Below are 57,671 nucleotides of genomic sequence, written 5' to 3' on the forward strand. Positions count from 1 at the left end.
CGTACCTGTATCCGTCTTGGGGATTGGGACGAGGAGAAGGTGAACATTAACGGTGGGGCCGTGGCTATCGGGCATCCTATCGGTGCCAGCGGAACACGTATTTTGATGACATTGCTGGCTTCGTTGCGGCGTCGGGGAGGGGGATATGGCCTGGCCACCATCTGCAGCGGTGCGGCACAGGGGGAAGCCACGATAGTGAGGGTGCCGGGATAGAGGAGTAGAAGCAAAGGAGAGGTACGGCAGTGGATTTCAGTTTTACCGGAGCGGAAGCCGGAAGGCGTGCGGAGTTCAAGAAGTTTGCCCGGGAAAAGATTGCACCCCTGTCAAAGAGGACCGACAGCGAATGTCGATTTCCCCGGGAAAACATAGAGCACATGGCGAAAAGGGGATATATGGGTCTGCCCATACCCAGGGAATGGGGCGGGGAAGGGGCCGATTTTTTGAGCTATATATTTCTGATCGAAGAGATTTCAGCGACCTGTGCTTCAACCGGTGTTATCCTGGCGGTTCACACCTCCGTGGGCACCTTTCCCATCTTGATGTTCGGCACACCCGGGCAGAAGGAACGTTACCTCCCTCTTCTGGCTCGGGGCAAATGGTTGGCTGCTTTCGCCCTGACGGAGGCGGGGGCGGGATCGGATCCCTCCGCTATTGCCACCACGGCGGAACGCCGGGGCGGGTATTATTATCTCAACGGCAGCAAGTTGTTCATAACCAGCGGGGGTGAGGCGGATGTTTACACCGTGTTTGCCACCGTCGACAGGGAACAGGGGCGCAAGGGCATAACCGCTTTCCTGGTGGAGAAGGATACCCCTGGCATGATCATCGGCAAGAAGGAAAAAAAGATGGGCATGAATGGGTCGGTGACCGTCGAGTTGCTCATGGAGGATGCGAAGGTACCGCTCGAAAGCCGGCTGGGGGACGAGGGCGAGGGTTTCAAGATAGCGCTTTCGTTGCTTGACGGGGGGCGTATCGGAATAGCGGCGCAGGGGCTGGGAATCGCTTCAGCTGCCATCGATTGTGCCCTGGAATACACGCGGGAGCGAAGACAGTTTGGCAGGGCCCTGACTGATTTTCAGGGGGTGGCTTTTGTACTGGCGGACCTTCATACCCGCCTGGAAGCGGCGAGGCTTCTGGTTTACAGGGCGGCATGGTTGAAGGGGCAAGGTTATCCATGTACCAAGGAAGCTTCGATGGCCAAGGTATATGCAACCGACCTGGCCATGGATGCCTCCTCCAGGGCCATATCCCTCATGGGAGCACGGGGGGCAACTACAGAATATCCGGTGGAACGGTATTTCCGTGATGCCAAGGTCACCCAGATATATGAAGGGACAAACCAGATACAGAGGATGGTGATTGCGCGGGAATTGAATAAACAGACATAGCCAATTGGTTTGATCCGGCGAGATGCGGCGGGGTGCACCTTCGTGCAACCTGTGCCTGCGGTTGAAAAAGATAAGATCAATGTAAAAGCAAGGAGGAAAAAGCAATGGATTTCAAACTATCCGAAGAACACGAAATGATGAGGAAGATGATCAGGGAATTTGCCGAAAATGAAGTGGAACCGGGTGCTGCGGAACGGGATGAAAAGGAGGAGTTTTCCCGCGAATTGTTTGACAAGATGGGGGAGATAGGGATCACCGGAATACCCTGGCCTGAAGAATATGGCGGAGAGGGTGCCGATTACCTCAGCTATGTGATTGCCGTGGAGGAGCTTTCCCGGGTGGAGGCTGCGGCAGGAACGACCCTGTCTGCCCATGTTTCCCTCTGCAGCTGGCCGATCTTCAAGTTTGGCAATGAGGAACAGAAACAGAAATATCTGAAGCCGCTGGCCCTGGGTGAGAAGCTGGGGGCCTTTGCTTTGACCGAACAACTGGCCGGTACGGATGCGGGCGCTCAGAAGACCACGGCGGTTCTGGACGGCGATGAATATGTTTTGAACGGTACCAAGATTTTCATCAGCAATGCCGGGAGTGCAGAAATATACGTGGTCTTTGCCATGACCTCGCCGGAAAAGAAATCGAGAGGAATAAGCGCTTTCATCGTGGAGAAGGATACCCCGGGCTTCACTTTTGGCAAGAAGGAAAACAAAATGGGCTTGCGCGCCTCACCGACTCTTGAAACAATCTTCGATAATTGCCGCATTCCCAGGGAGAATCTACTCGGGCAGGAAGGTGAAGGTTTCAAAATTGCCATGGCTGTTCTCGATGGTGGGCGAAACGGTATTGCCGCGCAGGCGGTGGGAATTGCCCAGGGGGCGCTGGATGCAGCTCTTGATTATGCCCGGCAAAGAGAACAGTTCGGGCAACCCATCGCAAACTTTCAAGGCATAGGGTTCATGCTTGCCGACTGCGCCACCAAGATCGAGGCTTCCCGCTTGCTGACCTACAAGGCCGCTTTTCTGGAAAGCGCCGGTATGCCTTATGGAAAAGCTTCCTCCATGGCCAAGCTCTTTGCTTCCGAAACGGCGATGGAGGTTACCACCAAGGCGGTTCAGATCTTTGGCGGTTATGGTTATACGCGTGATTACCCGGTGGAACGTTTCATGCGCGATGCCAAGATCACGGAAATATATGAAGGCACTTCCGAGGTACAGAGGATGGTCATATCCAGGTATCTCATCAAAGGTTGATGGCAGGCAAACCGGGTTGAAATCTGGTAAAATGGGAGGGGGATGCTGATGGGTGGCGACAAAAACAGCCCGGCGGGGTTGATCATGGTCAACACCGGTGACGGCAAGGGGAAAACTACTGCGGCAATCGGACAGGCCATGAGAGCACTTGGCCACGGTTACCGTGTTTTCATGATACACTTCATGAAGGGACGCGAGTATGGAGAATTCAATGCCCTGCAAAAAATGGCCGGATTGAAAATAGTCAAAGCAGGTCGCGATAACTTTGTGGACAGTAACAATCCCGACACTGTTGATGTAAAGATGGCCCGGGAAGGGTTGGCCATGGCCCGTGAAGCATTGCTTGGCCATGAATACGACCTGGTTGTTCTGGATGAGATAAATGTTGCTATGGATTACAACCTCATCTCCACGGGCGAGGTGCTGGAGATGCTGAAACAAAAAACGGCGAATGTGGATGTGATATTGACAGGAAGGAATGCACCACCGGAAATCATTGCCATCGCTGATATTGTCAGTGAAATCAAGGAAGTCAAGCACCCTTACGCCGATGGAACAAGGATGAGGAAAGGAATAGAATTCTGATCATGCTCTGCCGTCTGGATAGTAAAATTTTTACCCGGTTGATAACTCGGGTAAGGACGGCGGGCGAGGTTGCGCGGGGAATTACTCCGCGGCTTGAAAGATTCTGGGATGGGTTCCGTGGAAGGGTATCGGGGAATATTATCATTCAAAGCGGGCAGAGTATTTTCAACCAAGGGGGTAATCAGTGTTGTCAAAAGACGAAGAAATCAGCAGTCGTATGCAAAAACTTGTGTCCCGGATAGAAGAGCATGCTCATCGTTATTATGTTCTTGACAATCCAGTGATTACCGATGGGGAATATGATCTTCTGATGCGCGAACTCGGCGATCTTGAGAAAAATTATCCGCATCTAAAAACGCCGGATTCACCCACCGAGCGTATCGGTGGCCAGCCGCTGCCCTATTTTTCCACGGTAGAACATACCGTTCCCATGCTAAGCCTTGACAATGCTTTCGGGTTTTCCGAATTGTATGATTTCAACCGGCGGGCCATGCAGGGGGAGGACTCTTCCGGCATCGGCTATGCAACGGAACTCAAGATCGATGGGTTGGCGGTATCTCTGCGCTATGAAGAAGGTCGGCTGGTTCGTGGTGCCACGCGCGGCAACGGTTTCCAGGGAGAAGACATTACCGCCAATATCAAGACCGTGCGGCAAGTTCCGCTCCGTCTTCCGCAACCGGTAAGCATTGAGGTGAGGGGGGAGGTATTCATCGATCGGAATGATTTTAATCGTTTGAATCATGAACGATCGGAACAGGATCTGCCCCTTTTTGCCAACCCGCGCAACGCGGCTGCCGGTTCGCTGCGGCAGCTGGATCCGCGTATTGCGGCTCGGAGGCCCCTGAAGATATTCGTTTACGGGGCTGTCGGGTATGACATTGCATTGCCCACACATCTGGAATTGCTGCAATTCCTGGAAGACCTAAGATTTCCGGTCAATCCATACCGATTATACTGCGAGGAGATAGAAGAGGTGATTGCCTACTGCAGTCGCTGGCAGGAGCTGAAAAACATCCTGCCCTATGATATCGATGGGATCGTGGTCAAAGTTAATTCCATCGCATCCCAGGACATACTTGGTAACACCTCAAGAAGCCCGCGCTGGGCTATTGCCTACAAGTTCCCGGCAGAGGAGATATCCACCCGAATCATCGATATCGTGGTCAACGTCGGCCGAACCGGGGCCATCACTCCCGTGGCCATTCTTGAGCCAGTTTTGCTTGCCGGTTCAACGGTACAGAGAGCCAGCCTTCACAATGAAGATTATCTGCGCAGCAAGGAAATACTGATCGGGGACACGGTTATTGTGCGCAAGGCCGGGGACATCATTCCCGAGGTGGTGAGGGTTTTGAAAGAAAAACGTTCCGGGGATGAAGTCAAATTCGATATGCCATCAAGATGCCCCTCCTGCGGAACACCCTTGAAAAGATTGCCGGAGGAGGCGGCCTGGCGCTGCCTGAACCCATCCTGTCCGGCCCAGGTTCTGGAGCGTATCGTCCATTTTGCTTCAAGATCGGCAATGGACATCGAGGGACTGGGCCCCGCCGTGGCTTACAATCTTCTGCAGTCCAAATTGGTCAAGGATGTCGGTGATCTTTATTATTTGAAGGAGAAGAAATCGGAACTTCTGGATCTGGAACGTATGGCGGAGAAGTCGAGCATGAACCTGCTGGAAGCGATCGAGAAGAGCAAGGGGAACCCCATGCATCGCCTCCTCCATGGTCTTGGAATCCGTTTTGTCGGTGAGAGGGTGGCCCGGATCCTCTCCGAGAATTTTCGGGATATGGATCTCCTGGCGGCTGCATCCATTGACAGGGTGGCTTCGATTGATGAAGTTGGCCCCAAGATAGCGATGGCGGTGAATGCATATTTTGCCCAGGAAGAAACCCGTGACCTCCTGGAGAGGATGAAAACGGCAGGTGTCAATTTCAAGGAACCCTCGCTCCCATTGGCGGCATCAGAGCTTGAGGGAAAGATCTTTGTGTTTACCGGAACCTTGCCCTCCCTTTCCCGGGAAGAAGCAAAGCGCCTGGTTGAAGAAAAGGGAGGGCGGGTGACCAATACCCTGAGTAAAAAAACCAACTTTCTGGTAGCGGGTGATAAACCGGGATCCAAACTGGAGCGGGCGGGAAGTTATGGCATCAGAATTATCGGTGAGGAAGAATTATTGGAAATGTTAAATTGAAGTGAAAGGAAAGATGGTATGAAAACTGCTTCCGGGAAACGTCATTATTTTTCTGAAAAGTGGGAGATGGAGCGCATCTGCAGATGGGGTTGCCTGGCCCTGGTAGTTGCTCTGGGCATCATCCTTTATCTTTACTGGGATCCGTTGCGATCCAATGATCTTGTAAAAGCTTTTCATGTTAGAACTGCTGTTCCGGCAGTGGAATATTTCTTCCGCTTCATCACTTTCTGGGGCGACGAGCAAGGGCTCGTCATCGCCATCGCTCTGTTTTTCTGGTGTATCGACAAGGCATTGGGATTCGGAACGATGGTGGCATTGTTGGTTTCCGGGATCTATTCTTTTCTGCTCAAAGGATATTTCATGGAACCGAGGCCGATGATCGAAGGGGTGACCCCTCCGGCCAATTCTTCCTACCCCAGCGGGCACACGCTTTCCATAACCGTTGTCTGGGCTTATCTGGCCGCCAACATCAGGAACAAAAAGTTCTGGTTTTTGTCGGTTATCATGATCGTTATGGTGGGCCTGTCACGGATATTTCTCGGCGTACATTTTCCCGGCGATATAGTCGGTGGGCTTATCTTCGGAATCATCTTTGTTGCGGTTTTTCTATGGGGGGGCCGTCTTCTGGCAGAACGGCAATTCAAGATATCTCCCGGAGTGAATTTTCTTGTTCAACTCGTCATATTCATCATTATATTTTTTGTATCAACCATGCTGATACCCGGGACCGATCCTCCCAAGGTGATGGGCTTTTTTGCCGGAATTTGCCTCGGGCATCTTCTGGAAAGGGAATCGATAAAATTTGATGTCAGGGGCAAGTTTTATCAGCACCTGCTGAAGATGATTGTCGGCCTTGTTGTGCTGCTCTCCATACAGGCGGGCCTGAAAGTATTGATACCGACTACCGGAACCGTTCCCTCCCTCTGTTTTGCCCGTTATTTTCTGGCTGGTTTCTGGGTAACATTTTTGGCGCCCCTGGTGTTCGTGGTCACCGGATTGGCCGCGGGGGCAAAGGATCAGGTGTAGGAATGTGGCCTGTTTCGCATTTATGTTGATATCGATCAATATAATATATTGTTTCTCCGGATGCACTACGTAAATTCTGCAATGTTTGCACACACGAACAATACATTTTCCCTGCAATGATTCCGGCAACCCTGTAATTACAAGTTTATTGCCGTTCCGGGAGTTTTGTATCGCTGGAAGCTACCCCGGGGCAAGTATTACCGGGTTTTTTTCAACAAAAAATCACCTGAGCGGTGAAAATATTGAAATGGAGGATAATTGTATGGGTATTATTTCGGCGGAGGAGTATATCGAAAGGATAAAGAAGTTGAAACCCAATATCTATATGGGAGGGGAGGTGGTTGGCCGTGACCATCCGGCACTGAAACCGGGTCTTGATCTTATCGTCGACACCTATGAACGGGTTGGCGATAAAGATTTGCAGGGCTTGATAACGGCAACTTCCCATCTTACCGGCGAGGAAATTCACCGGTTGAACCATATCCACCAGAGTTCCGATGACCTGCTCAAGAAACAGGAATGTACGCGTTTGCTCTGTCAGAAAGCAGGGGGATGTGTACAACGTTGCATGGGCATCGATGCATTGAATGCTCTCACGGTGGTATCCAAGGATGCCGATGATAATTACGGAACTGAATATTATCCGCGCTTGCTGGAATTCATCAAATATTTTCAGAAAAACGATCTGGTCGGCTGCTGTGCACAATCCGATGTCAAGGGGGATCGTTCCAGGCGGCCGTTCGAGCAGAGTGATCCAGACCTTTACCTGCGGGTAATAGAGAGAAACAATAAAGGAATCATCGTCAGAGGTTGCAAGGCACACAATTCCAACGCCCCTTACAGTGACGAGATCATCGTGGTGCCGACCCGGTTGATGACCGAGGAAGATGTTGACTGGTCGGTGGCTTTTTCCATTCCTGCTGACACCAAGGGGATAAAACAGGTCGTCCGCGTGGCTGCACCTCGCGAGAGAAAATATCTCAAGACACCCCATCGTTTCGGGCTGGCCGATTCATACACCATATTTGACGATGTCCTGGTGCCCTGGGAGAGGGTATTCCTTTGCGGGGAAACTTTCTTTGCCAGTTTTGCAGCAATGCTTTTCGCCACTTTCCACCGACACAGCTATACCGGCTGCAAACCGGCAATAACGGACATCATCCTGGGGGCAACAGCTCTGGTAGCCGAGTACAATGGCGTTGCCGAAGCTTCCCATGTAAAAGATAAACTTTCCGAGCTGATCGCCACGGGTGAACTGGTTTACAGCGCGGGTATCGCTGCTTCCGTTAAATCCACGGTGGCTGCTTCCGGCACACATATACCCAATATCATCTATACGAATGTGGGACGTTATCATGCCGGGGTCAGCCTCTATCATGAAATAGAGACGCTGGCGGACGTGGCTGGCGGTCTGCCGGCAACCTTGCCCATGGAGGACGAATTTTTTGTACCGGAGTTGAAAGAGTTGATGGACAAATACATCATGCGCAAAGACGGCGTCCCGGCCGAGGACCAGCATCGGCTCTTCCGGGGCATCTCGGACATGATCTGCTCGTCGTACGGCGGGGTGGCGCTGGTAGGGGGGTTGCATGGTGGCGGTTCCCCGATCATGGAAAAAATAGCCATCCGCAACCAGTATGATATCGATTATCGTAAAAACCTGGTGAAGTACCTCTGCGGTATCAAGAAATAAGATCTGCATGCAGGCTGTGGAACAGGGTAAATCAACGGCGGGAGCTGAATGTTCCCGCCGTTGAAATAATTTCTTTCAATATTTTTCCGGTGGAAAGGAGAGGCCGTTGGAAGCATTTTACTACAGGGTCGAGGGTAGAGCGAGACCATGAATGGGGGTTTGCGCCGGCAGCATTTGTTTGCAAACTAATCGGGCAGATGGTTTACAGATGCGTGGCCGGCGTTATCCCCGTTTATTTCTGTCTATCAAGTTTTGAATTTTTCTTTTTATTTTCTCCTGCTGATTCACTTTTTCCGTTTCAAGCATGGTGACGGAGACGACATTGCCCTCTTCAATGCAGGCCAACAGTATGTCCCCCTCGGTTATCCCCGGGGGGAGTTGTTCAAGCGGGATATCATACCTGACAGTCTCATCCCGGCGCAGGAGCAAGACGGCCAAATCTTCTTCGATCCGATCTACCGTGTATTCATGACAGGACATTTTTACAAAACCACTCCCATATATATTTCAATATTTCTATTATTGCCGGGAATGCATGCGGAGTACCCGTTTCAACGGTGTAGGTTTGACCATCCGATCTGATAACGATATCACCGTGGAGATCGGTACGGAAAATATCCATGTTTCTTTTCTGTAAAGTATCCAGTGTTTCCTGGTGCGGGTGGCCGTAGGGATTTCCCGCGCCGCACATGATAACAGCCACCGAAGGGTTGGCTACTTGCAAGAACTGATCGGAAGAAGAGGATCTGCTTCCATGGTGGCCCACTTTCAATATCTGTATTCCGGAAAAATCGCTGCATTCAAGAATTTCCGATTCCGCTTCTTTCTCGGCATCACCGGTAAATAAAAAACCAACCTGGCCGTGAACCATTTCTATTACGATGGAGGCGTTGTTCGCTTTTGCGTAACTTTCTATTTTTTTGCCTTTCCCGGGGTGGAGTATCCTTATCGAAACTGATGGGTCGAGGTCAATCACATCTCCTGACCGGGCGAGAGTGAAGGGTATATCCTTTTGCTCTATTCTGGTCAGGTAGTCTTCATATGTCTTTGATGTATGTGGATAACCCGAATCGATTACCAGGCCTACGGTAATTTTATCAAGAATGCCTATCAAGCCCCCGATATGGTCAGCATGGGGGTGGGTTGATATAACGATGTCGATTTTGTCAATCAATTGTTTGCCCAGATAGGAAAGCACTGTTTGGCTTTCCTTTCTGTCTCCGGCATCAATCAATATGGTCTTCCTGTTAGGTGCAATTACCAGGATGCTGTCTCCCTGTCCCACATCAATAAAATGGGCTTCAAGAAGGGCGTTGTCTGTATCGGTTTTGTTATCCCCGTTCAGATTGCCATATACAGGGTTGGCAACTGCCACGGTGCAATGCAGTAACATGCACAGGCAGATAAGTGCTGCCAGCAGAAATCTTTTCTGGCCCAATTTTGACATTGCCGGGGCCTCCTGTTCGGGGTTTCTCGTTGGCGGAAACTCGATCATTCCTTTTCTTCGTCCGGGGGATGATTGATGAAATACTCGCGTTCAAGAAGTTCATGATAGTCTTCCGGTACTGGCACAGCATGTTTGTGTGCGGGATTGTCACCCGCCGACAGAATAAAAACCAGCTCATAATTGCCTTCCGGGCTCTTGCGCGGCCACCATCGTTCAAGCATGCCCCCCTCGCGGTCAATGTAGACTTGCACGGCATCATCGCACCAGGTAAAAAAACGCTTCTGAATATCATCGATATATTCGTACATTTACATGCCCTCCAGATCCAAAATCAAATCTTCGGATGGTATGCCTGATGCAGAATGGGTTACCGGGGATTGCATGGCGGGTTTACTGGAAACGCATGACCGGATCATCTGTTATTGCAGGCTGGATAATGCTGCTCTATACATCGTGAGCAGTCGCCTGGCAGCTCCATGAAAAAATGGTGGGGACGAGAGGATTTGAACCTCCGACCTCCTGAATGTGAGTCAGGCGCTCTCCCCCTGAGCCACGTCCCCACGTATATCTATATTTGATTATAGCATCCATGGGAAAAAGGTCAACGAAAAATCCCGCCCTTCTGTTTCCCCGGGTATGTTGATATACACAGATAGGAAGTTCTGTTATAGTAAAAGTGACAGGATCATCACTTGCTCCGGTTTGAATCATCAAGGAGGTACGTACCCTTGAAAAAACAACACCTTTTTGGCCCTGTTCCTTCGCGGCGACTGGGCCTGTCGCTGGGTATCGACCTGGTCCCGTTCAAAACCTGTTCTCTGAATTGTGTTTACTGTGAATGTGGCCGCACCACGGATCTGACCATGACCCGGAAGGAATATGTTCCCGTGGCAGCGGTTCTTGCCGAGCTGGATCATTACCTGAAGAGTGATCCCGAACTTGACTACATCACTTTCGCCGGTTCCGGGGAACCCATGCTGCACGAGCATATCGACCGGGTGGTCGATCACATCAAGGAACGCTATCCGCAATATCCCCTCTGCCTTCTCACCAACGGTACGCTTTTTTCTTCCGCCCGGGCACGCGACCAGATCAATCAGATTGACCTGATCGTTCCTTCCCTTGATGCCGCATCGGAAGAGGTATTCCGGAAACTGAACCGGCCCCATCCCGATCTTGACTGCAAGGATGTTATTTCCGGACTGGTTTCCCTGCGGCACGAATACAGGGGAGAAATATGCATGGAGGTATTCATCGTTCCCGGACTGAATGACACTGACGAGGAACTGGCGGCGATCAAAAAAGCCCTGGAAAAAATCAACCCGGACCGGATTCAGCTGGGAACGCTGGATCGACCGGGAACGGAGGCATGGGTGAAGGAGGCCGCGCCGAACAGGATGTTGGAAATTGCCGAGCAACTGGGCTGTGAAGCTGAGTTGATCGAAGAGGAACCATCTCTAGCGAAAACCCCTGCCTTTGATACCGGTTATGCTGATACGATCCTGCAAACTTTACAGCGCAGGCCCTGTACCGTCGAGGATCTTTCCCGCATCATCGGTGCCCGACCCGCGGAGGTGCAGAAATATCTGCGCCAACTTTTATCTGCAGGATTGGTCGAGATGGAACGACAGAAAAGGGGCGTATTCATCAGAATCAAAGGTCATTGACACGCTTGCCGGAACGTGACCAGGGCATGTTTGGGAGTGGTGGACAAATCATTCCTTGACACCCGGACAGGCCTGTGATATATTTATTTTCGGATTGTTTGGCATATTGCCAGAAAATTGAATAGTCTTATTTCCGAGCATTGGAACCTAAGGGAACATGGGTCCTATGGATTCAATGCCGTCAGCTCGGGGAGCTGGCCGGGGTATAATTTGGAAACGAATATGCCTTACCCTATGTACAAGGAAATTCAATCATGCACAAGTCGGTTTTCTTGTATATAAAGAAAATCGGCTTTTTGTTTATATTCTTTTTTTTTATCTCCATTCTGTAGCCGGCGACAAACAGGGATAAAAAAACGGGACGTTGCAATGATGCTTGAAAAATCCAAAGAAGCTTAAATGGGAGGATGATCATGAAAAACAATTGCCATGGAAGAAACTTTCTGTATCTGTTGTTGCTGATCCTCATGTTGATGCCGTTTGCAGCTGTCGGTTGCGGGGATCAAGATCTGCAGGGGGACGATGAAGGCCAGGATGTTGCCGGCACTGTAGAACTGACCGATATGCTTGGACGAAAGGTGGTGGTTCCTGAAAACGTGGAAAGGATTGCTGCCCTGAGGCATCTGGGGACAATGGTATTTGCTTTGGGCGAGCAGGATAAATTGGTACATCAAGGGTTGTTTGATGCTGCCGGCCGTGCCATGGCTGATCTTGATCCGGAATTTGCCGCTCTGCCCTTTTTCAAAAATGCATCCGTGGAAGAACTGATGAAATTGAAAGTGGATTTGTTCTTCAATTATGTCGATACCGATCCCAGGGAAATAGAACAGCTGGCCGAGGTTGGCATCCCTTTCATTGCTTTGAAAAGTGAAACCATGGAAGAGAGCTACGAGGCAGTCCGTATCATGGGAAAAGCTTTGAAAGTTGAAGACAGAGCGGAAGAGTACATAGCGGCCTGCCAGGAAATTGTCAACCTGGTGGAAACCAGAACGGACAAAATACCCCGCGGGGAGAGGCCCAGGGTATTCTTTGCGGGTCCCAAAAGTATATATACCGCTGCCACCGGTGAGATGCTGCAGGATACGATGATCAAAATGGCCGGGGGAATCAATGTGGCGGAAGACGTTGTGGGCCGATGGGCGCAGATTTCTCCGGAACAGCTGGTCGAATGGAATCCCGATATCATTTTTCTGGGATCGAGCCTCGATCAGTATGCGGCCGAAGATGTTTTCGGAAATACGGCAATTCAATCAGTGAATGCCATCAAGAACAACAGGGTATATCCTTTCCCATCCAATATCGGATGGTGGGATTTCCCCGCACCCCACTGTGTTCTGGGAATTGAATGGATGGCTACCAAATTGCACCCGGAACTCTACCGGGACATAGACATGACCGAAGTTGCTGATGAGTTTTACCTTAATTACATGGGCCGGACCTTTACCGAACTTGGAGGCAAGCTTTGATCATTTCTTTGGAGGAATAAGATGAAGAGGTCCGTTCCTTTGATAATTATCATTGTATTTGTTGTTTCCATCATCGTCGCTTTGAATTCCGGGCGCTATCCTGTTTCCATTGTAGATGCCGCCAGGCATTTTCTCTCCGGGGCCGGGTTGACGGGCAACCGGGAACCTCTGGCCCCGGAAATGTGGGATGTGTTATACAGTATACGCCTGCCCCGCATAGTGCTTGCCCTGGCCGTGGGGGCGGCACTTTCCGTATCCGGAGCAGTATTTCAAGCTCTTTTTCGCAATCCCCTGGCCTCTCCCGATCTGCTGGGGGCCACTGCGGGTGCAAGTTTCGGTGCGGTTCTGGCTCTGCTCATTTTTCCTCCATTGAGCGTCTGGATACGTTTTTCGTCTTTTATATTTGGTATCGTGGCTGTTGCAGGTACCTATATACTGGCCTCGAGGAGCAGGGACAGGTCTGCTGCAGTTCTTATACTGGCCGGAATTGTAATCTCGGCCATATTTCAAGCGGGGGTCTCCATCATAAAGTATCTTGCTGAACCCTACAATGAATTGCAGAAGATCGTTTTCTGGCTCATGGGCAGCCTTCAGGCCACCACATGGTCTTCTATCAGGGGGGTTCTGGGGATTACCGTTATCTGTACAGCCCTGGTGACCATTTTCAGCTGGCAATTGAATCTGATGTCCCAGGAAGATGAACAAGCTTTGTCGCTGGGGGTGGACATTTTCAAATGGCGTATTTTCTATATCGTTATCACGGCGTTGATGATTTCTGTCAGCGTTTCCACCTGCGGTACCATCGGCTGGATTGGCCTTATCGTTCCTCATATAGCTCGCTACATCGTGGGTGCCGAGCACAAAAAATTGATCGTCACCGCGGCTTTTCTGGGAGCAGCGTTGATGCTCCTCATGGACACTGCTGCACGTTCCTTGCTGAGTTCCGAGATTCCAATTTCCATTGTTACATCCTTGATTGGAGCACCATTTCTGGGTTATCTGATTTTAAGTCAAAGAAAGGGGATGGCGTGAAAAATTGAGCATTCTTGTTAACAAACTTGTAGCCGGTTATGATAGCAAAACTGTATTGAAGGGTATCGATCTGGAAATACAAAAAGGCCGCATCTATGCCCTTCTGGGCAGAAACGGTTGTGGTAAAACCACCCTTTTAAGATGTATCAATGCCATTATAAGGCCAATCGAAGGAAACATCCAGATCGATGGTAAAGACCTGGCGAAGCTCTCCAGGCGCCATATTGCCCGCCTGGTCAGCGTGGTACCCCAGAGTACCGTCATAACTTTTGACTATTCTTCACAGGAAATCGTTCTGATGGGGGAGGCGGCCCGGATCCCCTTATGGGGCGCACCGGGTGCTGCTGAAAGAAGGCGGGCGGAAAAAGTTTTCGATCAGATAGGAATCAAGTACCTGATGAAAAGGCCGTTCAACATGCTTTCCAGCGGGGAAAGACAGATGGTCCTTCTGGCCAGGGCATTGTTTCAAAACAGCCCTTACATGCTACTGGATGAACCCAACTCCCATCTGGATTTTTCCAATCAACACAGGATCATGGATCTGGTTCGTCAGCTGTCCAGAGAATTGAACATTACGGTTCTGGTTACTTTGCATGATCCCAATCTGGCCCTCTATTACTGTGACGAGGTTTTCCTTTTACATGGGGGGAAAATACTGGCCGAGGGTTGTACCGATCATGTATTGCAGGATAGTTTCCTTTCTCATGTTTACGGTGAAAATATCCGCACCGATTATACATGCAATCATGGTTTGCCGATCGTGGTACCCAAAAACGTTGCCCAACCGATGGCTATATAATGTAACTTTGTGGTCGTGGCTTGTGAGCCTGTCACGGCTCTGTTCGGGGAACAGGGGGGAGATACCATCAGCAATATTTTTCTTACCGGGGATATCCGGATAGGCAAGAGTGCTCTCATCGACCGGGCGGTAGATGGTCTGCGTCTCAAAGCGGGGGGATTCAAAACTCTCCGTCATTACAGTGGTGGCGAACACGATGGCTTCGTCATGGAGGATCTGAATGAAGAAAAAGTTTCTCCCGTAAATCGGCTTTTTGTGGCCAAAAAAGGTGAAAAGGGCCGCTGGAAAGACATTCCGGAAACCTTTGAGGGCTTCGGGGTTGATATTTTAAGAAAGAGTCTGTCATCGAACATCGATCTGATCATTATGGACGAGCTGGGTTATTTCGAATCGAATGCTTTGAACTTTCAAAAGCAGGTTTTCAAATGTTTGTCCGCTTCACTCCCGGTTTTGGGGGTGGTCAAAAAGCGTTCCACCGCTTTTCTTGATCGTATAAGAGCCATGGAAAACGTGATTGTCCTGCCGGTTACAATGGAAAACAGGGATAATGTCGGGGTGGAATTGTGTGGCATCATGATGGAGCTGCTGGCCCGTCGCCCCGGAGTTCTTCATTCATGATAGCTTTCAAGTTTCTCTGCTTGAGCAAATTACAACTGCAAAGCCCTCAACAATCAGGGATGCATGGGGCGCCAGCTTCGTCAATACCACAAAGTGGGGAATATAGCCGGTGAATGACCACAAAATTTGTTTTGTTTTTTCTTGAGAACGGGGACACCAAATACAGAAACAATTTCTACACAGGTTGTGCGCCGCATTGTCTGTCATGGTTTTTGCGCGCCATTTTCTGTCATGGTTTTTGCCCGCCATTTTCTTTTTTTTACCGAATGGGTATGTTATAATACACATGTTTTACCATTGGTACAGGGGGGGATGATTTTGAGCATCGGCGATGATGAGATCAGGAATTTGTTCGAGGCGGCAAAGTTGGCCCCGAGCGAGGATAGATTGCAAGAAGCAAGAGAAGACATATGCACCTTTGAAGAGTGGATCGCGCCGCTTCTTGCTGTAAAAACTGAAGGGGTGGAGCCCACGCTGTACAATTTCACAGGAACCAACAGGTTGCGTGAGGATGTGGCCACTGCCAGGGTTGATAACAACAAATTTTACCGGGCGGCTTCAAATTTTGAGGAAGGATTTTACCGGGTTCCGCCGATTCTTGAATGAATACGGGGATTGATTTTCAGGGTAACATTTTCTTGATACGGAGGTTGTACAGTGGAATTGTTCGAGATGACCGCCGGTGAAGCGGTGGAAGCCATAAAAGGAAAAAAAATCAAGGCGCGCGAACTGACCGAAGCGATCCTGGCGCGATCTGGTGAAATTGATGACGGAATAAAGGCATTTGCAACCGTAACTGCTGAAAAAGCTCTGGAGCAGGCCGATGCGGTGGATCGCGATATATCCGGACAGGGCGATCCTCTCTCCCTGGCCGGATTGCCAATTGTTCTGGGAGATGACATCTGCCTTGAAGGTGTTCCCGCTGCAGCCGGCTCGAGGGTCATAGCATCTTTTCCCGCTCCATACACGGCTACGGTGGTGCAGAAATCACTTGAAGCCGGGGCGGTTGTCATCGGGAAGGCCAGCATGACCGAATTCGGTATGGGCAGCACAGGCGGGGAATCGCTTCATCCACATAGCCGCAACCCTTTGAACACGTCATACTCGGCCGGAGACGGTTCTGCCGCGGCGGTTGCTTCCGGGCAGGCCATGCTGGGGCTTACCTCGGATAGCGGCGGTTCCGCGCGGATCTCCGCCTCGTATTGTGGCATTGCCGGGTTCAGGCCGACCCCGGGATCGATTTCGCGCTATGGTTTGATTTCGTCTGCTTCTTCGATGTCCCAGATAAGTTTTGTTGCCAGGAAGGCGGCTGATTTCAAATTGTTGTTTGACCCCTTGTTCGGGTTCGATCCCCGTGATTCTTCAACGGTGTTTGCCGATGAACAGATTCCCGGGGAGGAAGGGACGGTAACCAGAATAGGTTTTCCCGGGCAACTGTTTGATGGGGCCGGGGAACCCGAGCAGGCCTCTTTTCGCAGAATATTCGATGGGATTGTTTCCCGGGGGGTGGAGGTGGTGGAGGTTTCCCTGCCCCATTTTGCCCCGGCACTGCTGGCTTATCATGTTATCACCATCGCCGAATCCTTTTCCAACCTGTCCCGTTATGATGGTATCCGCTATGGATTCAATGCGGACAGCGGCGATCTGGAAGAATGGTACCGGCAGACCAGGGATCGGGGTATCGGTGAGGAGGCAAAGAGACGTTTTATCCTGGGTGCTTTCTTGCTGGGCCGTGACAATCATGAGAAATATTATGAACAGGCTCTTCGCGTATGGACCCTGGTCAAAAAAGATTTTACGGAAGCGCTGCATGGATGCGATTTGATCCTGTTGCCCGTGGTGCGTTCCGCGGCGCCCCTTCTGAATGAAAAAAAGCCTTTTATTGAAAACTACTGCAGGGAAGAATTCTGCGCGCCGGTGAGTATGGCCGGAATGCCTTCCGTGAGCATTCCTGCCCGTGCAATTGGGGGGATGCCGCAGGGCATCCAACTGGTGGGGAAGTCTGCTGCTGACTGCCTTCTGATCGATTTTGCAGCCGATCTGGAAAAGGAGATTGGCAGCTGGAAAGAAAACTGATTATACGATTTCAAGAGGAGCGAAAATGAGTTACGAAATTGTGATTGGATTGGAAGTTCACGTGGAATTGCTTACCCGCAGCAAGCTGTTCTGCGGTTGCCCCAACGATTTTTCGTCCAAGCCGAATACCAATGTATGCGAGGTCTGCCTTGGTTTTCCGGGTACCCTTCCCCATCTCAACGGCGGTGCGGTTGACCAGGCCCTCAGGGCTGCCCTTGCTTTGAATTGCGAGATATCACTTTGTAGCCGTTTTGACCGGAAAAACTATTTTTATCCTGACACCCCGAAGGGGTACCAGACCACCCAGTTTTTCAAGCCCATAGGTGAACATGGTCATCTGGAAATAGAAGGACCGGAAATGGGGAAGAAGGTTGTCGGAATCACCCGGGTGCATATCGAAGAAGATGCCGGCAAACTTGTGCATTCCCCGGCGGGTGATTGCTCCATGGTGGATTTCAACCGGGCGGGGGTTCCCCTGGTGGAGATAGTCTCCGAGCCCGATCTGCGTTCACCGGCCGAAGCACGCTGCTATCTGGAAAGGTTGAAAAGCATCTTGCAGTATGCCCGTGTCTCCGATTGCAAGATGGAAGAAGGAAGCTTGCGCTGTGATGCCAATATTTCCTTGCGGTTGCCTGGCCAGGAAAAATTGGGGGTCAAGACAGAGTTGAAGAACATGAACTCTTTCCGTGCCGTGGAGAGGGCATTGGAGTATGAGATCAGGCGCCAGGCGGAGATCCTCGACGGGGGAGGGGAGGTAATCTCCGAAACGAGGAGATGGATCGAAGAGGATGAAAAAACGGTTGCCATGCGCAGCAAGATTGAATCCTACCGTTATTTCACCGATCCCGAGCTTGCCCCGGTTGAGTTGAGTGCGGCATATGTTGAAGAAACACGTTCTTCCCTTCCGGAGTTCGCTCCGCAGAGGATTATCCGTTACATTGAAGAATATGAACTTCCCCGCTATGACGCTGAAGTGATCACCGGCAATTATTTTCTATCGGAATATTTCGAGGCATGTTTGCAAGAGTATCCCCATCCCAAGACGGTCAGCAACTGGCTGATGGGTGATTTCACGGCCCTGGTGAAAGCGGAAGGAAAGGAAATCGAGGAACTCGATTTTTCACCTTCGCATCTGGCCGACCTTCTCAACATGATTGATGAAGGCCTGATCAGCGGCAAGATCGCCAAACAAGTGCTGGAAACGAGTTTCAAGACAGGACAGAAACCGCGCAAGGTTGTTGAAGCGGAAGGATTGTTGCAGATAACCGATGAAGAGGAAATAGAAAATATCGTCAACGCCGTGGTAAGCGAGAACCCTTCATCAGTCAACGATTACCGGGCCGGCAAAAAGAAGGCACTGGGTTTCCTGGTCGGTCAGGTAATGAAAATCACCGCAGGGAAAGCCAATCCTCAAATGGTGAACAAATTGCTAAGAAAGATTCTGGATGAATCTTGACATCTGCGGTTCTGCCATCATTGATTTGATTCAAGCATGGTGTGATCACCCGGTTATCAGGTTCCGAAGTGTTTTTTGAATACAATGTCTGGAGCGGAATTCAATGAGAGAAATCCAAGCGGAACTGGTTGTGAACAGGGTGTCCAGGATGTGCCAGGAAGCCAATATCATCATCGCCCCCCGGCTGGCCGACGCGTTGAAGAAAGCATCCGACCGGGAAGAATCGCCAATCGGGAAAGCAGTTTTGAAGCAGATTCTGGAAAATGCCGTGATTGCCCGCGAAGAACGCATTCCACTTTGCCAGGATACCGGGGTTGCCGTTTTTTTTGTCGAGTGGGGGGAGGATACAGTCATCACCGGATCCACCCTTGAAGAAGCTATCAACGAAGGGGTGAGAAAGGGGTACACGGAAGGGTATTTGCGGAAATCGATGGTCGAAGATCCCTTGCGAAGGTCAAACACCGGTGACAATACACCGGCCATAATTCATATCAAATCGGTTGCCGGCGACCGCCTGAAGATCACTTTTCTGGCCAAGGGGGGGGGAAGTGAGAACCAGAGCAAGGTGGGGATGCTGAAGCCCGCGGATGGCCGCGAGGGGGTAGTCAATTTTGTTGTCGATCATGTAAAGGAAGCGGGCCCCAACCCCTGCCCACCGATAATCGTGGGGGTGGGTATTGGAGGCACCTTTGAATATGCGGCCTATCTTTCCAAGAAGGCCTTGTTGAGATCGATGGGTGAGCCGCACCCTGATCCTTACTATGCGGAGATGGAAGAAGAGATCCTCGAGAAGATAAACAACCTGGGTATCGGCCCCCAGGGGTTCGGCGGAAGGGTTACGGCCCTGGCTGTTCATATTCTGACCTATCCCTGCCATATAGCCAGCTTGCCCGTGGCGGTCAATATCGATTGTCATGCCAGCAGGCATATGAAGATCGTGATCTGAAGAATGTTTCCTCGTTATTTAAAATTGAAGGGGGCTGCCAGGCCATGGCCATCAAAAATATTCATGCCCCGCTCGGCGAGAATGATGTTTCAGCTTTGAGATCAGGGGACATGGTCAACGTCAGCGGCATCATCTACGTGGCCAGGGATACCGCCCACAGGAAGATGGTTGATGCTCTCGGGGAGGGGGCTGCTCTTCCTTTTCATCTGGAAGGGCAGATCGTATATTATTGTGGGCCATCTCCGGCCAGGGAGGGGCAGATCATCGGTGCAGCGGGGCCCACCACGAGCAACCGCATGGATGTCTACACCCCTTTGCTGCTGGCCAACGGCATGAAAGCCTGTATCGGCAAAGGGAGCAGAAGTGAAAAGGTCAGAAAGGCCCTCTGCAGATACAAGGGGGTCTACCTGGCAGCAATTGGCGGATGCGGTGCGCTGTTATCCCGCAAGATTACCGCCAGCGAAATCATAGCTTTCCCCGAACTCGGGCCTGAAGCCATCCACCGTTTGGAAGTGAAAAATTTTCCGGCCATAGTGGTCAATGATATGTACGGAAATGACCTGTACAAAGAGGGAAAGAGAAGATTTGAAATCACCGTTGACGGTGAAGGATAGTATCCTTCTGTTCAGGGCAAGAATAGAATAAAACGCCATGGAGGTTACATCATGCCCAAAACTTTCGAGGTGGGTGGAATAAAGGTTACAAGCCATGTAGAAAAAGAAGAGCTCAACCGTTTTGTGGACACGATTCCCCCTGAAAAAAGAAGAGATCTTACCGATGTCTTGCTTATCCTGCATGAAGAAGGGTTGATCACCATCGAGGAGAAAGAGAAGCTTTGAGGAGCCGGCCGGCTGGTCCGGCTTGCCCGGAGGAATCAGACAATTCCACCTTGCTGTAAGAATCTGAAAAACAGGTCAGGTAAACCGCCATGGAAGACAACATCAAGAGGATACTGGATTTATTGAAAAAACATTATCCCGGGGCAAGGACCTCTCTGCACTACAATACGCCTTTTCAGCTTCTGGTGGCGGTCATTCTTTCCGCCAGAAGCACCGATGAGCAGGTCAATCGTATCACGCCGGCTTTGTTTGCCGCATTCGGGACTCCCGATGCCATGGCCGGAGCCAGCGTGCCGGAAGTTGAGGAACTGGTCAAGAGCTGCGGGCTTTACAGGAGCAAGAGCAGGAACCTGGTCAAGATGGCCGGGATGGTCAAGTCCCGCTACGGCGGGAATATACCATCGACCCTGGAGGAACTGATTTCCCTGCCCGGTGTGGGGCGGAAGACCGCCAATGTTGTTCTCAGCGTTGCATTTGACAAACCGGCCATTGCGGTCGATACCCATGTTTTCAGGGTGTCAAAACGCCTGGGGCTGGCCTCGGGGAAAACGCCGCTTGCTGTAGAAAGGGAGCTGATGGAGATCATTCCGCGCCAACAATGGTCCGCAACTCACCATCGGCTGATTGCCCATGGGCGTTCTATCTGTATTTCCCGGAAACCCTGCTGCGAAGAATGTTTTTTGAACTGTTACTGTGTCAGAAAAGGAATATAAAGGATTATCCCCGGTTGATAACGAATAGAAAAACAATATCAATATGCTGAAAGAAAGGAGATTCTCGGCTATACATGGGTGGTAAAAAAGTACCGATGGAAGGTCTTTATATTTTATGTGATCCCCTGGAGTTTGAATTTGAAACCACGGAGGAAGTTCCCCCTCTCGAAGATATTATCGGACAGGAGAGGGCGGTAAAAGCGATGGATTTCGGCCTGAGAATAAAGCAGCATGGTTATAACATCTATATTTCCGGGATCACGGGCACGGGGAAGAACAGTTATGCCCGGTCGCTGATCAAGGAAATTGCTGCCGGGGAAGATGTTCCCGATGACTGGTGCTATGTCTACAATTTCAAAAAACCAGAGGAACCGATCGCCCTCAATTTTCCGGCTGGCGAGGGGGCAGTCTTTGCCCGCAACATGGAAAATTTTATTGCGGAACTGAAAGAAGCCATTCCGAATGCTTTCAGCAGCGAGGATTATGACCGAAAAAAAACAGAATACATAAAGGAATATCAGGATATCAGGACGGCATTGATGGATAAATTGAACCGGATAGCCAGCGAGAAAGGGTTCTTGCTGAAAAAAACGAGCAGCGGCTTTGTGACCGTTCCTGTCGTTGATGATAAACAGGTAAGCGAGCAAGACTATGACAAACTGCCTGAAGAAACGAAAGAGGAGCTGGAGGCCAGGTCAAATGAAGTACAGCTGAAAGCATTGGAGATACTGAGAAAGATACAGGGAGCCGAAAAAGAACTGCGGAAGAAGATCAAGAAGATGGACAGGGAGATTGCCCTCATGGCCATCGGGCATTTTTTCGAGGAGATGAACGAGGAATACAGGGATCATACCAAGGTCATGAATTATCTCCATGATTTTCGCGAGGATGTTTTGAACAATATCGGCATCTTCAGGGCCGATGAAGAGGATAGTTCACATGAGCCCCTGGCCTGGCTTGGCAGGCAGAGCAAGCAGCGCGAGATACGCTACAAGGTCAACCTCCTGGTGGACAATCAGGATCGGAAGGGTGCCCCTGTCGAGATCGAGCATAACCCTTTCTATTACAACATGATCGGACGGGTGGAATATGAAAACCGCATGGGGATGGTGTTGACCGATTTTACCATGATCAAGGGGGGAGCCCTGCATAGAGCAAATGGCGGGTACCTTATCTTGCAGGCGCTGGATGTTCTGAACAGTTTACAGTCATGGGAAGTGATCAAGAGGGTTCTTAAAACGAAAAAGATCACCATAGAAAATATTGCCGAGCAATATGGGTTGGTAGCGATGTCGACCTTGAAACCCGAGCCCATCCCTCTGAATACCAAGGTGATCATGATCGGCAGCCAGCTAATTTACCAGCTACTCTATCACTATGATGAAGATTTTCGTAAACTTTTCAAGATCAAAGCGGATTTTGATGTGGAAATGAAGAGGGATCGGGTCAACATGACGAAGATGGCCAGCTTCATTTCGGCTCACTGCCGGAAAGAAAAACTGAAACATTTTGATCGGGAAGCGGTGGCTCGTGTGGTAGATTACGGCTCCAGGCTGGCGGAGGATAGGGAAAAAATAAGTACCCGCTTCAATGACATAGTCGAGATTCTCTACGAAGCGGATGCCTGGGCGGGAGTCGAGGGAGATGATCTGGTGTCGGGTGGGCATGTACAGAAAGCCATCACCGAAAAGATATATCGTTCCAACAAATTGGAGAACAAGATTCAGGAACTGGTTGAGAAAGAGCAGATCCTCCTTGATGTTGAGGGCAGTGCCGTAGGGCAGATCAACGGCCTTTCCGTTGTGGACCTGGGAGACTACCGCTTCGGGTACCCGACCCGTATCACCGCCTCTACCTTCCTGGGCCGGCAAGGAATTATCAATATTGAAAGAGAAAGCGAATTGAGCGGTAAAATTTACAACAAAGCTGTCCTCATCATCGGCGGTTTCATCGGTCACCGTTATGCACAGAAAGTGCCCCTGAGTTTATCAGCCAGCATCTGTTTTGAACAAAGCTATTCCGGTGTGGAAGGTGACAGTGCTTCCGTGGCAGAACTGCTGGCCATCCTTTCCAGCCTGGCCGAAGTCCCTCTCCGCCAGGGGGTGGCTGTCTCCGGTTCTGTCAATCAGAAAGGAGAAGTGCAGCCGGTGGGTGGGATCAACCAGAAAATCGAAGGATTTTATCATACGTGCAGGGTGAAGGGACTTGACGGTGATCAGGGAGTTGTTATTCCGGCTGCGAATTATTCCAATCTGATGCTTTCTCCCGAAGTCGTGGAAGCGGTGAAAGAGGGATTGTTCTCGGTTTATCTTGTTAACGATATCGATGAGGCCGTTGAACTGATGACAGGGATGGCGCCCGGAACCATGCAGGAGGACGGCACCTTTCCCGAAGGTACTTTCAATTATCTGGTTCAGGAAAAATTGCTTCATTACCATCGTCTGATCGGCAAAAAAGATGAGGATGAGCAGAACGGAATGAAGAAAGATTGAACCCGCATGCAGGGCTGCAATCAATTCCAGGAAGAGAAACAAATGCACGTCATACTTGTTGAACCTGAAATACCGCAGAATACCGGCAATATTTCCCGCACCTGCGTTCTGACCGATTCCGAATTGCATCTTGTCAAACCACTGGGTTTCTCCCTGGATGACCGCCACCTGAAGAGAGCCGGCCTGGATTACTGGCCCCATTTGAAACTCCATCTGCATGACAGTTTTGCATCGTTGAGCGGCCGCTACCCCGAAGCACGGTTCCTGTTTTTTTCGGTAAAAGGCGGCACATTATATACAGATTTCGCATACAGGGATGATGATTTCCTCGTATTTGGCAGTGAAACCAGCGGTTTTCCCGAAGGTTTCCTGCAAGAAGGGCAAACTGTCTTGCGGATGCCGATGAACAGAAATATCAAACGTTCATTGAACCTCTCCAACGCGGTCGCTATTGTTCTCTACGAAGCCTTGAGGCAGCAGGATTTTCCCCGGATGAAATAAAGTCGGAATCTGGCGCAGAAACAGCCACGGTTCCGGGAAATGGGAACCGACAACTCCTGTGGAAGGTGGTACGGTTATCCCCTGCCACGCATAAAAGGCGCACCCCGGGAATATTTTAATTCAGGTTACAATTGGTAGCGGTTGCAAATTAAGATGATGTGCCTGCAGGAATGGGGGCGTGGCAATATGAAGTTTACAGGCGGGGAATATCTGGGAGGGGCGGTTTCTCTGCTGTTGTTGGTGCTCGGCATACTGTTGTTGCCTTTCGGGGAAGCGGGGCTTCCACGTATCTTTGCCCTGAGCTGGGTGGCCGTGGCCCTCTTGCCCACGATCGCATTCTTCAACAGGGCACGCAGGAAGGAACAGCTTTCGGCGGCAAGAAAAAGGCAATGGAAAGACAGGAGTGCCGTCCCTCATCGTGAATCCGCGGAGATAAAAAATGGGGCTGTCAATCAATATTCAAGGGAGAACAACGAAGATTGAAGATAATCTGATCGCTGACAACGAGCCACATGATTTCAGTTTGGAAGATGCGGCCATCCTGAAGTTTTATTTCCCGTTTGTTGAGCATCTGGTAAAGAAGCTGTGGATTGATACTGCTCAATTCCTCGCCGATCATATCACCGGCAATCTGATTGATAGCCTGACGCAATGCCTGTTTGGTAAAGTCGTCCTCTTCCGTTTCGATTTCGATTTTCACCTCCCTGACAAGGGGGTTGTGGCGAATTGCCAGTTGATCTTCCAGCTTCGATAACCTTTTTGAGGTTTCAAACAATGCGATCTTCAATTCTTCCTTTTCCCAGTACATTTTGTCGACCGATCGTCCATGAAGCAGGTTTATCATGGATGTGCCCAGGAGTATTCCCAGAAGGAAAATGGCAAAATACCTTTTCACCTCAGCGTCCTCCTGCCAGATTGATGATGATCAGGTAGCCAAGGTGGGCGCCACAAAAAGCGCTGATCAGAAAGAAAAATTGCTGAAGAAGCTGTCCGGGGTGGCCACCGACCAACCCCGTATCGAGGGCTTCAAGGATACTGATACTTCCTCCCAGGGCGGTGACGAGAGCCCAAATTTTCATCTTGCCGGCCAGCTCCACCATTATTTTCATGGGTGGGTGCTCCCCGATCATTGCCCCCAGGGCTCCAAGAATGCAGCCGCCGAGAATGACACCCAGGGCTGTGAAGAAAGTTAACACGAGGGTCGTTAAAAATTTGCTCATTTCCCGATGCTCCCCTGTTTGCAGTTTGGCATACTTCATCATGAATGTAATAATATTCGTCTAAATAAAATGCTTATTTCCGGCGGAAGATAATTATAACTATTTGAAGGAAATGTATCTGCCGAAAGAGAAGTTAAGTTAAAATACAAGCTCGAATAGGGTGAAAAAATGTCATCTTTTGTTCATCTGCATGTACACTCCGAATTCAGCCTTCTGGATGGAACAGCACGCATAACGGAACTGGTCTCTACCGCCAAGGCGATGTCCATGCCGGCTCTTGCCGTTACCGATCACGGTGCCATGTTCGGTCTCATTGATTTCTACAAGGAAGCCACGAATCAAGGTATCAAACCGATCCTCGGTTGTGAAGTCTATGTGGCACCGCGCACCCGTTTTGATCGTGATCCTGTACTGGACAAGACTCCTTACCATCTGGTGTTGCTTGCCCGGAACAGAACAGGTTTTCAAAACCTGATCAAGATTGTAACTGCCGGGTATCTCGAAGGATTTTATTACAAGCCGCGCGTTGACCGGCAGCTGCTGGAGGGGCATGCAGAGGGTATCGTGGCACTAAGTGCCTGCCTGGCGGGGGAGATCCCGTCCAAAATACTCACGGGTAACATGGAAGAGGCGATCAGCATTGCTGAACACTATGCTTCCGTTTTCGGAACGGATAATTTCTACCTGGAGTTGCAGAATCATGATTTGCCGGAACAGGAAACTGTCAACGAAGCACTGCGGGTGATCTCCGATAAAACCGATTTGCCCATGGTGGCCACGAATGATGTTCACTACATCAAAAAAGAGGATGCCATGATCCATGATGTCCTGCTCTGCGTTCAGACCAACAAGACGATCTATGATCAAAACAGGTTGCGTTTCAAGTCGGACCAGTTCTATTTCAAGAGCCCCGAAGAGATGAAAGAACTCTGGAGCGATTACCCGGGGGCGTTGGAGAATACAATCAAGATAGCCGAAAGATGCAATCTTGAACTTGAATTCGGCCGATTGAAAATGCCCGATTTTCCGATGGCGGACGATGTTGCCGGCACGGAAACAGAATATCTGAGAAAATTGTGCATGGAAGGCCTGAAGGAGCGTTATGGAACAGTACACAAGGCCCACCGGGAAAGGCTGAACTACGAACTTGAAGTCATAGAGCAGATGGGTTACTGCAGTTATTTTCTTATCGTCTGGGATTATATCCGTTATGCCCGCGAACAGGGTATCCTGGTGGGACCGGGCCGTGGTTCTGCAGCGGGGAGCCTGGTGGCCTACTCCCTGAAGATCACGGATGTCGATCCGCTCAGATACGGACTGCTTTTTGAACGGTTTTTGAATCCGGAAAGGGTAAGCATGCCCGACATCGATATCGATATTTGCGATGATAGGCGCGATGAGGTTATCGCCTACGTGATCAACAAATACGGGGCCGAACATGCAGTCCAGATCGCCACCTTTGGAACGATGGCTGCCCGTTCGGCGATCAAAGATGTGGGGCGGGCACTGGATATCGAATACAAGGAAGTGGATCGCCTGACAAAACTCTTTCCTGAAGAAAAGACGACGATAGAGAAGGTCCTTGCCGAAAACAAGTATTTCCAGGAATATTACAGGCAGGAGGAAAACAGGAAGTTGATCGATATTTCCCGTGCCCTCGAAGGCTTGCCCAGGCATACCGGCAGGCATGCTGCCGGGGTGATCGTGTCTCGTGAGCCCCTTCTTGATCATGTGCCCCTGCAGAAGCTGGTCAAGGAAAACAAGGTGGTTACCCAGTTTCCCATGGAGACGTTGGAAGACATAGGGCTGGTCAAGCTCGATCTGCTGGGATTGAAAACATTGAATGTGATCTTGAATACACTGCAACATATAGAAGGAAGATACGGAAAAAAAATCGATATAGAGCGGATACCCTTGAATGACAGGGCAACCTATGAATTGCTTTCCAAAGGGGAGACAGATGGAGTATTTCAGCTGGAGAGCAGGGGGATGAAGAATGTTTTGCAGGATTTGAAGCCCAACAAGTTTGAAGACATCATTGCAGTGGTGGCTCTTTACAGGCCCGGCCCCATGGATCAGATTCCCGTCTTTGTCAACAGCAAGCATCATCGTGAACAGATAAAATATTTTCATCCGGCGCTGGAAAACATCCTGAAGGAGACGTACGGGGTTATAGTATATCAGGAACAGATCATGCAGATAGCTGCCGAGATAGCCGGATTCACCCTGGGACAGGCTGACCTGCTGCGTAGGGCTATCGGGAAGAAAGAGAAGGGGATCATCGATGAACAGCGAGAACTCTTTATCAAAGGATGTGTAGACAAAGGTTATTCCGCCAAACTGGGCCATGATATCTATGATCTTATCGAAAAATTTGCTTCGTACGGTTTCAACAAATCACATGCTGCCGCATACGCCTTGATCTCATACCAGACCGCCTACCTGAAGGCCAACTATCCCGTCGAATTCATGGCGGCCCTGCTGACCAGCGTGATGGATAAAAGCGACAAGGTTTCTCTTTATATCTCCGATTGCATCCGGCAGGGGATCGAAGTTTTGTTGCCGGACGTCAATGAGAGCGCTGTGAATTTTTCGGTGGTGGGTGATCGGAGGATCTGTTTTGGACTGTCAGCCGTGAAAAATCTCGGGTCGGGGGCCATCGAAAATATAATTTCCGTCCGGGAGGAGGGCCTTTTCCGCTCCTTGACCGATTTCTGCTCCCGCGTGGATTTGCGGGCTTGCAACAAAAAGGTGGTGGAGAGCCTTGTAAAAGCGGGGGCATTTGACAACATCGAGAAAAACCGTGCTGCCCTTCTGGCTATCCTGGACGATGCCATCGCCGAGGGGCAGAGGATACAGCGTGACCGCAGGAACGGCCAGATATCGATGATGGCCCTCTTCCATGATGATGGGGCCGATCATCAGATAACGGATATCCTGCCCGATATACCTCCATTTACAGTCAAGGAAAGGCTTTTTTACGAGAAAGAAGCTCTCGGTTTTTATATCTCCGGCCATCCGCTGGATCAGTACAGGCTTGTACTGGAAAGCCTTCCCAACCTTACCCGTTGTGCGGAATTGGCGGAAATAGGGGGCGGGAAGCGGGTGTCGGTGGGAGGGATCATCAATTCTGTCAGGGAGATATACACGGTTCGCAATCAGCCGATGGGTTTTGCCATCCTGGAAGACCTTACCGGTTCGGTAGAGGTAACCATTTTTACCGATCTTTACGGGAAGAATCCGGAACTGATACAGAAAGACCAGCCGATCATCATCAGGGGCAATACCCAGATAGAACATGATATGGGCGGGAAAGAAGAAGTCAGGATTCTCGCGAAAGAGATTGTCCCCCTGCCCTTGAAAACAAAACAGCTCTTTATCAGGGTGGATCTGAAGGAAGAGGAATATATCAAATTGACCGAGCTGCGCAAGTTGCTCTACGATAAAAACGGTGATATTCCCGTTTACCTTGATTTCAAGAACCTGCACAAGATGATGTTGCTTCCGGAAAGGTTCTGGGCCAGAAATGAACCTCGATGTTTTGACAGTATAAGAAACCTGCTGGGAGATGACAGCCTGGAGTTCAAGGAGATAAAATCCCGGTGAGCGGGGGCAATCCGGCAAGCCATTCCTCATTTCATTCGTTGACAGTATTCATGGATACAGATGCTTCCCAGGTTCTTGAACCCATGGGCAGGTCAGTTTCCAAGCTTGTTGATCAGCAGGCCGCTGACCAGCTTGGGGTAAAAGTATGTTGATTTCTGGGGAAGCCGCAATCCCCGGTAAGCGGTCTCCACGATGGATTCCATCCGGGGCGGATTCATGAAGAAAGAAATCCCTGCATTCTGCTCGCGCAGTGCAGAAAGAGCTTTCTCCTCGCTGTGGGTGTAAGTTAACAGGTCGTTGTCACGCAGGTCCCCGGGGGAAAGGTTGATGGTCTTCTCCAGGATGAATTTTTGCAGGATATCCACATCGTGCAGTTGTTCCCGGGGGGAGCGAAAAGTAAGTTGATACATCCGACCCCCGGCGCCGAAACCGATGACTGGGTTACGCAGGCCGTCTTTTTTCAGTCTTTCGGTATATTTTGATAATTCCACCTCACCGACAGGGCCGCAATCTTCGATGACAAAATGCTCCTGCAATTTTTTCGAGAATGCATCGATGTCAAAGTCCTTCAGGTTGCTCAAAATACGGTGTGTGGGCAGGACCAGAAGCCCGGGGCTGTATATATTGATCAGGAAAATAAGGGCGTGCTCATAACCCCGTTTCTGTCGAGCGGCCATGATTTCGGAAAAACGAAGTGCCGTCTCGTAACGATGATGCCCGTCAGCAATGAAGATCGACCATGACAGGAACAGATCTTCAAGGCGGCGGTGAAGTGAGGGGTCTTCCAGAATCCACAAGCGGTGCGATTGCCCTTCCGCATCGGTGAATGAGATGACGGGCTCATTTTCCTTCTTTACGGCGGAACATGCGTGGTCGACACTTCTGTCACGGTCAGGATAGAGGCCGAAGATGGGGCTGAAGTTGGCCCGGCAATGGTGCAACAGATTCAACCGGTCTTCCTTGGGCCTGGAAAGCGTCTCCTCGTGGGGTATGACCGCTTTTTGTTTGTAGGGCTCAAGCTTTATGGTTCCAACGAGTCCTTCACGGCTGTATGTAGTGCCTTTCCAGACAAATTTCTGTTCATACCAGTAATATACAGGATTTTTTTCGCGGATGAGGATCCCCTCGTCCAGCCAATTGTTGAAATGGGAAGCAGCCCTGGTATAGCGGTTGTCGTCCGCGGTATCATCGTCCTGCTCGAGTCCGTATTCAAGACGAACCAGATTGTAATCACTCCTGTGGTATAGTTCCAGCTGGAGTTGGTGATCTATTACATCGTAAGGGGGGGTAATAACGTCTGCACAATCCGATATCATGGAGGGGTTGTATCTTACTCCCCGGAAAGGGGCAATCTCGGCCATTTTTGAGCCTCCTGTGAGTTTGATTCCAAGGTGAATTTTATTATATATTCATTGTTAATGCAAACATCGGGCGACTCTCCGGATTGATGAACGAATGAAATGAAGGATATCGGCCCGATTGATAAGAATTAATCTATATACGTTGACTGTAGAAGGAAGTGTTTCAAAAAGATGGGCAGGAAATATGAAATCGAAGAACAACCCCCGCCAAATTTGGAGGACTGGGAACTCAACCTGCAACGGGAGTTGAACCGTTCACAGTACAATTTTGCCACCTCCGAGGCAACGGCCATCATGGGGCTGGCGGGGCCCGGTTCGGGGAAGACCAGGGCACTTGTTTATCGTACGGCAAATCTTATCCAGCGCGGCATCCCCCCCTACCGGATACTGCTGGTAACCTTCACCAACAAGGCCGCCGAGGTCATGAAATCGAGGCTGACCGGGATACTGGGACGTTATCCGCATGACCTGTGGGCAGGGACTTTTCACAGTATCGGGGCACGGATCCTGCGGAGTTATGCCCCCCTGTTTGAAAGGAGCGGGCAGTTCACCATACTCGATGAGGACGACCGTGCAGTGATATTGAAAAGCGTCCTCGAGGACGTCAAGAAAAATCTTACCCCGGAGGAACAGAAGCTGTTTCTGAAAAGGGGGTTTGCCGGCAAATTGATCAGCCAGGCCCGGAATTCGGGCAAAACAATCGCCGTGACTGTAGAAACATATTACAGAAAACTTGCCGAATACACGGAACTTCTTCAAAGAATGGCCGATCGATATGAACAGAGGAAGATCGACACCAATTCTTTTGATTTTGACGATCTGCTCGTCAAATGGCTTGAATTGTTCACCACCCATGATGAAGCAAAAAAAAGATACCAGGAACAGTTTCAACACGTGCTGGTGGATGAATTTCAGGACACAAACATAATCCAGGGGAAATTGGTCGATCTGCTGGCGCAGGAATCCAATGTATGTGTGGTGGGCGACGATGCGCAATCAATCTATGCATTCCGCTTTGCAGAAATTGACAACATCATCAAGTTTCCCGGGCGCCATCCCAACTGCCAGCTTATCAGGATGGAAGAGAATTATCGCAGTTCTCCCCAGATCGTGGAATTGATCAACGAAATCATATCTATCAATAAAGGGCAGTTCCCCAAAAAGTTGGTTTCGCAGAAAACGGGCGGGGAGAGGCCCTGGGTGATAAAGGCCTGGGATGTCCACGAGGAAGCGGCATTCGTGGCCCAGAGGATCCAGGAGCTTTACCATGAGGGATTACGCCTCAGCGGGATGGCGGTGCTCTACCGCAGTTCATATCTTTCACAGGACCTGGAACTGGAGATCATCAGGCGGCAGATACCCTATCGAACCTATGGTGGCCTGAAATTGATGCAGAAAGCCCATATCAAGGATATTCTTGCCTGGATGAGGATTTTGTACAATCCCCATGATGAATCCTCCTGGAGACGGATCATACCCCAGTACCCGGGATTGGGCAAGGTGACATGCAGCAGACTGGTCGATAGGATTCTGGAACTGGAGGATCCCCTGCAGGCGATTGTTTCCGGGGAATTGTACCCCCCGCGCGGCAAGGAAGGGTGGGAGGCCATCAGAACCACCCTGGAGGCAATTGCCGATGAAAGAGGGATTGCCAGGCTTATCTACCTGATCCTGGAAAACGGTTACTACGAGCTGCTGCAGAAAAACTTCCCCGACAGCTGGGAAGATCGTTACCGGGGCCTGGAGAGGTTGGCTTCGTACAGCGAGAAATATGACGAGCTGGAACAATTCATCGAAAGTTTGAGCCTGGAAGAGACCCTCTTTTATGAAGACAACGAGTTTTCTCCGCAGGAACGGGACTTTTTAACCCTGTCCACGATCCACAGCGCCAAGGGAAAGGAATGGGACGCCGTGTTTGTTCTGGGGGTCAACGAAGGGCATTTCCCCAGCAGTTGGGGTGATGCCAACCTGGAGGAGGAGCGGCGTCTTTTCTATGTGGCCACTTCACGTGCAGCACGCTTCCTGCATATCTCTACCTACAGCCGCGATTACCGGCAGGGGGCATCGTTTGTCACCGGCCCCTCGATATTCTTGCGGGAACTTTCCCCACAGAAATACGAACTGATCCATCTCAGATGACCCGTGTCGGGAGGAAGCAGATTGGCGACATGAGGCACCCGGAAAAATTTTTGCCTTGCCAATACAGGGGTACAGTTTGTCGGGTAAAATACCGCAGGATTTTTTTTCGTGGGCAGGGGCAGCAAATAGCGGGAAAAAAGGGAAAAAGGACGGCATAGTTTTCATGGGGATGAAAAAGATATTGTTGAAGGGGCAGCGCATCATTTTGTTTTCCCGCTTCGATGAAGCAGCGGCCCAACCTTTTCAGAACTTGGAGTGAATGCCAGTGGGTTCAAATTTTGCAGCGGTGATCTGGCCTGAACACGAAATGCCCGCCGAGGCCGCGGAATACGAAAAGTGCGAAGTGTGCACACCAAGGTCTCGCGTCATCTGGGGGGAGGGCAACCCGGAGGCTCCTGTTCTGGTTATACTTGACAATCCGGGTGCCCGTGAAGACAGGGATGGAAGGGAATACGTCTGCGGGACAAGATGCACGTTGCAGGAAGCCATCCATCGGGTCGGGCTGGCAGCCGGTGATGTTTATCTGACTTACCTGTTGAAATGCAGGCCCCTTTGCCATTATGACAGGGAGAAAGCCAGGGCGTTCAGCAAACCTTTTCTCGTAGAGCAGATAAGGAATATTGACCCTGACTTTATCGTCTGCCTCGGTGATGTCGTGGTTCGTTGGATGTTTGAAAGCGCAGAACCCCGTGTGAAGTATTTACGGGGAAAGTGGCATCTACTGATGGGGCTCCCGACCATGGTATCCTATCATCCTCTGGCAATTAGAAGAAGGCCGAACCTGATGAAGCCCTTTCTTGAAGATTGGCGGATGCTGGCGGAAAGATTTGCGGCCGATCGCCCGGGAAACTGACGGGGGTAGGAAATTCTTGAGACGGAAGGGGATTTGACTGCTATCATTGCAAGGGGATACAGATAGATGTTTGAAAGATGTGGAGCAGGGGGAAGAAAATTGCCGAAAACGGAAGGATGATCTTGTTTTTCATGATTTTCTGCGGACAGTAAGATCGGACTTGCAAAGCAAACAAAAAAAAATGGTGAGCCATCCAGGACTCGAACCTGGGACACCCTGATTAAAAGTCAGGTGCTCTACCGCCTGAGCTAATGGCCCAACCACAGTCTACGAAAAATATTTTAACCTGAAGGGATCTTTAAGTCAAGCGATACGGATGAGTTTTTCGCTGAAACGGGCAGAGTTTCGTTCACCGGCTTTCAACAGGTATAACAGATATTGCAAAAGGTGGATACTCCTGTGCATTGCGGTTTGAAAACATAAAACACCGAGGAAGGAAACTCACCTGATAAAATTGTACAACCAACCCAAGCATTCCAGCAACCCCCATGCCGCAATTTGAACGATTATTTCTTTGCTAGACAGCTTTTTCCGGAGGAAGTAAGCGAAACAGCTGTCAGGAGGATGTCTTCCATCGTTTTTTCTACAGATCGGCATTGCAATAATCACCGATCTGCCCCCCGGGACAACAAATTGTAATTCATGTACGAAAATTTTTGATTTTGCAGGGAAATGAGATGGTAGCGGGGAATATGATATGTACAAAATTGTAAGAAGAGGATAAACATGTATGCGCCGGATTGAATGAATCAGGAAGGCTGCGAGAACATTACCGGAGGAGGTTTTTAAAATGAAGGGCGTAGGAAGAGAGAAATACATGAAAATTTCAAGCATGGTGTTGGTATTTCTGTTTGTTTTCTCATGGGCGGGGATTCCTCCCTTGATGTCGGCAAATGAATTATCAGCGGTAACAGCGGAAGGCCCGAGCATTGGTGATGTGGATGGGGAGGGGGCAGAAACTGTGTGTGATGCCATCCTGGCCCTGCAAGGGATTGTCGGCCTGGTTGATATCGATGGAAACACGGGGGCACGGATAGATATGAATGGTGATGGGGCGATCGATGTCAATGATGCAATTTCCATCCTCCGCCGCATTGCCAACAATCAGGAGCCCTTTCCCGCTGAACCGGGGGGTAGGATCGACGGGGCATCGGCTCAATCAACGACCATGCTGATCGAAAGCACGATGGCTCAAGTGGGAAACAATGTTGATGTCACCTTCTCGGTGACCGATCCCATCGATATTGCCGGGTTTTCTATAAAAATTAACTACGACCGAGATTCATTGGAATTTGTTGAGTGTCAATTTCATATAGAACAAGGCATAATGGCTATAAATCCCGAATTCGCTGAGGGAACCATTTCAATGGCCTGGGCAACCCATGAAAACAATCATGTTACAGGAAATATGTTTACACTGAAATTCAAAATTACCGAGTCTCCCACAGGTATGGGGGTGTGGGTTGATGAAGATGATGAGTTTCACAAGTTTGCTGGCTATGATGACAATAATCAGTTTTATTTTATTACGGTAAAATACGAGTACAAGGAAGAAGGCCTCGATCCCGATCCAGACCCAGATCCTGATCCCGACCCAGATCCTGATCCCGACCCCGATCCTGATCCCGACCCAGACCCCGATCCAGATCCCGATCCAGACCCAGATCCTGATCCCGACCCCGATCCAGATCCCGATCCAGACCCAGATCCTGGTCCCGACCCAGATCCTGGTCCCGACCCAGCCCCTGATCCCGACCCTGATCCAGATCCCGATCCAGACCCAGATCCAGATCCCGACCCTGATCCCGATCCCGACCCTGATCCTGCCCCCGACCCCATAATTTACGGGGATATTTCAGGAGATGGGGATATAACAGTCAATGACGCCATCCTCTTGTTAAGATACGTGGTCGGCCTGGAGGAATTTTCGGAGGAACAACGGAAAGCCGCCGATGTCAACGGGGATGGCACTGTTGATGTTAATGATGCGATATGGATTCTGCGCCACATCGTGGGGCTGGTAACCGAGTTTCCGGTGGAGGAGCTGTAAAGGGGTTGCGGTAGATAATACAATGGTTCCTGCATGTCGGGCAGAGAAGTGTTTTACATGGAAGTGTGGAAATAAAGCGCCGAAATATCGGCGCTGTTTTTTTTGCCCGCTGCTGGATTGACAGACCCTTCAACCGCCTCAAGAAGACGAAAACACACGAAAAGGCGTGGGGGCTCTCGGGCAGCCTAAAGAGACGACCGTTGGAACTCCAGATGATGGGTGTTCAACATGTCGTTCACCATAACGGTGAAAAAGGAGACGCAATACACCGCATGTGAGGAAAAAGCTGTTTCGTTATCTGCAAAATGAACGGGAATTTTGTATCGCTGTCTAGCGGGCTTCAGTCAGGACTGCAGCTTTGCTTTCCAGTTCTCTTTCCCTTCTCTTCTCGTTGAGTTCATCAAGAATCTCTTTGTGTTTTTCCTTGCTGAGATCATATTTCCACATCGGCAGAGCAGCCAGGGCGGAACCTGCGGCAGGCAAGATGGTGATTATGACAAAGAGGGCCACCATGACCTCCGGGAAACCTTCACTGGCAACACCTCCCGCCGCCACGTATTTCTGCATCAGTTCGGAATTGTAGCCGACAAAGCCCAGTATCAACAGAGCGCCGTAGTAAGCCACCGCTGCCTGCAACTTGACCAGGAAGGTCAGGCCTGCGAAGCAGAGGCCATCCGCCTTCTCGCCGGTCTTCCATTCCATGTAATCCACCGAATCGGCAATCATCGACACCTGCAACACGATGGGGAAACCGTGCAAGCCTCCCGCAAAGAATATCATGAGGGAGACCAGAAAAATGGTGTCCAGTTTCAACATGAACAGGCCGAAGGTGATCAGGAAGGGGATGACACTTAGAAGGTGTGACCAGTTGTAGAGATCCTTTTTGGAGAAACGATTGAGAAGGGCGGGGGTAAAATACATGGCCAGCAGTGTCCCGATGAAATAACCGCCGCCGATCACGGCAAAATAGAACATGGTATGCGCTTCATTGCCGTTGGCATAATACCAGAGGATCAGATAGCTGGAACAGCTGGCTATCATCATTTTGGTGCTGCTTAGAATACCGGAAAGCATGATCCGGATGAAGGGTTTGTTATGCCTGAGCAGGGCGAGGTTTTTGAAGAAATTTGCCTCCTTGTAGGTCGGGACAATCTTCTCCGTGACGTTGAACCCCAGCAACTGGAACATTACACTTCCGACGACGGCAAATACGAGTGTGGCCATGAAATAACCATAAGCACCGGAACTGGGAAAGATGAATGTGGCTCCGGTATTTTTGAAGACGCCCACCAGGGTGACATAGGCCAGAAGGGGCAGGGCAGAGCCGAAAGAGCCGGCGATTCTGGCCAGAGAGAGCAGTTTGGTCCTGTCTTTTTCGCTCTCGGTCATCAGTGCCGTGATGCCCCAGAGGGGGATGTCTCCCATGGTGTAAATCATGCCCCACAGTATGTAGGTTATATAGATGAAGACCACTGTCAGAACCGGATTTTGGTGATAATTGAAAGTGGCTGAAAAAGCTGCTATGGTGGCAATCATGATCAGCAGGGGGGCTGCGATAAGATAGGGCCTGCATTTGCCCAGCCTGGAACGGGTTCGATCAACGATGGCCCCCATGATAAAGTCGTTGATGGCATCCCACAGCCTGGCCAGCAACATGAGCAGGGCTACCGTGGCCGGGGGAACATAGAGGGCTTCCGTGTAATACAAAGCCAGGCCGACTCCAATGACATTGTAGATGATGTTCTGGCCCATCAATCCAACAAGGTAGTAATTCCTTTCTTTCTTGGTATATGTTTTCAGTGCTCTTGCCATTTGACACCTCCGGATTGATTTGATTTTCCTGCAAGGATAGAAGCAATGTTGGATAAAGGAATTCGGTTTGAAATGGGAACAGGCCCTGCAATCCCCCCCTGGATCGATGCTTTTCTCCCGACAGCCTGAAAATGGATGCTTTCTCTATATTGATTCTTCATCTGACGGTCAATTCCTTCCGTTTGTTATGCCAACGTTTTCGCCATGGCCTTGCATACCGGTTTCTGATAACGCTGAAAATTCCTATATCTCGAAACGCAGGGTGGCGATCTGCCAGGGTTTCAGGTTGAGCTTGATCGCGCCCGGGGAGGCCTGCAGGGGCTCGCCGGATGGTTCTTCGAGCAGGTTGGCCCGGAATACTTCCCGGAAATGGAAACCCGGCCTGATCTCTGCCTCCTGTTCACGGTCCGAACAGTTGAACAATCTGACGATGACGGCATCGCCATCATCCGCTTTTTTCATGCAGCTCAGTTGAATATCCTCAGGTTCCACGCCGAACATGGAATGTGAGGCGGGGAGGGAACCGGATTTTCTACCAGCGGCAAGGCTGCAGGGCGGTGCGTTGAAGAGGTTGGCCAGGAGTTTGACCCTTCCTTCCTGCCATGTCCCCTGATAGGGCAGCAGAGCGTAACGGGCAGCCTGTTCACCGGGGCATTGACCTTCCGGGGTTTCCACGGCAGGGCCGGCATGTTCGGGGCGGTTGGCAAGGTCGCCCCGTGAAAGCCAACCCACGGAACGCAACAGGGTCAGGGCAATCTCGCCGCCTCCGGTTTCAGTCCCGGGCAGAACCTCGTATTCCGGAAGCCCCCTGTTGATCACGGCGATGCCGAAGTTTCCATCGTCGATGGCGACGAACTGTTTCTGTGGGGCCAGTCCGTCCGGTTTCTCTGCCCAGGCGCTGTAATCGCCGGCAGGCGGTTGAGCGGAGCGATGGATAACAGCAAAGTGCCCGTCGGCCCAACATTTTTGGGCAGGGAAGGGGACGGTGAAATGTACGCGCAGGCGGTGATCCCGGGCTCGGTTGTCGATGATGGTTTCAAAGTAAATCCCGGGGGTTCCTGCATAAAGGCTGACACTGGTGGTGATGCGGCAATTTACCTTCCGACGGGAACGTTTCCTCCGATCCGGTTGGAGGGAGGTCGGCAGACGGTAGTTGCGGGTCATGCGTATCGTTGCCCGTACCGGACCGGTCTCTGTTACCTCGAATTTAACTCCTCCGGTTAGAAGCGATGGACTTTTCACCAATCGATCTTCCTCGGGGGCGGTAAAGGTGTAGAGATCGCCCCGATCACCGCCATCAACGAGGCGATGAAGGCGGGGTATTTTTATTCCGGATTTCCTGTCAAGCAGATCGAAAGTACCGTCGGCATTGAATTTGATACGGTAGAAACTGTTCTCCAGACTACGACGGCCAACTTGCAAATCGCCCTGCTGCCTGTCTTCCCTGGCACCGCTTGCGGGGGAGTAACTGCGCCAGCCGCAGGGGGGAAGGTTCTTTGCCAGGAAAAGGCCGCGTTCGCCGCTCTGTCGGGCCACGGCCCGAATTCGTTTGATTCTTTTATCCGCAAGGATTTCAAGGGCCATTTTTTTCAGAGCGTCGACATCCATTTCACCGATGGGGTCATTGCCCATGATCAGATCAACACGGAGGAGCCCATCCCGGTCCGGTTCGCCTATCCTGAAATCATTCAGGTAGAGGCCCTGTACCTCTCTCCCGTGGATCATTCCCAGGGCCATCCGTGCTTGCAACGGAGTTCCCGTAACACTGAAGTATTCTCCCCGGCCGCCGCTCAGTGGTTGCCAGGGCATGGCATTTCCATCGTCATCGGTCAGAGCGGAAAAACTGTTTCCGCCTGTATCGGGGAGTTCCGCTTCCACCGGGTAATTGACAGGGACAGGATGTGGATTGAAAACCAGCAGGCCCCATTTCCCCTCGAAATTCCGGGTGTCAACATGTCCGACGAGGCGATTCATACTTTCTTCATTGACGAGGGTGGCGATCTGCTCCCCCCGGTCAAAACGAATCTCTATTTCACGATGCACCTGGTCATTGCAGCAGCCGCAAATACTGTCATGGGGTTGGTTGAGCAGCAACTGGTGCCAGGCCTCCTTGAGGAAATTGGCCGGGTAGGGATCCTCCTGCAGCCAGGACCAGCAGGCGAAAGGTTCGGCGTATTTTTCCAGCAGTATTTCCAGTTCGTGATTTCGTTGTTTCTGATACATCCGGGAAGAGGCGCAGCTGACCAGAAGCGGAGCCCGTTCTCCGGAACGCAGTTCCCCGCATATGTGGGAGAAACGGGTGTTGCTTTTGCGCATGTGGTCTATGTAGAGTGGCAGGGTTGATATTTCAAGCTTGGTTCCGGAAAGTAACCCGGCCTCGGCGAGGGCTGCCGGCAGGCGGGGTTGAGGCATGGCATGGTCGGAACCGTTCATCAGCAGTATGGCCTGCGTGGACAGGAAAGGCCGTTGGCTTTCCACCAGTGCGTTGACCGATCTGGCCAGTTCCTCCGCTTCCTCGGGTAACCCGGCAGCGTTGCCGTAGGTGTCCATAAGGTAGAAGGTGTCAACTGAACTTCCATCGGGTGCTTCCCATACAAATTGTGTGTCACGGCATTCACTGCCCACCCCCCGCCAGAGCACAGCCGTGTCGATACCGGCGGCCTGAAAAATCTGGGGCAACTGGGCAATATGCCCGAACTGATCCGGAACATAGCCGACGAACATCCCCTGACCGAAGGAGGAGCATATATTCAGACCTTTTTGCAAGTTGCGGATGATGGATTCGCCGCTGACCAGAAATTCGTCGGGCAGCACATACCAGGGGCCTATCAACAGGCGGCCGTCGCGGATCAATCTTTCTATCCTTTCACGCTCCCCGGGGTTGATTTCCAGATAGTCCTCGAGGATAACAGTCTGGCCGTCAAGGGTAAAATGTTTGAATCGGGGATCGTTTTCAAGGATATCCAGAACTGAATCCACCAGCTTCACCAGTTTGAAACGAAATTGCTGGAAGGTAAGGTACCATTCCCGATCCCAGTGTGAGTGGGGGATGATGAATCCACGCATGATTTGCAGGCCTCCTTGTTGCTTGATTTTTATGGACGTTTCTACAAGTTTTCCTGATATCTTTATTCAATTTCCCCATCAAGTTTACCTTCTTCCTTGCGGAGATGCTGAAGGGCCAGGCATATGGTTCTCAACCGCGAGCTTTCATCCCCGGATCTGCTTGTAGCACAAAATATTGCCGTTGGTGAAAAGGAAATATCTGTTTCATGGTGAACCTGATATAGAAAGTCGGTTTTGTAGATCTTTGAAACCGGATGGCCAGGGCCAATCAATCATTGATTCCGGATATTGATAGCTAGTAATTGTTTTCACCACATATTTATGGAGAGGTGTACCTATGAATTTATCCTATCGTTTTTACAGGGTCGAGAAAAAGGGGAAACTTGCCTGGGTTTTTCTGAACAGGCCGGAGAAAAAAAATGCCATGGGCCCCGATGCCTGGACGGAGATCATTCCCATCTTCGATGACATCGGTGCCGACGAGGAGATCAGGGTGGCCATCATCGCCGGCGAGGGCGATGATTTTTCTTCCGGTATCGATCTGGCCGGGATGGCAGCATTGGTCCCGAGTGTTGCGGAATGGGACAGGAGTGCCAGAGGCACTGCAGAACTTTTCAAGGCCATTTTCCCCCTGCAGGAGGCCATGAGCTGTGTTGAAAAATGTACGAAACCCGTGATCTGTGCATTTCATGGTTATTGTATAGGTGCCGCCCTGGACCTGGGCGCTGCTTGCGATATACGCCTTGCATCGGAAGATGCCCGGATCTCACTGCGGGAAGCTGCTGTTTCTATCATCGCCGATGTGGGAGTTCTCCAGAGGCTTCCCCATATCGTGGGACAGGGTGTTACCAGGGAGATGGCTTTTACAGCCGAGTTTATCGATGCGCAGCGGGCCAGGGAAGTAAATCTGGTCAATGAGGTCTACCCGGACAGGGAGTCCCTTCTTCGGGGAGCAGAGGATCTGGCCCTGAAGATTGCCGCCCAGGCGCCCCTGGCTGTACAGGGGGCCAAGGAGGTTCTGAATTACTGTCGTGGCAAAAGCATTGCCGATGGCCTCGAGTACGTCGCTGCCCGCAGCGCCATGATCCTGCCCTCGGATGACCTGAGGGAAGCTCTGGTTTCCTTTGTGGAAAAAAGGTCTCCGGATTACAAAGGCAGTTGATCGTTGTCCGGACCGGCGAAAACATGGATGAACATGCAGGTCGGAAACAAAAATGTATTTCCCCCGGAGTAGCCGTGACAGAACAGCCGGGAGCAGGCCGAGAAAAAAGGGAGTAGCATCGGCGGGGGGTTTGTCGAATGCCCGGGCAGTGGTTTGCCATTGTCGGTGCATTTATGTATATTACTTAATAAAAAACTCGGGCAACAAAAAAGGAATTTCCCCTGTTTTGCAGAATAGCCATATTGATTCCAAATCTTATTATCTCAAGAGACTTTAGGAGGTCGGGGGACAGTTGAAAAGATATAAAATTGCCATGATGGTACTGGTTATCGTTATATCTGCAATATGTTTGGCCGGGTGTGTCGAGGGCCATATGAAGGTCCAATTCAATATCGATGGAAGCTCCGATACCGAGTTTGAACTTCTGGCCAGTTCCACCCTCGGTTTGCTGGGGGGTGGGGATGAGGATATATTTGCTTCCTTGAGGAAGGACCTGATCCAGGATGGATTTGCTCTGGAAGATCTGGAGAAGAATAGCATGAGCGGATTCAAGGCCAGAAGGCATATGGACAGTATCGAGGAATTCGAAAAGATGAGTCTTTTCCCCGGGTTGGAAAAACCGGAAGTTACCGTTACGGAGGGGCTGTTGTTCAATACTGTCCATTTCAAACACATTTTCAAACCAACGATAAAGGGTTTTGACGATGAAAAAGGTGCATCGGTGCTGCAGATGATGAATCCGGACTTCAAATTGATCATCGGTTTCCCCATCACGCCGTTGAGCCACAATGCACCGACCGTCTCTCCCGATGGAAAGACACTGGAATGGCCGCTCAGCTTTGAGGATGAAAATGATATCGAACTGCTTATCAATGTTCCCAACGTTCTCAGGATAGTGATCGCCGTTGCGGCGCTCATCATTGTCATCGTTCTCGCCATAGTATTGATCTTGAGATGGAGATCAAAACGCGGGAAAACGAAAACAAAGGGAATTCCGGCTAAAGTAATCAAAAAACAGTAGCAATAGAAACGTTTTTTTCTGGCTGGATAGATATCGTCAACTGGATTGACATCGGTGTCTATCCAGATTTGTTATCAGGAAGGATAATTCGCCAGTGGATACGATTTTCGGCTACCTTGAACGCATCGTTTTTTTTAACGAGGAAAATTATTTTACTGTTGCCAGGATCAAGGAGAAAGGGCAGCGTGAATTAACCACCATCATCGGCAATATGGCCGGTGTGTTCCCGGGTGCCTACCTGAAACTTGATGGGAAATGGATCAACAGCAAAAAATACGGGGAACAATTCGAGGTTGAAGGCTACGAGATAGTCACCCCGGCCACGGCACGTGGTATAGAAAGGTACCTTGGATCGGGATTGATCAAGGGGATTGGTCCGGTCATGGCCAGGCGGATTGTCAAAGTGTTCGGGGACGAAACGCTGGAAATAATCGAGAATAACCCCAAAAAGCTTCTCTCGGTGGAGGGCGTTGCCGAGAAAAGAGTGGAGATGATCGTAAGGGGCTGGGAAGAACACAAGGACATCAAGCATATCATGATCTTCCTGCAGGAATATGGGGTCAGCACGGCTTATTCCACCAAGATCTACAAGCAGTATGGACCCGAATCAATAAATATTTTGCAAGATAATCCTTACAGGATGGCTTCCGAGGTTCGCGGCATAGGGTTCGTGACTGCCGATCAGATCGCACAGAAAATGGGTATCGATCGCAATTCTATTTCCAGGGCGGAGGAGGGTATTCTGTATGTACTGAACAGCTTCGTCGGTGAGGGGCATGTTTTCTGCCCTTATGACACACTGGTTGAAAAGTCGGTGGAGTTGCTGGGAATCGATCGGGAAATCGTGCTCAAGGCGATGGCTGTCTTGTTTGAAAATCAGAGAATCATGATGGAAGATATCAATTCCGCTTCCCTTGAAGATTTTGTTCCAAACCTGAAAGCTGTCTATCTTCCACCATTCTATGTTGCCGAGAAAAATCTGGCACGTGAACTGAAGAAGATTTACCGTGAGCAGACTTTTTTTGGACAGCTGGACACGGACAGGATCCTCGCTGACTATGAAACCAGAAATAATATCAAACTGGCTTCCAAACAGCGGGAGGCGGTTCGCCTTTCGGTGCGGAGCAAGGTGATGATCGTGACCGGCGGACCCGGTACCGGAAAGACAACCATCATCAAGTCCATTCTGAATATCTACAAAGAAATCGGACTGAGGGTGCTCCTGGCTGCCCCGACAGGGCGTGCCGCAAAGCGCATGCAGGAAGCCACCGGCTATGAAGCCAGGACCATACACCGTCTGCTTGAATTCAGCCCCAAGAAAGGTCGTTTCCAGAAAGATCGTGATAATCTTCTGGATGCCGATGTGATCATCATTGACGAGGCATCGATGGTCGATCTCATGCTCATGTACAGCTTGGTAAAGGCCATTCCGTCGCATGCTATCTTTATTCTGGTCGGGGATATCTATCAACTTCCGGCGGTGGGGGCAGGAAATGTTCTTGGCGATATGATCGATTCCGATGTATTTCCGGTCATCACCCTGACGGAGATTTTCAGGCAATCACGCCAGAGCAAGATCGTGACAAACGCCCACCGTATCAACATGGGGGAGTTTCCCGATACAAGAAATCCGCCTCCGGGACAGACCTCCGATTTTTATTTTGTGGAGGAAGATGATCCTGAAGAAGCGCTGCGAAAGATTTGCAGCTTCTGCAAAAAACATCTGCCGGAACGTTTCGGTTTCGATCCCCTTGATGATATCCAGGTGCTCACACCGATGTACAAAGGGGTTATCGGCGTCGTGAATTTGAATGCCGAGCTGCAGAATCTGTTGAACGCCAACAAGCACGGGGTCAAAATTGGCAGCAAGTTTTTTCGCATCGGTGACAAGGTTATGCAGCTTGAAAACAATTATGACAAAGATGTTTTCAACGGAGACATAGGAAAGGTTGTATACCTGGACCAGGAGGAGAAGGAACTGATCGTCAATTTTGATGGGAGACGGGTACACTACGATTTTTCGGAGGCCGATGAACTTTCACTTGCCTACGCTATTTCTGTCCACAAGTCACAGGGAAGCGAGTATCCGGTGGTGGTCATGCCGGTGATGACCCAGCATTACATATTGTTGCAGAGGAATCTGATCTACACGGGAATTACCAGGGGTAAAAAAATGACCCTGTTGATTGGAACGAAACGTGCATTGGCCATCGCGGTCAAGAACAACAAGCCCCTGGAACGTTTTACCATGTTGAAGGAAAGATTGTCCGGTCCGTGATACAAGGGGGTACAGTATGTCTACAATCGTTCAAAAATATGGCGGCAGCTCGCTGGCCACGATAGACCATTTCAGGAAGGTGGCCCGAAAAATTGCCTCGACCCGCGATGCCGGAAACAAGGTGGCGGTGGTTCTGTCGGCGATGGCCGGGGAAACAGACCGATTGCTGGCCCTGTCGCACTCCTTTTCCCCGGGGGTTCCATCGGGGCGGGAACAGGATCTGATTGTTTCTACCGGGGAACAGATCAGCTCCGCCCTGATGGTCATGGCCCTGGAAGAGCGCGGTTGCCCCGCGCAGCCCTTCCTGGGGAGCCAGATTCCGTTGCGGACCAATGCGGCTTTTACCAGAGCTCATATTGTCGAGGTGGGGAAGGAGAACCTGTGTAAAGCTTTGAACGAGGGGAAAGTGGCCGTTGTCGCCGGGTTCCAGGGCGTAAATGAGCGGAATGAAATTACAACTCTGGGGCGGGGAGGGTCGGATACCAGCGCAGTGGCGATTGCCTGGGCAATTGGCGCGGATATCTGTGAAATATACACGGATGTTGACGGCGTGTATACTGCTGATCCCCGAATTTGTGTTCAAGCGCGCCATCTCGATTCGATAACTTACGAGGAGATGCTGGAATTGGCAGGGCTGGGCTCGAAAGTGTTGCAGGCCCGTTCGGTGGAGTTGGCCCAGAAATACAAGGTGCCCCTGCTGGTAAAATCAACTTTTGGCGGTGAGCGTTGTACCTGGATAAAGGAGGAGGATGAACCCAGGATGGAAGATGTAATTATTTCAGGGATTACCCTTGATCGCGATGAGGCCAAGATATCCGTACTGAAAGTTCCGGACGAACCGGGCACTGCTTACAGGATATTGTCGCCTCTTGCTGATGCGGGGATCAGTATCGACATGATCATCCAGAATATCAGTGTGGATGGTTACACCGATCTTACTTTTACGGTGCCCGGAACCGAACTGGATCGCGCCGGGGAATTGTTGAAAGAAGTTGCTGTTCAGATCGGGGCACAGGATGTTCTGACCAACGATGCCATCGGCAAGGTTTCCATTGTCGGCATCGGCATGAAGAATCATCCCGGCGTTGCGGCAAAGATGTTCAAGGCACTTTCAGAAGAAAATATCAACATTCAGATGATCAGCACATCCGAAATCCGTATATCCTGCGTGATCGAAGCCAAATATGGCGAACTTGCCGTACGAGTTTTGCATGATACATTCTATCCCGAACAAAAATAGAAAAATTCAGAAGGACCGGGCATTCAATATATGATGAAAGGAGTGAGGCTGTTGAAACATCTTTTTACTTCCTGTTATATCAATAAACTTGAAATCAAAAACAGGATCGTCATGCCGTCGATGCATTTGAATTATGCCCCTGGCGGTGAAATCAATGAAAAAATCATTGAATTCTATCTGGAGAGGGCCAGGGGGGGGGCAGGCCTTATCATTGTCGGTGGGTGTGCCATAGATGATGTTGGTGCCGGCCCCTTGATGATCGATGTTAGCGATCCCCGTTTTCTGGAGGGGTTACATAGACTGACCGGGAAAATAAAAAAAGAGGGAACTGCCATTGCGGCGCAACTGTATCATGCCGGAAGGTATGCTTACTCCTTTTTGACCGGCAAGCAATCCGTTGCCCCATCGGCAATTGCCTCCAGGCTGACGAGGGAGACGCCCCATGAGCTTTCCAACGATGAGATACAGGAATTGATGGAAAGGTACGTCAGCGCGGCTCTGCTGGTAAAAGAAGCGGAATTTGACGCCGTGGAGATCCTGGCCAGCGCCGGGTACATCATCTCACAATTCCTGTCTCCGCAAACCAATCGCCGCAACGATCGGTACGGTGGGGACTTCAAGGGTCGGATGCGTTTTGGTCTGGAGGTGGTAAGCAAGGTCAAGGAAGCGGTCGGTCCGGAATATCCGGTTATCGTACGCGTTGGCGGCAACGATTTTATCCCCGGCGGCAATACCAACGTGGAAATAAGAGAATTCTGCCGCCATCTGGAAAACGTGGGGGCAGACTGTCTCAACGTTACCGGGGGATGGCACGAGACCCGTGTTCCACAGCTGACCATGGTCGTGCCGCCAGGAACATTTGTTTACCTGGCCGAGAATATCAAGAACGATGTATCGCTACCCGTGGTAGCTTGCAACCGGATAAACGATCCGCGGATCGCCGCAAAAATAATCGAGGAGAAAAGGGCCGATTTTGTGGGGATGGCAAGGCCCCTGATTGCCGATCCTCAATTACCGGCCAAGGCGGCGGGGCGGAACCCGGGCAGGATAAGAAAATGTATAGGATGCAATCAAGGATGCCTGGACAAGGTATTTTCACTCCAGGAGGTAACCTGCCTGGTGAATGCCGCGGCGGGGAGGGAAAAAGAAACGAAAATCGAGGCTGCAGCTGCTCCCCGGAAGATCCTGGTGATCGGCGGCGGTGTGGCAGGAATGGAGGCGGCCAGGGTTTCCGCGGCACGTGGGCATGAGGTTACCCTCTGGGAAAAAGGGAATGAACTGGGGGGGCAGATCAAGCTGGCCGCGGCTCCACCGGGCAGAAATGATTTTCTGGATTTTCATTCCTATCTTGAAGGTGAAATCGAAGCACTGGGGGTAAAGGTTGTCCTTGACAGGGCGGCAGATGCGGGTGCGATCATCGCAGAGAATGCCGATGTGGTCGTCCTGGCCACGGGAGCGGAGGCAATCAGGCCTGACATTCCGGGAATTGATCGGAAACATGTATGCCTTGCCGAGGATGTATTGATGGACAGGGTTGAAACTGGCGGCAAAGTGGTGGTGGTCGGGGGAGGCGCCGTGGGTGTTGAAACAGCACTTCATCTTTCGCAGAAAGGCGCACTTTCGGCTGAATCCCTGAAATTCCTTCTGCTTGCCCGGGCCGAAAAACCGGAAGACCTTTACGATATGGCGGTCAGGGGGCCCAAGGATATCACGATCATGGAAATGGAGAAGGGGATCGGGCGTGATATCGGTATTTCCACCCGCTGGACCCTGCTCGATGCCCTGAGGCGTGCCGATGTGAAAATGATGGAGAATACCACGGTCAAAAGTATCGAGGATGAAGGGATCATTGCCGAAGCGGAGGGGGAAGAGATATTTACCGAAGCGGATACGGTGGTGATAGCTGTTGGTTCCATGCCTGTAAACAAGCTTTACGAGGAACTGAAGGGTAAGGTCGAACACCTTCATCTGATCGGTGATGCGCGCAAGCCGGGGAAAGCCCTGGATGCTGTCCGGGATGCTTTCGATCTTGCTTTGAAAATATAGGACTGTCCCTGACCGTGCCGGTTCTATTATCATGCAAAGAAGAAGGCGTCAAGTTGTTATCAGGGGCCGTGAGGATACCGGCCGGGGGGATGATCCTTTTTCAATGGTTAAAAAAAAACAAAACTGGCTGCGTTACGGGCGCTATATCAACCTGGCATTGTCATTTGGCATCATGATGGTCGTAAGCCTTTTTCTGGGGCTTTACGGAGGGGACTGGCTGGATCGGCGCCTGGGAACGTCGCCGATTTTCATGATACTGGGCATATTTCTGGGGGTGGGCATAGGTTTCTACAGTTTGTTTGCCGAGCTGGAAGGATTGATGAAACAGAAGTCGGGGGACAAGGTCAAGCGGGAAAAGGACAGGGAAGATGATGAATAGCCTGACCATTGGTGTTTTCTCGCGGTGACTGCCCTATCCCGAAATGCAAGTTGGTCCCCGGAATTCTTGAACTGGGGGGCATGGAAGCAGAATAAAAAATGACGCACGTTGCCAGTTCGATCCTTGACTTATCCATTAATTTCTTTTACCATAAATTTAGAAAATCGGATCACTATTACATGCAATGAAGGATCCAGCAATGGCGGAGGAAGCAACCGATGAAGGAACAAGATTCCATGGACTCCACGGCAGGGGAAAATCTTGATGAGGCGATTTCAAAAAGTGGCGATCTTATCGATGATCTTCTGGCCGGGAAGGATGGAGAAGGGAAAGGAACACGGGATTGCAGGGAAACCGGGTATTCGGGCAGTTGTGTCTTCATGAGCAATGCTGCCTTCGAGTTTATCGAGGATTATTCCCGCACGGATACTTCCAGGGAAATCGGAGGATTTCTTCTGGGGCATTATTCCGGGGATCAAGACGATTTCAAGGTGTGGATCGAAGCAGCCGTGGAGGCTGCTTATGTGGAAACGTCGAAAGCAGGCTTGAGGTTCACGCACCGCACATGGGAATTCCTGGCCGAGACAAGAGAGCAAAATTTTCCGGATTGCAGAGTGGTGGGTTGGTTCCATACCCATCCCGGATTGGGTACTTTTATCTCCAAGCATGATCTGTTCATCCATGATACATTTTTCGAGTCTTTCTGGAAGGTGTCCTACGTTATTGACCCTCTTTCCGAGGAACATGCTTTTTACGGATGGAACAAATATGGTAACCTGGCCCCGATATCTTTCAAGGTGGAAGGGGAACCGCTTTATATCGCGCTGACCCGGGAGGAAAAAAGGGAAAGACGATTGGGCCGGGCCATGAAGGAAAAGAAAATGCCCAGGTTTCTGGGTATAGGCAAAACCGCAGCTGTTTTTGCTGGAATATTGTTCGTTTTGTTTTTTTTGAACAATTATTTTGTTCTCCATCCTCTCTACGAGAAGATCAATGAGCTGGAATCTCTCGTGGGCTCCAAGGAAGAGACTATCGAGGCATTGCAGATGGAAAACGAAGCGCTGGTAAATCTTCTGCCCCGGGAAGATGAATCCGGAATACCCGAGAGTGGTTCGGAAACTGCCGGGGAACAGAAACCGGTCATCAACAGAGAAGATGTTCCCTATGAAACCTATACAGTGGCTGAAGGGGATACTTTGTGGAATATCAGTGCGCGCCTGCTGGGTGATGGCAACCGTTATCAGGAGCTGGCCGATTTCAATGATTTGGGGGATTCCGGTTTGAAGCCCGGCATGAAACTCAAAATACCCAAATAAGCATGACAGAACAGATAAATTTTGGTACGGAAACGGATCATTGATAATCTGACGGAGGTGTTGGCAGTGGGGAAAAAGATCATGCCCGGTGGCGAACCTTTTTTTTATGAGGCAGGAAAAGTTGGATGTCTTCTGATACACGGTTTTACCGGTACCGCTTCTTCCATGAAGCCGATGGGCGAAGCGCTGGCCCGGAAGGGTATTACCACTTTGGGGGTCAGGCTTGAGGGGCACGGGACAAGCGTCGAGGATATGCAAAAATCCACGTATCCCGATTGGATTGCATCGGCAGAGAAAGGCCTCTCTGAATTGCAGGATCATTGTGATTATATCTATGTTTCCGGGCTTTCGATGGGCGGGGCATTGTCTCTGTACCTGGCTTCTGTTTTTCCCAGGGAGGTTCTTGGCGTTATTCCCATATGTGCTCCGGTTTTCATGAAAGAATTCAAAATCAAACTGGTGCCGATTTTGAAGCATGTGATCAAGACGGTACCTGCTATCGGTGGAAACCTGAAAGATCCCGAAGCTGTTGAGATCACATATGACCGCACCCCGGTCGCAGCAACTCATGAACTGATAAAATTGCTCAAAATAGTCAATAATAATCTGGCATCCATAAAACAACCGGCGCTCATTTTTGCGGCGGTGGAAGATGGGGTGGTTTCTCCGGATAATGCACCCCATATTTACAAACATATCTCTTCTGCAAAGAAGGAGTTGGTCTGGTTGAAAAATTCCTACCATGTGGCCACCCTCGATTATGACAAGGAAATTATCTTTAACAAAACGGCTGAATTTATAAATAACAACCAGAAAGAGATCGGATAAAAAAGGGGAGTTCAAAAAGAGGCTGAAATCGTTTTTTACTTCTTGCCAACTGATGGGTAATATGTTAAACTGTTCGTGTTATTCAAGTATGTTGCTGCCGAAGAGTGGGTTAACCCACTCTTTCGCGTATTAGGAACAAGAGGGGTTGCATGTGCGGAAGAAAAACGACCTGGTATCCGAAGTTGAAGAAGCGATTGCTCCGATAATGAATTCCTACCGCTTTGAACTGGTCGGTGTGGAGTGGGCCAGAAAACAAGGGCGGTGGAATCTTTGTATCTATATGGACAAACCCGGCGGAATCACAATCGATGATTGCGAGAATGTCCACCACGAGATATCGGATTTGCTCGATCGTGTCGATCTGATCCCGCATAGCTATGTTCTGGAGGTTTCTTCTCCCGGACTGGACCGGCCACTGAGAAACAGGGAGGACTTTGAAAAGTTCGATGGAGATTATGCCAAGATTACAACCGATGTCCCGATCAACGGACAGAAAAGGTTCAAGGGGTTACTGCGCGGATTGAAGGATGATTGCGTGTTGCTGGAAAACAGGGAGGGGCAGGTAAAGGAAATACCATTCAACACGGTTGTAAAGGCAAATCTCTGGTACAAGCCAGACTTTAAAGAGTATGAAAGGAGGAGGAAGAAAAAGTGAGTCAGGATCTGTTGATGGCACTCAATGCCATAGAAAAGGAAAGAGGTATTGAGAAAGAAATACTTTTCGAGGCGATTGAAGTAGCCCTGATGTCAGCCTACAAACGAAATTTTAACCATGCTACCAACGCAAGGATCGAGATAAACAGGAACACCGGACAGATAAAAGTTTTCAGAACCTACGAAGTGGTCGACAGTGTAGATAACGCCGATACGGAAATAATGCTGGAAAAGGCCCGTGAACTGCAACCGGAGATCGAAATCGGCGAAATAATAGAAACAGAAGTTACTCCAAGGGATTTCGGCAGGATAGCGGCGCAAACAGCGAAACAGGTTGTTATCCAGCGTATACGTGAGGCCGAACGCGACTTGATCTATGAAAAATATGTGGACCGGATCGGTGATGTAACCAGTGGAACCGTGCAGAGGTTCGAGCAAAAAAACATTTTGATCGATCTTGATCGCGCGGAGGCCATTCTGCCTCCCATGGAGCAGATTCCCAATGAAAGGTTCCGGCAGGGCGAGATAGCCAGGGTATATATTCTGGATGTCAAAAAGACCAACAAGGGGCCGCAGATCATTGTTTCCCGTTCTCATGCTGTTCTGCTGAAGCGTCTATTCGAGATGGAAGTTCCTGAAATATATGATGGAGTGATCGAGATAAAAGCGGTCGCACGGGAGGCCGGCCACCGTTCAAAAATTGCGGTTACCTCCAAGAACAGGGATGTCGATCCCGTGGGAGCCTGCGTGGGGCAGAAGGGTTCCAGGGTCCAGTCCGTAAGCAATGAGTTGCGCGGTGAGAAGATCGATATCATACAATGGAGCGACAATCAGGAAGAATTCATCATGAGGGCGCTTAGCCCGGCCAAGGTAAATCATGTGGAATTGAATGCGGAGGAAAAGATTGCCAGGGTGGTAGTTCCGGATAACCAACTTTCACTTTCTATCGGCCGTGAAGGGCAGAATGTTCGTCTTGCAGCCAAGATTACCGGTTGGAAGGTGGATATTTTAAGCGAGTCACAACTTGCCGAGCTTTCCAAGGCCGAGGAACCCGGTGAGATGGCGGAAGGTGAAGAGGCGGTGGAAGAGGTAACGGTGGAAGAAGAAGAAAATGAAGAGCTTCCAGGGGAAGGAGTGGAGGCGAAAGATGCTTTGGAAGATGAGGCGGAAAATGAAGTCCAGGTGGAAGATTCTCCGATAGAAGATTCCATGGAAGAGGAAGTTTCCCGGGAACCGGAAGAAGAGGATTCCGGGCAAGATTGATGTCGGCCGCTGAAAAGGAACAGTCAGGTTTTGAAAGGAGAGGTCTTTACTGGTGGCAAAACCCCGCAAGGTTCCACTGAGGGCCTGTGTTGGATGTAAAGAAAAAAAACCAAAAAGGGACCTGATCAGAATTGTGAGCGTTCCCGGTGGCCCGGTGGAGGTTGACTTGACAGGAAAAAAATCGGGTCGCGGGGTGTATATATGTCCCGACAAGGCGTGCATGGATCGTGCTTGCAAGGCCAGGCGACTGGAAAAAAATTTGAAAAGGGAAATACCGGCATCGCTCAAGGAGGAAGTGTACAGAATACTGGAAGAGAACGGTCATGCGGAGGATAATTAATCGTTTCATGTGGGGGTGATCAGGATGGGAAAACCAAGCAAGGTAAGAGTATATCAACTGGCCAAGGAACTTGGTACTACCAGCAAAAAGATAATTGAAGTACTGGAAGAAATGAAGGTTCCAATCAAAAATCACATGAGCACCGTGGATGAAGGGGTTGCTCAAAAATTGATATCTGTCCTGACCGGCCAGGCAGAATCCGGGAAAACAGCTACTGCGGTAAAAGATAAAAAACGAGAGGAGCCGCAGGAGGGTGTCGAGAGCAAGGCAAAGCCTGCTGTGGTAAAAAGGGAATCCAGGCCTGAAACCATCGGCAGGAAGACACGCAAAACATATGCCAGGGAGAAGGCCGGGGAGAAGAAAAAAGAACAGAAAAAAAAGGTGATAATAGAAGGACATACCACGGTGGGCGAATTTGCAGCCAAGATAGGCGTTTATCCGGAGGATGTTCTGAAACTGCTTCTTGAATTGGGAATCATTCTAAATATAAACAAGGAACTGGCGCCGGATATAATGGAACTGGTGGCCTCGGAGTATGAATTGGAGATCATCTACAAACGCGATCCCGAGGAAGAAGAACTTTTTCATTACGAGGGAAACCGGGTAGAGGGCGAGTTGGCCTCTCGTTTCCCGGTGGTTGCGGTGCTGGGCCATGTCGACCATGGCAAAACCTCCCTGCTGGACTATATCCGCCAGTCGAATGTAACCGCACAGGAAGCCGGCGGAATTACACAGCATATAGGCGCCTACAAGGTTTATGCCGGGGGCAAAGGGGTGCTTTTTCTGGATACGCCCGGGCACGAAGCCTTTACATCGATGAGGGCGCGCGGCGCCCAGGCCACGGATATAGCGGTTCTTGTTGTTGCTGCAGATGATGGGGTTATGCCGCAGACGGTCGAAGCCATCAACCATGCCAAAGCTTCGGGTGTCCATATAATTGTGGCTATCAACAAGATCGACAAACCTGACGCAAACCCTGACAGGGTAAAACAACAGCTTTCGGAATACGGGCTTGTCCCCGAAGAATGGGGAGGGGAAACCATATTCGTGCCTGTCAGTGCGATCAGGGGTGACGGCGTGGATGAACTCCTGGAAATGATCCTGTTGGTTGCAGAAATCAACAATCTGAAGACCGATCCTCATCGTCCCGCCCGCGGTATTGTTATCGAAGCAAAACTGGATAAAGGACGCGGGCCTGTGGCTACAATATTGATCCAGGACGGAACGCTGAGGGTGGCGCAGCCGGTTATCTGCGGATCCGTGTATGGCAAGGTAAGGGCCCTCACAAATGATAGCGGGGAAAAAATAATGGAAGCGGATTCCTCCGTTCCGGTCGAGGTTATCGGCCTTAACGATGTTCCGCAGGCCGGGGATATGCTACAGGCTGTGCATGATGAAAAGTTTGCACGCCAACTGGCGGGGAAAAGGTTGCGCAGAATGAAAGAGGCAGCCAGGTCCACGCCGCGCCTTTCCCTGGAGGATCTTTTTGAACAGATCAAAACAGGTGAAATCAAGGATCTCAACCTTATTGTTAAAGGGGACACGCAGGGTTCTGTCGAGGCACTGCAGGATTCCCTCCTGAAGTTGAGCCAGGAAGAGGTAAAAATCAAAATTATTCACAGTGGCGTCGGGGCGGTCAACGAATCGGATGTTATGCTTGCAGCCGCTTCCAATGCAGCCATAATCGGTTTCAATGTCAGGCCGGACATCAATGCACGAAAGATGGCGGAAATGGAAAATGTGAATATCCGTTCTTACAGGATAATCTACGAGGCAATCGAGGAAATGCAGGATGCCATCACGGGGATGCTGGATCCTGTTTACGAGGAAGTGGTGCAGGGTGCAGCCGAGGTAAGGCAAATTTTCAAATCGTCACGGTTCGGGACCATCGCCGGTTCATATATTTCAGATGGAAAGATTTTGCGCAATTACAGGATCAGGGTAATTCGCGATGGAAAGATTATCCACGAAGGAAAGATAGAATCGCTGAAACGATTCAAGGAGGATGTCAAGGAAGTGTCCAGTGGATATGAATGTGGTATTCTGGTCGAAAGTTTCAACGATGTCAAAAAAGGGGACATCCTTGAAGCCTACACCCTGGAAGAGACCAGGCCCCAGAAAAAAAGGTAGATCGATTGATTGTACAGGGGGGAGAAGGTTATCAGCAGTTTGCGCGCAAGCCGGGTTGCCGGCCAGATAAAAAAAGAAATCAGCAACATTATCGCCGATGAAATCAAGGATCCACGCGTCAAGCCTGCCGTTACCACCGTGACCGATGTGCAGGTTTCGCGGGATCTTGGACACGCCTGGGTTTATATCAGTATTTTTGAGGACGATGAGGAAGACCGGAAAGTTATTCTGGAAGCTCTGGAGAGGGCGGCGGGATTTGTTCGTTTACAGATAGGTAAAAGAATCAGGTTGCGTCATATTCCGGAAATACACTTCATGATCGATCATTCCATCGGTTACGGGGCACACATCAACAAGGTTTTAAAAACGATCTTTCCGGAAAAAAGGGAAAAATAATGGCTACCGATAACTTTACAAAAATTGTAGATGTGATAAGAGAGGAAGAATCCTTTCTTGTTGCTTCTCACTTCCTGCCAGATGGTGACAGCGTGGGTTCCTCCCTGGCTCTGGCCCGTTCCCTCATCCGGAACGGTAAAAGAGTGATGCTTTTCAACCGTGATCCGATTCCGGTCAAGTATCAGTTTTTGAATCATGCAGATCTTTCCGCATTGATGATCAATGATTTTGCAGGTGATGCAGCAAAAACCAATCTGGTTGTTCTGGACTGCAGTGATTTTTCAAGATCCGGGCTTCTACCGGAATTGAAAAACAGTTTCAAGACGCTCATAAACATCGATCATCATGTGACCAATGAATATTACGGAACGGCAAATCTGGTGGTGCCCGAAGCCGCGGCAACCGGGGAAATCATATATGAACTCTTGAGACACGGACACTTTTTTATCGATGATCATATAGCCACGGCCCTGTATGTGGCAATAATTACCGACACCGGTTCCTTCAAGTTCGAAAATACAACCAGCCAGACGCACAGGATTGTTGCCGATCTTCTGAATTACGATATCGATGTCGCTGCCATCTCGCAGCGTATTTTTGACGAAAAACCGCTTGTATATTTTATGATTTTGAAGAAAGCTCTCTCCACACTGGAGCTCTGGGAAGGTGACAGGATCGCCGCGTTGACTGTTAGCCGGGATTTGCTTGTTCAGGAGGGTGCAGATATGGAGATCCTTGATGGGATGATAAACTACACCAAAAATATTGACGGTGTGGAGGTAGGCATCCTCTTTTTTATAGATCAGGACAATGAAATCAAGGTGGGCTTACGTAGCAAGAATGTCGATGTGAGCGTGATAGCGGATCGTTTTGGCGGGGGCGGGCATGTCAGGGCTGCAGGGTTTCGCCACAAGGGCCCCTACCATGATTTGAAAAGAAAAACGATCGCCGCGGCGGCCAGGCTGATAGATACAGGTACGGAAGGGTTGGGGCACTGATCCGATCTGCATTGACATGGAGATTTTTATGAATGCCATCCTGAATATTTTAAAACCCTCGGGTATGACCTCCCATGATGTTGTTTCTTTTGCCAGGAATAAATTGCCCGGTATCAAAGTAGGGCATGCGGGGACTCTCGATCCGGCAGCATCCGGTGTTCTGCCCCTCTGTCTGGGTAAAGCTACCCGGATCTCGTCTTTCCTGCTGGAAGGGGATAAGGGGTACCGGGGGGAGATCATGCTGGGGATAGCTACCGATACGTTTGACGGTGATGGGCGGATAACCTGTCAGAAACCGCTCGGGGTGCCAGGGATTGATCCGGAACGGGTTCGAGCCGTGCTGCGAAAAAATATCGGGAGGATGGAACAGGAGCCGCCTTCTTTCTCTGCTATAAGGTACCGTGGGAGGCGGTCCTACGAATGGGCGCGGAAAGGTAAAACAATCAAACTTCCGCCTCGCAAGGTGAGCATTTATTCTTTAAAATTGGTGCAATACATGGAAGGAAGTTTCCCACGCATCATTTTTGATGTAAAATGTTCACATGGTACATATATCAGATCCCTGGCAGTCAAAATCGGAGAGGATCTGGGTTGCCCTGCTCATCTTTCCTTTCTTTTAAGGACATCGGTGGGGCCCTTTACCATAGATAGAACGGTAACGATAGAGGATCTTGGAAAAGCGGTGGAAGAGAACGGTATCGGGGAAATATTCTTGCCCATCGATATTGCCCTGTTACATATGCCCGAAGTGGTGGTTGTCAAGGAAGCGTTGCGCTATCTGGTTCATGGGAATTATCTTTACGCAAATCAAGTTTCAAGCCCGGATGGCGAACCTCCAGTCCCGGGCAAAGTGTACAGGGTTTACGGCCCCGAAAGGGAATTCTGGGGTCTGGGGGAATGGACAAGGGTAGAAAAGGGGATCATGTTCAAGCCAACAAAGTTGTTGCGATTATGTTAATAAAGAGGGTTCAGAATGCAAATCGTTTTCGGATTGGACAATTTGCCATCGGCGTGCAGGGAAAACATTTTTTTGGCACTGGGAAATTTTGATGGCGTACATAAAGGCCATCAGCATGTTATCAGAACGGCGGTAGAAGCAGCCAGATCCTGCGGAGGAAATAGCGCCGCATTGATATTTGATCCCCATCCGGCCCATGTTGTCAGGCCTGAAGGGAATTTGCTTTTGCTATCCGACCTTGAAGCCAAGGGAGAGATCCTCGGGGCACTGGGGCTGGATTACATGATCGTGGAACCTTTCAGCGAGGAAACTTCACGTTTTTTACCCGAAGAGTTTGTGAAAATTTATTTAAAGGGGAAAATAGGGGTAAGGGGTGTAA

The 57,671-nt window shown here is 50.3% G+C and carries 51 protein-coding genes, 2 tRNA genes, 1 pseudogene and 1 riboswitch (2 of these 55 cut by a window edge); of the genes and pseudogenes, 43 read left to right on the forward strand and 11 right to left on the reverse strand.

The window, feature by feature from the left end; translation table 11 throughout:
• The 7 genes and pseudogenes from GX364_00625 to GX364_00655 form a co-directional block, all read left to right on the forward strand.
• Positions 1-213, forward strand: partial view of an acetyl-CoA C-acetyltransferase gene (locus tag GX364_00625; protein ID NLI69357.1) — the 3' portion only. 969 nt of this gene lie to the left of the window's left edge; only the last 213 of its 1,182 coding nucleotides appear in the window; its start codon lies beyond the left edge, outside the window; its stop codon occupies positions 211-213.
• A 77-nt stretch (positions 214-290) separates the two neighbouring features.
• A pseudogene (locus GX364_00630) lies at positions 291-1,388 on the forward strand (acyl-CoA dehydrogenase).
• A gap of 104 nt (positions 1,389-1,492) precedes the next feature.
• On the forward strand, positions 1,493-2,635 hold the full coding sequence (locus GX364_00635) for an acyl-CoA dehydrogenase (GenBank protein NLI69358.1): 1,143 nt from the start codon (positions 1,493-1,495) through the stop codon (positions 2,633-2,635).
• A 42-nt stretch (positions 2,636-2,677) separates the two neighbouring features.
• Entirely contained in the window at positions 2,678-3,220 is a 543-nt protein-coding gene (locus GX364_00640; GenBank protein ID NLI69359.1) for a cob(I)yrinic acid a,c-diamide adenosyltransferase, read from the forward strand.
• Positions 3,221-3,437: 217 nt separating this feature from the next.
• Complete coding sequence (gene ligA / locus GX364_00645) at positions 3,438-5,405, forward strand: NAD-dependent DNA ligase LigA (protein ID NLI69360.1); 1,968 nt, start codon at positions 3,438-3,440, stop codon at positions 5,403-5,405.
• A gap of 18 nt (positions 5,406-5,423) precedes the next feature.
• Positions 5,424-6,431 (forward strand): phosphatase PAP2 family protein, encoded by a 1,008-nt coding sequence (locus GX364_00650; protein ID NLI69361.1) that lies wholly within the window; start codon positions 5,424-5,426, stop codon positions 6,429-6,431.
• A gap of 268 nt (positions 6,432-6,699) precedes the next feature.
• Positions 6,700-8,124 (forward strand): aromatic ring hydroxylase, encoded by a 1,425-nt coding sequence (locus GX364_00655; GenBank protein NLI69362.1) that lies wholly within the window; start codon positions 6,700-6,702, stop codon positions 8,122-8,124.
• Positions 8,125-8,346: 222 nt separating this feature from the next.
• Here the strand turns inward: GX364_00655 and GX364_00660 are convergent, their stop codons facing one another.
• The 4 genes from GX364_00660 to GX364_00675 all read right to left on the reverse strand — a co-directional run bounded on the left by GX364_00660 (position 8,347) and on the right by GX364_00675 (position 10,131).
• Positions 8,347-8,604, reverse strand: coding sequence for a DUF3006 domain-containing protein (locus GX364_00660; GenBank protein NLI69363.1), 258 nt, complete (start codon positions 8,602-8,604; stop codon positions 8,347-8,349).
• Complete coding sequence (locus GX364_00665) at positions 8,591-9,517, reverse strand: MBL fold metallo-hydrolase (GenBank protein ID NLI69364.1); 927 nt, start codon at positions 9,515-9,517, stop codon at positions 8,591-8,593. Before GX364_00665 ends, GX364_00660 begins: the two co-directional genes overlap by 14 nt.
• Before the next feature lie 98 nt (positions 9,518-9,615).
• Positions 9,616-9,879 carry a hypothetical protein gene (locus tag GX364_00670; protein NLI69365.1) on the reverse strand — a complete coding sequence of 88 codons (264 nt, stop codon included), beginning with the start codon at positions 9,877-9,879 and terminating at the stop codon, positions 9,616-9,618.
• Positions 9,880-10,056: 177 nt separating this feature from the next.
• A tRNA-Val gene (locus GX364_00675) sits at positions 10,057-10,131 on the reverse strand.
• A 168-nt stretch (positions 10,132-10,299) separates the two neighbouring features.
• On the opposite strand from GX364_00675, the gene GX364_00680 reads away from it, so the two are divergent.
• From GX364_00680 to GX364_00750, 15 genes are all read left to right on the forward strand, one after another.
• The gene (locus GX364_00680; GenBank protein ID NLI69366.1) at positions 10,300-11,238 is read left to right on the forward strand and encodes a radical SAM protein; all 939 of its coding nucleotides are present in this window, start codon (positions 10,300-10,302) and stop codon (positions 11,236-11,238) included.
• A 119-nt stretch (positions 11,239-11,357) separates the two neighbouring features.
• Positions 11,358-11,500, forward strand: a riboswitch (molybdenum cofactor riboswitch).
• Between the two features lie 151 nt (positions 11,501-11,651).
• Positions 11,652-12,704 carry an ABC transporter substrate-binding protein gene (locus tag GX364_00685; protein ID NLI69367.1) on the forward strand — a complete coding sequence of 351 codons (1,053 nt, stop codon included), beginning with the start codon at positions 11,652-11,654 and terminating at the stop codon, positions 12,702-12,704.
• Positions 12,705-12,725: 21 nt separating this feature from the next.
• On the forward strand, positions 12,726-13,736 hold the full coding sequence (locus GX364_00690) for an iron ABC transporter permease (protein ID NLI69368.1): 1,011 nt from the start codon (positions 12,726-12,728) through the stop codon (positions 13,734-13,736).
• A 4-nt stretch (positions 13,737-13,740) separates the two neighbouring features.
• Complete coding sequence (locus GX364_00695; GenBank protein NLI69369.1) at positions 13,741-14,535, forward strand: ABC transporter ATP-binding protein; 795 nt, start codon at positions 13,741-13,743, stop codon at positions 14,533-14,535.
• A gap of 9 nt (positions 14,536-14,544) precedes the next feature.
• Positions 14,545-15,153 carry a hypothetical protein gene (locus GX364_00700; protein ID NLI69370.1) on the forward strand — a complete coding sequence of 203 codons (609 nt, stop codon included), beginning with the start codon at positions 14,545-14,547 and terminating at the stop codon, positions 15,151-15,153.
• A gap of 318 nt (positions 15,154-15,471) precedes the next feature.
• Positions 15,472-15,759, forward strand: coding sequence for an aspartyl/glutamyl-tRNA amidotransferase subunit C (locus GX364_00705; protein ID NLI69371.1), 288 nt, complete (start codon positions 15,472-15,474; stop codon positions 15,757-15,759).
• A 51-nt stretch (positions 15,760-15,810) separates the two neighbouring features.
• Positions 15,811-17,229: an Asp-tRNA(Asn)/Glu-tRNA(Gln) amidotransferase subunit GatA gene (gene gatA, locus GX364_00710; protein NLI69372.1), complete on the forward strand. Its 1,419-nt coding sequence runs from the start codon at positions 15,811-15,813 to the stop codon at positions 17,227-17,229.
• 25 nt (positions 17,230-17,254) lie between these two features.
• Positions 17,255-18,685 carry an Asp-tRNA(Asn)/Glu-tRNA(Gln) amidotransferase subunit GatB gene (gene gatB, locus GX364_00715; GenBank protein ID NLI69373.1) on the forward strand — a complete coding sequence of 477 codons (1,431 nt, stop codon included), beginning with the start codon at positions 17,255-17,257 and terminating at the stop codon, positions 18,683-18,685.
• 103 nt (positions 18,686-18,788) lie between these two features.
• Positions 18,789-19,631 carry a fumarate hydratase gene (locus GX364_00720; GenBank protein ID NLI69374.1) on the forward strand — a complete coding sequence of 281 codons (843 nt, stop codon included), beginning with the start codon at positions 18,789-18,791 and terminating at the stop codon, positions 19,629-19,631.
• Between the two features lie 44 nt (positions 19,632-19,675).
• On the forward strand, positions 19,676-20,245 hold the full coding sequence (locus tag GX364_00725) for a TRZ/ATZ family protein (GenBank protein NLI69375.1): 570 nt from the start codon (positions 19,676-19,678) through the stop codon (positions 20,243-20,245).
• A 51-nt stretch (positions 20,246-20,296) separates the two neighbouring features.
• Positions 20,297-20,470, forward strand: a complete 174-nt coding sequence (locus tag GX364_00730) for a hypothetical protein (protein NLI69376.1) — start codon at positions 20,297-20,299, stop codon at positions 20,468-20,470.
• Between the two features lie 89 nt (positions 20,471-20,559).
• Positions 20,560-21,183, forward strand: coding sequence for an endonuclease III (gene nth / locus GX364_00735; GenBank protein ID NLI69377.1), 624 nt, complete (start codon positions 20,560-20,562; stop codon positions 21,181-21,183).
• A 95-nt stretch (positions 21,184-21,278) separates the two neighbouring features.
• The gene (locus GX364_00740; protein NLI69378.1) at positions 21,279-23,675 is read left to right on the forward strand and encodes an AAA family ATPase; all 2,397 of its coding nucleotides are present in this window, start codon (positions 21,279-21,281) and stop codon (positions 23,673-23,675) included.
• 42 nt (positions 23,676-23,717) lie between these two features.
• Positions 23,718-24,176, forward strand: coding sequence for a tRNA (cytidine(34)-2'-O)-methyltransferase (locus GX364_00745; protein NLI69379.1), 459 nt, complete (start codon positions 23,718-23,720; stop codon positions 24,174-24,176).
• A gap of 186 nt (positions 24,177-24,362) precedes the next feature.
• Complete coding sequence (locus GX364_00750; GenBank protein ID NLI69380.1) at positions 24,363-24,659, forward strand: hypothetical protein; 297 nt, start codon at positions 24,363-24,365, stop codon at positions 24,657-24,659.
• On the opposite strand, the gene GX364_00755 is transcribed toward GX364_00750, so the two are convergent.
• Positions 24,625-25,071 carry a hypothetical protein gene (locus GX364_00755; protein ID NLI69381.1) on the reverse strand — a complete coding sequence of 149 codons (447 nt, stop codon included), beginning with the start codon at positions 25,069-25,071 and terminating at the stop codon, positions 24,625-24,627. The two genes, GX364_00750 and GX364_00755, sit on opposite strands and share 35 nt — an antisense overlap.
• Before the next feature lies 1 nt (position 25,072).
• Complete coding sequence (locus GX364_00760; protein ID NLI69382.1) at positions 25,073-25,396, reverse strand: hypothetical protein; 324 nt, start codon at positions 25,394-25,396, stop codon at positions 25,073-25,075.
• A gap of 168 nt (positions 25,397-25,564) precedes the next feature.
• Here GX364_00760 and GX364_00765 point away from each other — a divergent pair, with 168 nt between their 5' ends.
• Positions 25,565-29,002 (forward strand): DNA polymerase III subunit alpha, encoded by a 3,438-nt coding sequence (locus tag GX364_00765; GenBank protein ID NLI69383.1) that lies wholly within the window; start codon positions 25,565-25,567, stop codon positions 29,000-29,002.
• A gap of 92 nt (positions 29,003-29,094) precedes the next feature.
• Here GX364_00765 and GX364_00770 read toward each other — a convergent pair whose 3' ends face one another.
• Positions 29,095-30,363: a DUF1015 domain-containing protein gene (locus GX364_00770; protein NLI69384.1), complete on the reverse strand. Its 1,269-nt coding sequence runs from the start codon at positions 30,361-30,363 to the stop codon at positions 29,095-29,097.
• A gap of 171 nt (positions 30,364-30,534) precedes the next feature.
• Here GX364_00770 and GX364_00775 point away from each other — a divergent pair, with 171 nt between their 5' ends.
• From GX364_00775 to GX364_00785, 3 genes are all read left to right on the forward strand, one after another.
• A complete protein-coding gene (locus GX364_00775; GenBank protein ID NLI69385.1) occupies positions 30,535-32,502 on the forward strand; it encodes an ATP-dependent helicase in 1,968 nt (655 codons plus the stop codon).
• Positions 32,503-32,578: 76 nt separating this feature from the next.
• Complete coding sequence (locus tag GX364_00780) at positions 32,579-32,761, forward strand: hypothetical protein (GenBank protein NLI69386.1); 183 nt, start codon at positions 32,579-32,581, stop codon at positions 32,759-32,761.
• The gene (locus GX364_00785) at positions 32,762-33,355 is read left to right on the forward strand and encodes a uracil-DNA glycosylase (protein ID NLI69387.1); all 594 of its coding nucleotides are present in this window, start codon (positions 32,762-32,764) and stop codon (positions 33,353-33,355) included. It begins immediately after the preceding gene.
• 182 nt (positions 33,356-33,537) lie between these two features.
• On the opposite strand, the gene GX364_00790 is transcribed toward GX364_00785, so the two are convergent.
• Positions 33,538-33,613 (reverse strand) — tRNA-Lys (locus GX364_00790).
• A gap of 643 nt (positions 33,614-34,256) precedes the next feature.
• Positions 34,257-34,514 carry a hypothetical protein gene (locus GX364_00795; protein ID NLI69388.1) on the reverse strand — a complete coding sequence of 86 codons (258 nt, stop codon included), beginning with the start codon at positions 34,512-34,514 and terminating at the stop codon, positions 34,257-34,259.
• Between the two features lie 36 nt (positions 34,515-34,550).
• Here GX364_00795 and GX364_00800 point away from each other — a divergent pair, with 36 nt between their 5' ends.
• Positions 34,551-35,405, forward strand: a complete 855-nt coding sequence (locus GX364_00800; protein ID NLI69389.1) for a hypothetical protein — start codon at positions 34,551-34,553, stop codon at positions 35,403-35,405.
• Between the two features lie 330 nt (positions 35,406-35,735).
• Here GX364_00800 and GX364_00805 read toward each other — a convergent pair whose 3' ends face one another.
• Both GX364_00805 and GX364_00810 read right to left on the reverse strand, forming a co-directional pair.
• Positions 35,736-37,217 carry a hypothetical protein gene (locus GX364_00805; GenBank protein ID NLI69390.1) on the reverse strand — a complete coding sequence of 494 codons (1,482 nt, stop codon included), beginning with the start codon at positions 37,215-37,217 and terminating at the stop codon, positions 35,736-35,738.
• Positions 37,218-37,460: 243 nt separating this feature from the next.
• Positions 37,461-40,283 (reverse strand): hypothetical protein, encoded by a 2,823-nt coding sequence (locus GX364_00810; GenBank protein NLI69391.1) that lies wholly within the window; start codon positions 40,281-40,283, stop codon positions 37,461-37,463.
• Positions 40,284-40,620: 337 nt separating this feature from the next.
• Here GX364_00810 and GX364_00815 point away from each other — a divergent pair, with 337 nt between their 5' ends.
• The 16 genes from GX364_00815 to GX364_00890 all read left to right on the forward strand — a co-directional run.
• The gene (locus tag GX364_00815) at positions 40,621-41,445 is read left to right on the forward strand and encodes a crotonase/enoyl-CoA hydratase family protein (GenBank protein ID NLI69392.1); all 825 of its coding nucleotides are present in this window, start codon (positions 40,621-40,623) and stop codon (positions 41,443-41,445) included.
• A 292-nt stretch (positions 41,446-41,737) separates the two neighbouring features.
• Positions 41,738-42,466, forward strand: a complete 729-nt coding sequence (locus tag GX364_00820) for a hypothetical protein (protein NLI69393.1) — start codon at positions 41,738-41,740, stop codon at positions 42,464-42,466.
• 94 nt (positions 42,467-42,560) lie between these two features.
• Positions 42,561-44,744 carry an ATP-dependent RecD-like DNA helicase gene (locus GX364_00825; protein NLI69394.1) on the forward strand — a complete coding sequence of 728 codons (2,184 nt, stop codon included), beginning with the start codon at positions 42,561-42,563 and terminating at the stop codon, positions 44,742-44,744.
• 16 nt (positions 44,745-44,760) lie between these two features.
• On the forward strand, positions 44,761-45,984 hold the full coding sequence (locus GX364_00830; protein NLI69395.1) for an aspartate kinase: 1,224 nt from the start codon (positions 44,761-44,763) through the stop codon (positions 45,982-45,984).
• 33 nt (positions 45,985-46,017) lie between these two features.
• Positions 46,018-48,030, forward strand: a complete 2,013-nt coding sequence (locus GX364_00835; GenBank protein NLI69396.1) for an FAD-dependent oxidoreductase — start codon at positions 46,018-46,020, stop codon at positions 48,028-48,030.
• 103 nt (positions 48,031-48,133) lie between these two features.
• The gene (locus GX364_00840) at positions 48,134-48,409 is read left to right on the forward strand and encodes an AtpZ/AtpI family protein (GenBank protein ID NLI69397.1); all 276 of its coding nucleotides are present in this window, start codon (positions 48,134-48,136) and stop codon (positions 48,407-48,409) included.
• Positions 48,410-48,627: 218 nt separating this feature from the next.
• Positions 48,628-49,725, forward strand: a complete 1,098-nt coding sequence (locus GX364_00845) for a LysM peptidoglycan-binding domain-containing protein (protein ID NLI69398.1) — start codon at positions 48,628-48,630, stop codon at positions 49,723-49,725.
• A 66-nt stretch (positions 49,726-49,791) separates the two neighbouring features.
• Positions 49,792-50,553: an alpha/beta fold hydrolase gene (locus tag GX364_00850; protein NLI69399.1), complete on the forward strand. Its 762-nt coding sequence runs from the start codon at positions 49,792-49,794 to the stop codon at positions 50,551-50,553.
• Between the two features lie 151 nt (positions 50,554-50,704).
• Positions 50,705-51,208 carry a ribosome maturation factor RimP gene (locus GX364_00855; GenBank protein NLI69400.1) on the forward strand — a complete coding sequence of 168 codons (504 nt, stop codon included), beginning with the start codon at positions 50,705-50,707 and terminating at the stop codon, positions 51,206-51,208.
• Positions 51,205-52,470 (forward strand): transcription termination/antitermination protein NusA, encoded by a 1,266-nt coding sequence (gene nusA / locus GX364_00860; protein NLI69401.1) that lies wholly within the window; start codon positions 51,205-51,207, stop codon positions 52,468-52,470. Before GX364_00855 ends, nusA begins: the two co-directional genes overlap by 4 nt.
• 52 nt (positions 52,471-52,522) lie before the next feature.
• Positions 52,523-52,810, forward strand: coding sequence for a YlxR family protein (locus tag GX364_00865; GenBank protein NLI69402.1), 288 nt, complete (start codon positions 52,523-52,525; stop codon positions 52,808-52,810).
• A 24-nt stretch (positions 52,811-52,834) separates the two neighbouring features.
• The gene (infB, locus tag GX364_00870) at positions 52,835-54,940 is read left to right on the forward strand and encodes a translation initiation factor IF-2 (protein ID NLI69403.1); all 2,106 of its coding nucleotides are present in this window, start codon (positions 52,835-52,837) and stop codon (positions 54,938-54,940) included.
• Positions 54,941-54,949: 9 nt separating this feature from the next.
• Positions 54,950-55,336 carry a 30S ribosome-binding factor RbfA gene (rbfA, locus tag GX364_00875; GenBank protein NLI69404.1) on the forward strand — a complete coding sequence of 129 codons (387 nt, stop codon included), beginning with the start codon at positions 54,950-54,952 and terminating at the stop codon, positions 55,334-55,336.
• A complete protein-coding gene (locus GX364_00880; GenBank protein ID NLI69405.1) occupies positions 55,336-56,334 on the forward strand; it encodes a bifunctional oligoribonuclease/PAP phosphatase NrnA in 999 nt (332 codons plus the stop codon). The genes rbfA and GX364_00880 overlap by 1 nt, the downstream gene beginning before the upstream one ends.
• Before the next feature lie 28 nt (positions 56,335-56,362).
• Positions 56,363-57,292 carry a tRNA pseudouridine(55) synthase TruB gene (gene truB, locus GX364_00885; GenBank protein NLI69406.1) on the forward strand — a complete coding sequence of 310 codons (930 nt, stop codon included), beginning with the start codon at positions 56,363-56,365 and terminating at the stop codon, positions 57,290-57,292.
• A gap of 15 nt (positions 57,293-57,307) precedes the next feature.
• On the forward strand, positions 57,308-57,671 hold the beginning of the coding sequence (locus tag GX364_00890; protein NLI69407.1) for a bifunctional riboflavin kinase/FAD synthetase. It continues 617 nt past the right edge of the window; the window shows 364 of its 981 coding nt (coding positions 1-364); the start codon lies at positions 57,308-57,310; its stop codon lies beyond the right edge, outside the window.

The sequence above is a fragment of the Bacillota bacterium genome (assembly GCA_012518215.1).
Taxonomy (GTDB): Bacteria; Bacillota; Dethiobacteria; order DTU022; family PWGO01; genus JAAYSV01.

Coding starts and splice junctions, on each gene's coding strand:
- GX364_00785 (NLI69387.1), top strand. CDS start 32,762: ATGCCAGTGGGTTCAAATTTTGCAGCGGTGATCTGGCCTGAACACGAA.
- GX364_00830 (NLI69395.1), top strand. CDS start 44,761: ATGTCTACAATCGTTCAAAAATATGGCGGCAGCTCGCTGGCCACGATA.
- infB (NLI69403.1), top strand. CDS start 52,835: ATGGGAAAACCAAGCAAGGTAAGAGTATATCAACTGGCCAAGGAACTT.
- GX364_00635 (NLI69358.1), top strand. CDS start 1,493: ATGGATTTCAAACTATCCGAAGAACACGAAATGATGAGGAAGATGATC.
- truB (NLI69406.1), top strand. CDS start 56,363: ATGAATGCCATCCTGAATATTTTAAAACCCTCGGGTATGACCTCCCAT.
- ligA (NLI69360.1), top strand. CDS start 3,438: ATGCAAAAACTTGTGTCCCGGATAGAAGAGCATGCTCATCGTTATTAT.
- GX364_00770 (NLI69384.1), bottom strand. CDS start 30,363: ATGGCCGAGATTGCCCCTTTCCGGGGAGTAAGATACAACCCCTCCATG.
- GX364_00750 (NLI69380.1), top strand. CDS start 24,363: ATGAAGTTTACAGGCGGGGAATATCTGGGAGGGGCGGTTTCTCTGCTG.
- GX364_00650 (NLI69361.1), top strand. CDS start 5,424: ATGAAAACTGCTTCCGGGAAACGTCATTATTTTTCTGAAAAGTGGGAG.
- GX364_00775 (NLI69385.1), top strand. CDS start 30,535: ATGGGCAGGAAATATGAAATCGAAGAACAACCCCCGCCAAATTTGGAG.
- nth (NLI69377.1), top strand. CDS start 20,560: ATGGAAGACAACATCAAGAGGATACTGGATTTATTGAAAAAACATTAT.
- GX364_00730 (NLI69376.1), top strand. CDS start 20,297: ATGCCCAAAACTTTCGAGGTGGGTGGAATAAAGGTTACAAGCCATGTA.
- gatB (NLI69373.1), top strand. CDS start 17,255: ATGAGTTACGAAATTGTGATTGGATTGGAAGTTCACGTGGAATTGCTT.
- GX364_00665 (NLI69364.1), bottom strand. CDS start 9,517: ATGTTACTGCATTGCACCGTGGCAGTTGCCAACCCTGTATATGGCAAT.
- GX364_00835 (NLI69396.1), top strand. CDS start 46,018: ATGAAAGGAGTGAGGCTGTTGAAACATCTTTTTACTTCCTGTTATATC.
- GX364_00810 (NLI69391.1), bottom strand. CDS start 40,283: ATGCGTGGATTCATCATCCCCCACTCACACTGGGATCGGGAATGGTAC.
- GX364_00845 (NLI69398.1), top strand. CDS start 48,628: ATGAAGGAACAAGATTCCATGGACTCCACGGCAGGGGAAAATCTTGAT.
- GX364_00670 (NLI69365.1), bottom strand. CDS start 9,879: ATGTACGAATATATCGATGATATTCAGAAGCGTTTTTTTACCTGGTGC.
- GX364_00660 (NLI69363.1), bottom strand. CDS start 8,604: ATGTCCTGTCATGAATACACGGTAGATCGGATCGAAGAAGATTTGGCC.
- GX364_00815 (NLI69392.1), top strand. CDS start 40,621: ATGAATTTATCCTATCGTTTTTACAGGGTCGAGAAAAAGGGGAAACTT.
- GX364_00740 (NLI69378.1), top strand. CDS start 21,279: ATGGAAGGTCTTTATATTTTATGTGATCCCCTGGAGTTTGAATTTGAA.
- GX364_00745 (NLI69379.1), top strand. CDS start 23,718: ATGCACGTCATACTTGTTGAACCTGAAATACCGCAGAATACCGGCAAT.
- GX364_00640 (NLI69359.1), top strand. CDS start 2,678: ATGCTGATGGGTGGCGACAAAAACAGCCCGGCGGGGTTGATCATGGTC.
- GX364_00805 (NLI69390.1), bottom strand. CDS start 37,217: ATGGCAAGAGCACTGAAAACATATACCAAGAAAGAAAGGAATTACTAC.
- GX364_00690 (NLI69368.1), top strand. CDS start 12,726: ATGAAGAGGTCCGTTCCTTTGATAATTATCATTGTATTTGTTGTTTCC.
- GX364_00685 (NLI69367.1), top strand. CDS start 11,652: ATGAAAAACAATTGCCATGGAAGAAACTTTCTGTATCTGTTGTTGCTG.
- GX364_00840 (NLI69397.1), top strand. CDS start 48,134: ATGGTTAAAAAAAAACAAAACTGGCTGCGTTACGGGCGCTATATCAAC.
- GX364_00880 (NLI69405.1), top strand. CDS start 55,336: ATGGCTACCGATAACTTTACAAAAATTGTAGATGTGATAAGAGAGGAA.
- GX364_00760 (NLI69382.1), bottom strand. CDS start 25,396: ATGAGCAAATTTTTAACGACCCTCGTGTTAACTTTCTTCACAGCCCTG.
- GX364_00725 (NLI69375.1), top strand. CDS start 19,676: ATGGCCATCAAAAATATTCATGCCCCGCTCGGCGAGAATGATGTTTCA.
- GX364_00720 (NLI69374.1), top strand. CDS start 18,789: ATGAGAGAAATCCAAGCGGAACTGGTTGTGAACAGGGTGTCCAGGATG.
- GX364_00765 (NLI69383.1), top strand. CDS start 25,565: ATGTCATCTTTTGTTCATCTGCATGTACACTCCGAATTCAGCCTTCTG.